At 36.8% G+C, this 57,671-nt stretch carries 51 protein-coding genes and 1 pseudogene (2 of these 52 running past the window's edge); 10 read left to right on the top strand and 42 right to left on the bottom strand.

What is annotated here, in order from left to right; all coding sequences use genetic code 11:
* Positions 1-82, top strand: partial view of a TetR/AcrR family transcriptional regulator gene (locus MHH88_RS04060; protein WP_339261652.1) — the 3' portion only. The gene continues 524 nt to the left of window position 1, outside the view; only the last 82 of its 606 coding nucleotides appear in the window; its start codon lies off the left edge, out of view; it ends in the stop codon at positions 80-82.
* A gap of 341 nt (positions 83-423) precedes the next feature.
* Here MHH88_RS04060 and MHH88_RS04055 read toward each other — a convergent pair whose 3' ends face one another.
* From MHH88_RS04055 to MHH88_RS04030, 6 genes are all read right to left on the bottom strand, one after another.
* Complete coding sequence (locus MHH88_RS04055; protein ID WP_069510431.1) at positions 424-2,436, bottom strand: EAL domain-containing protein; 2,013 nt, start codon at positions 2,434-2,436, stop codon at positions 424-426.
* Positions 2,437-2,489: 53 nt separating this feature from the next.
* The gene (locus tag MHH88_RS04050; protein WP_069510433.1) at positions 2,490-4,646 is read right to left on the bottom strand and encodes an RNA degradosome polyphosphate kinase; all 2,157 of its coding nucleotides are present in this window, start codon (positions 4,644-4,646) and stop codon (positions 2,490-2,492) included.
* Entirely contained in the window at positions 4,624-6,189 is a 1,566-nt protein-coding gene (locus MHH88_RS04045; RefSeq protein ID WP_339261651.1) for a Ppx/GppA family phosphatase, read from the bottom strand. The genes MHH88_RS04050 and MHH88_RS04045 overlap by 23 nt, the downstream gene beginning before the upstream one ends.
* Positions 6,190-6,352: 163 nt before the next feature.
* Positions 6,353-7,255: a chemotaxis protein gene (locus tag MHH88_RS04040; RefSeq protein ID WP_069510437.1), complete on the bottom strand. Its 903-nt coding sequence runs from the start codon at positions 7,253-7,255 to the stop codon at positions 6,353-6,355.
* Positions 7,256-7,324: 69 nt separating this feature from the next.
* A complete protein-coding gene (locus MHH88_RS04035; protein WP_339261650.1) occupies positions 7,325-8,647 on the bottom strand; it encodes an MFS transporter in 1,323 nt (440 codons plus the stop codon).
* Positions 8,648-8,857: 210 nt separating this feature from the next.
* Positions 8,858-9,178, bottom strand: a complete 321-nt coding sequence (locus MHH88_RS04030) for a helix-turn-helix domain-containing protein (protein ID WP_069510441.1) — start codon at positions 9,176-9,178, stop codon at positions 8,858-8,860.
* 152 nt (positions 9,179-9,330) lie between these two features.
* Here MHH88_RS04030 and MHH88_RS04025 point away from each other — a divergent pair, with 152 nt between their 5' ends.
* Complete coding sequence (locus MHH88_RS04025) at positions 9,331-9,723, top strand: DoxX family protein (RefSeq protein WP_069510443.1); 393 nt, start codon at positions 9,331-9,333, stop codon at positions 9,721-9,723.
* A gap of 214 nt (positions 9,724-9,937) precedes the next feature.
* Here MHH88_RS04025 and MHH88_RS04020 read toward each other — a convergent pair whose 3' ends face one another.
* The 3 genes from MHH88_RS04020 to MHH88_RS04010 all read right to left on the bottom strand — a co-directional run bounded on the left by MHH88_RS04020 (position 9,938) and on the right by MHH88_RS04010 (position 11,668).
* Positions 9,938-10,804 carry an NAD(P)-dependent oxidoreductase gene (locus tag MHH88_RS04020; protein ID WP_339261649.1) on the bottom strand — a complete coding sequence of 289 codons (867 nt, stop codon included), beginning with the start codon at positions 10,802-10,804 and terminating at the stop codon, positions 9,938-9,940.
* Positions 10,805-11,193: 389 nt separating this feature from the next.
* Positions 11,194-11,385 carry an aspartyl-phosphate phosphatase Spo0E family protein gene (locus tag MHH88_RS04015; protein ID WP_024362260.1) on the bottom strand — a complete coding sequence of 64 codons (192 nt, stop codon included), beginning with the start codon at positions 11,383-11,385 and terminating at the stop codon, positions 11,194-11,196.
* A 94-nt stretch (positions 11,386-11,479) separates the two neighbouring features.
* Positions 11,480-11,668 (bottom strand): hypothetical protein, encoded by a 189-nt coding sequence (locus MHH88_RS04010; RefSeq protein ID WP_103977640.1) that lies wholly within the window; start codon positions 11,666-11,668, stop codon positions 11,480-11,482.
* A gap of 125 nt (positions 11,669-11,793) precedes the next feature.
* Here MHH88_RS04010 and MHH88_RS04005 point away from each other — a divergent pair, with 125 nt between their 5' ends.
* From MHH88_RS04005 to MHH88_RS03995, 3 genes are all read left to right on the top strand, one after another.
* On the top strand, positions 11,794-11,982 hold the full coding sequence (locus tag MHH88_RS04005) for a DUF2187 family protein (RefSeq protein WP_024362262.1): 189 nt from the start codon (positions 11,794-11,796) through the stop codon (positions 11,980-11,982).
* Positions 11,983-12,062: 80 nt separating this feature from the next.
* Positions 12,063-12,680: a type II CAAX endopeptidase family protein gene (locus MHH88_RS04000; protein ID WP_339261648.1), complete on the top strand. Its 618-nt coding sequence runs from the start codon at positions 12,063-12,065 to the stop codon at positions 12,678-12,680.
* A gap of 62 nt (positions 12,681-12,742) precedes the next feature.
* Positions 12,743-13,423: a hypothetical protein gene (locus tag MHH88_RS03995; protein ID WP_339261647.1), complete on the top strand. Its 681-nt coding sequence runs from the start codon at positions 12,743-12,745 to the stop codon at positions 13,421-13,423.
* A 211-nt stretch (positions 13,424-13,634) separates the two neighbouring features.
* On the opposite strand, the gene MHH88_RS03990 is transcribed toward MHH88_RS03995, so the two are convergent.
* Both MHH88_RS03990 and MHH88_RS03985 read right to left on the bottom strand, forming a co-directional pair.
* Complete coding sequence (locus MHH88_RS03990; RefSeq protein WP_069510450.1) at positions 13,635-14,081, bottom strand: MarR family transcriptional regulator; 447 nt, start codon at positions 14,079-14,081, stop codon at positions 13,635-13,637.
* A 122-nt stretch (positions 14,082-14,203) separates the two neighbouring features.
* Positions 14,204-15,622 carry an ATP-binding protein gene (locus MHH88_RS03985; protein ID WP_339261646.1) on the bottom strand — a complete coding sequence of 473 codons (1,419 nt, stop codon included), beginning with the start codon at positions 15,620-15,622 and terminating at the stop codon, positions 14,204-14,206.
* A gap of 259 nt (positions 15,623-15,881) precedes the next feature.
* On the opposite strand from MHH88_RS03985, the gene MHH88_RS03980 reads away from it, so the two are divergent.
* Positions 15,882-17,621, top strand: a complete 1,740-nt coding sequence (locus tag MHH88_RS03980) for a B12-binding domain-containing radical SAM protein (protein ID WP_339261645.1) — start codon at positions 15,882-15,884, stop codon at positions 17,619-17,621.
* Between the two features lie 475 nt (positions 17,622-18,096).
* On the opposite strand, the gene MHH88_RS03975 is transcribed toward MHH88_RS03980, so the two are convergent.
* Positions 18,097-18,255, bottom strand: coding sequence for a hypothetical protein (locus tag MHH88_RS03975; RefSeq protein ID WP_158497863.1), 159 nt, complete (start codon positions 18,253-18,255; stop codon positions 18,097-18,099).
* 263 nt (positions 18,256-18,518) lie between these two features.
* Between MHH88_RS03975 and MHH88_RS03970 the strand changes: the two genes are divergently transcribed.
* Positions 18,519-19,031, top strand: a complete 513-nt coding sequence (locus tag MHH88_RS03970; protein WP_024362268.1) for a DUF3231 family protein — start codon at positions 18,519-18,521, stop codon at positions 19,029-19,031.
* A 141-nt stretch (positions 19,032-19,172) separates the two neighbouring features.
* On the opposite strand, the gene MHH88_RS03965 is transcribed toward MHH88_RS03970, so the two are convergent.
* From MHH88_RS03965 to MHH88_RS03935, 7 genes are all read right to left on the bottom strand, one after another.
* On the bottom strand, positions 19,173-19,340 hold the full coding sequence (locus MHH88_RS03965) for a hypothetical protein (RefSeq protein ID WP_339261644.1): 168 nt from the start codon (positions 19,338-19,340) through the stop codon (positions 19,173-19,175).
* A gap of 144 nt (positions 19,341-19,484) precedes the next feature.
* Entirely contained in the window at positions 19,485-20,840 is a 1,356-nt protein-coding gene (locus MHH88_RS03960) for a potassium transporter TrkG (protein ID WP_339261643.1), read from the bottom strand.
* Between the two features lie 249 nt (positions 20,841-21,089).
* Entirely contained in the window at positions 21,090-21,851 is a 762-nt protein-coding gene (locus tag MHH88_RS03955) for a TerC family protein (protein ID WP_069510458.1), read from the bottom strand.
* 332 nt (positions 21,852-22,183) lie between these two features.
* Entirely contained in the window at positions 22,184-23,269 is a 1,086-nt protein-coding gene (locus MHH88_RS03950; protein ID WP_339261642.1) for an SDR family oxidoreductase, read from the bottom strand.
* Positions 23,270-23,289: 20 nt separating this feature from the next.
* Positions 23,290-26,343 carry an efflux RND transporter permease subunit gene (locus MHH88_RS03945; protein ID WP_339261641.1) on the bottom strand — a complete coding sequence of 1,018 codons (3,054 nt, stop codon included), beginning with the start codon at positions 26,341-26,343 and terminating at the stop codon, positions 23,290-23,292.
* A gap of 357 nt (positions 26,344-26,700) precedes the next feature.
* Complete coding sequence (locus MHH88_RS03940) at positions 26,701-28,278, bottom strand: peptide chain release factor 3 (protein WP_069510464.1); 1,578 nt, start codon at positions 28,276-28,278, stop codon at positions 26,701-26,703.
* A gap of 181 nt (positions 28,279-28,459) precedes the next feature.
* Positions 28,460-29,926 carry a UDP-N-acetylmuramoyl-L-alanyl-D-glutamate--2,6-diaminopimelate ligase gene (locus MHH88_RS03935; RefSeq protein ID WP_069510466.1) on the bottom strand — a complete coding sequence of 489 codons (1,467 nt, stop codon included), beginning with the start codon at positions 29,924-29,926 and terminating at the stop codon, positions 28,460-28,462.
* A gap of 278 nt (positions 29,927-30,204) precedes the next feature.
* Between MHH88_RS03935 and MHH88_RS03930 the strand changes: the two genes are divergently transcribed.
* The gene (locus MHH88_RS03930) at positions 30,205-31,782 is read left to right on the top strand and encodes an ATP-binding protein (protein WP_339261640.1); all 1,578 of its coding nucleotides are present in this window, start codon (positions 30,205-30,207) and stop codon (positions 31,780-31,782) included.
* A gap of 42 nt (positions 31,783-31,824) precedes the next feature.
* On the opposite strand, the gene MHH88_RS03925 is transcribed toward MHH88_RS03930, so the two are convergent.
* Positions 31,825-33,213, bottom strand: coding sequence for an aldehyde dehydrogenase (locus MHH88_RS03925; RefSeq protein WP_339261639.1), 1,389 nt, complete (start codon positions 33,211-33,213; stop codon positions 31,825-31,827).
* A 222-nt stretch (positions 33,214-33,435) separates the two neighbouring features.
* Between MHH88_RS03925 and MHH88_RS03920 the strand changes: the two genes are divergently transcribed.
* Positions 33,436-33,600 (top strand): hypothetical protein, encoded by a 165-nt coding sequence (locus tag MHH88_RS03920; RefSeq protein WP_162832713.1) that lies wholly within the window; start codon positions 33,436-33,438, stop codon positions 33,598-33,600.
* Between the two features lie 150 nt (positions 33,601-33,750).
* Here MHH88_RS03920 and ssuE read toward each other — a convergent pair whose 3' ends face one another.
* The 6 genes from ssuE to MHH88_RS03890 all read right to left on the bottom strand — a co-directional run bounded on the left by ssuE (position 33,751) and on the right by MHH88_RS03890 (position 41,267).
* Positions 33,751-34,284, bottom strand: a complete 534-nt coding sequence (gene ssuE, locus MHH88_RS03915) for an NADPH-dependent FMN reductase (protein WP_339261638.1) — start codon at positions 34,282-34,284, stop codon at positions 33,751-33,753.
* Positions 34,285-34,572: 288 nt separating this feature from the next.
* Positions 34,573-35,910 (bottom strand): dihydrolipoyl dehydrogenase, encoded by a 1,338-nt coding sequence (lpdA, locus tag MHH88_RS03910; RefSeq protein WP_339261637.1) that lies wholly within the window; start codon positions 35,908-35,910, stop codon positions 34,573-34,575.
* Positions 35,911-36,076: 166 nt separating this feature from the next.
* Positions 36,077-37,276, bottom strand: a complete 1,200-nt coding sequence (locus tag MHH88_RS03905) for a polysaccharide deacetylase family protein (RefSeq protein ID WP_339261636.1) — start codon at positions 37,274-37,276, stop codon at positions 36,077-36,079.
* A gap of 175 nt (positions 37,277-37,451) precedes the next feature.
* Positions 37,452-39,518: a catalase gene (locus MHH88_RS03900; RefSeq protein ID WP_339261635.1), complete on the bottom strand. Its 2,067-nt coding sequence runs from the start codon at positions 39,516-39,518 to the stop codon at positions 37,452-37,454.
* A 153-nt stretch (positions 39,519-39,671) separates the two neighbouring features.
* Positions 39,672-40,730 (bottom strand): acyl-CoA dehydrogenase family protein, encoded by a 1,059-nt coding sequence (locus MHH88_RS03895; protein ID WP_339261634.1) that lies wholly within the window; start codon positions 40,728-40,730, stop codon positions 39,672-39,674.
* Positions 40,731-40,748: 18 nt separating this feature from the next.
* Positions 40,749-41,267 carry a DUF4242 domain-containing protein gene (locus MHH88_RS03890; protein ID WP_339261633.1) on the bottom strand — a complete coding sequence of 173 codons (519 nt, stop codon included), beginning with the start codon at positions 41,265-41,267 and terminating at the stop codon, positions 40,749-40,751.
* Between the two features lie 125 nt (positions 41,268-41,392).
* Between MHH88_RS03890 and MHH88_RS03885 the strand changes: the two genes are divergently transcribed.
* The gene (locus MHH88_RS03885; protein WP_069510485.1) at positions 41,393-41,833 is read left to right on the top strand and encodes a helix-turn-helix domain-containing protein; all 441 of its coding nucleotides are present in this window, start codon (positions 41,393-41,395) and stop codon (positions 41,831-41,833) included.
* A 38-nt stretch (positions 41,834-41,871) separates the two neighbouring features.
* Here MHH88_RS03885 and MHH88_RS03880 read toward each other — a convergent pair.
* The 16 genes and pseudogenes from MHH88_RS03880 to MHH88_RS03805 all read right to left on the bottom strand — a co-directional run.
* Positions 41,872-42,626, bottom strand: a pseudogene (locus MHH88_RS03880) (ABC transporter permease).
* A 13-nt stretch (positions 42,627-42,639) separates the two neighbouring features.
* A complete protein-coding gene (locus tag MHH88_RS03875; protein ID WP_339261632.1) occupies positions 42,640-43,593 on the bottom strand; it encodes an ABC transporter substrate-binding protein in 954 nt (317 codons plus the stop codon).
* A gap of 15 nt (positions 43,594-43,608) precedes the next feature.
* Positions 43,609-44,379, bottom strand: coding sequence for an ABC transporter ATP-binding protein (locus tag MHH88_RS03870; protein ID WP_339261631.1), 771 nt, complete (start codon positions 44,377-44,379; stop codon positions 43,609-43,611).
* A gap of 245 nt (positions 44,380-44,624) precedes the next feature.
* Positions 44,625-45,200 (bottom strand): RloB family protein, encoded by a 576-nt coding sequence (locus MHH88_RS03865; protein WP_103977368.1) that lies wholly within the window; start codon positions 45,198-45,200, stop codon positions 44,625-44,627.
* Positions 45,197-46,474, bottom strand: coding sequence for an ATP-binding protein (locus MHH88_RS03860; RefSeq protein WP_339261630.1), 1,278 nt, complete (start codon positions 46,472-46,474; stop codon positions 45,197-45,199). Before MHH88_RS03860 ends, MHH88_RS03865 begins: the two co-directional genes overlap by 4 nt.
* 212 nt (positions 46,475-46,686) lie before the next feature.
* Positions 46,687-47,613, bottom strand: coding sequence for an NAD-dependent epimerase/dehydratase family protein (locus MHH88_RS03855; protein ID WP_069510495.1), 927 nt, complete (start codon positions 47,611-47,613; stop codon positions 46,687-46,689).
* Between the two features lie 353 nt (positions 47,614-47,966).
* On the bottom strand, positions 47,967-48,494 hold the full coding sequence (locus MHH88_RS03850; protein WP_024362561.1) for a YceI family protein: 528 nt from the start codon (positions 48,492-48,494) through the stop codon (positions 47,967-47,969).
* A gap of 283 nt (positions 48,495-48,777) precedes the next feature.
* Positions 48,778-49,551 carry a class B sortase gene (gene srtB / locus MHH88_RS03845; protein WP_339261629.1) on the bottom strand — a complete coding sequence of 258 codons (774 nt, stop codon included), beginning with the start codon at positions 49,549-49,551 and terminating at the stop codon, positions 48,778-48,780.
* A gap of 12 nt (positions 49,552-49,563) precedes the next feature.
* On the bottom strand, positions 49,564-50,334 hold the full coding sequence (locus MHH88_RS03840; RefSeq protein WP_069510505.1) for an ABC transporter ATP-binding protein: 771 nt from the start codon (positions 50,332-50,334) through the stop codon (positions 49,564-49,566).
* A gap of 6 nt (positions 50,335-50,340) precedes the next feature.
* Positions 50,341-51,306: an iron ABC transporter permease gene (locus tag MHH88_RS03835; protein ID WP_339261628.1), complete on the bottom strand. Its 966-nt coding sequence runs from the start codon at positions 51,304-51,306 to the stop codon at positions 50,341-50,343.
* Between the two features lie 153 nt (positions 51,307-51,459).
* Positions 51,460-52,377: a heme ABC transporter substrate-binding protein IsdE gene (gene isdE / locus MHH88_RS03830; RefSeq protein WP_339261627.1), complete on the bottom strand. Its 918-nt coding sequence runs from the start codon at positions 52,375-52,377 to the stop codon at positions 51,460-51,462.
* A gap of 20 nt (positions 52,378-52,397) precedes the next feature.
* Positions 52,398-53,645, bottom strand: a complete 1,248-nt coding sequence (locus tag MHH88_RS03825) for an NEAT domain-containing protein (protein ID WP_339261626.1) — start codon at positions 53,643-53,645, stop codon at positions 52,398-52,400.
* An 84-nt stretch (positions 53,646-53,729) separates the two neighbouring features.
* On the bottom strand, positions 53,730-55,253 hold the full coding sequence (locus MHH88_RS03820) for an NEAT domain-containing protein (protein ID WP_103977372.1): 1,524 nt from the start codon (positions 55,251-55,253) through the stop codon (positions 53,730-53,732).
* Positions 55,253-55,849, bottom strand: coding sequence for a heme uptake protein IsdC (gene isdC / locus MHH88_RS03815; protein ID WP_339261625.1), 597 nt, complete (start codon positions 55,847-55,849; stop codon positions 55,253-55,255). The genes MHH88_RS03820 and isdC overlap by 1 nt, the downstream gene beginning before the upstream one ends.
* Positions 55,850-56,121: 272 nt before the next feature.
* Positions 56,122-56,694 (bottom strand): manganese efflux pump, encoded by a 573-nt coding sequence (locus tag MHH88_RS03810; protein ID WP_339261624.1) that lies wholly within the window; start codon positions 56,692-56,694, stop codon positions 56,122-56,124.
* Positions 56,695-56,961: 267 nt separating this feature from the next.
* On the bottom strand, positions 56,962-57,671 hold the 3' portion of the coding sequence (locus MHH88_RS03805; protein WP_339261623.1) for an iron-siderophore ABC transporter substrate-binding protein. Its footprint extends 271 nt past the window's final position; 710 of the gene's 981 nt are visible here — the last part of the coding sequence; the start codon falls outside the window, past its right edge — the gene reads right to left on this strand; its stop codon occupies positions 56,962-56,964.

Here is a 57,671-nt window from a genome sequence, read left to right as displayed (position 1 = left end):
GTTAATTCATAACGAGGAATTTGATTTAGTTGCGCAGATGGCACATTTTACAACAGTTGTTTTAAACGGATTAAAGAGATAAGTTAATTTGCTTCCCAAAGCAATAGTAAAGGCATCAAGAAAATAATTTCTTGATGCCTTTTGTCTATTTCACTCCGCTCCGCGGGTATTTCACTCCGTTTCGCGGATATCTCGCTCTGCTTCGCGGGTATTTCACTCCGTTCCGCGGGTATTTCACTCTGCTCCGCGGGTATTTCACTCCGTTCCGCGGGTATTTCACTCCGTTCCGCGGGTATCTCGCTCTGCTTCGCGGGTATTTCACTCTGCTCCGCGGATATTTCACTCCGTTTCGCGGGTATCTCGCTCTGCTCAAGTATTTCTACCATGCAAATTAAACGCTCTGCTTCGCGATAACTTGCTTTATTATCCTACAAAATATTGGGCCACAATCGTTTCAACAGGTAATGGTTTATTATATAAGTATCCTTGTCCTTTTTGACAGCGATGACGCTTTAAAAACGCTACTTGTGATGGCTCCTCTATTCCTTCTGCAATCACTTCAAGACCTAAATTATGAGACATCGAAATGATGGCTTTAATTATTGCCTCATTTTTATCATCCTTTTCGATATCGGCAATAAACGATTGGTCAATTTTAATGATATCGATGGGATAGCGTTTCAAATAGCTAAGTGAAGAATAACCGGTACCAAAATCATCTACCGACACATAAACACCTAGCTGCTTTAACTCCGTTAAGATTGAAAATGTTTCATGCACATTCGTCATAGAGCTTTCGGTAATTTCCACTTCAATTAAATGTGGCGCTACATTATATTTTTTCAAGGTTGCTTTAATTTTACGAGCAAAGTTTTCTTTTCTAAATTGTTTTGGCGATATATTGATGGCGATTCTTACTGGACGATAGCCCTTGGCACGCCATTCTTTTTGATAGCGACAAACTTCATTAATAATCCAATCACCAATTTCTACAATTAAGCCTGTTGCTTCAGCAATCGGTATAAACTGCGCCGGGGATACAAAGCCAAATTTACGATTATTCCATCGTAATAACGCCTCAAAGCTATTAATGCTATTATCGTCTAAATTCATCTGTGGTTGTAGATGAATACTTAGTTCATTAAATTCAATAGCACGTCTTAAATGTGCCTCCATCAATGCCTCATTTGGAAAAACATTTGTCATATCTTCACGATAATAGCGGTAATGTGAACGTCCGTGCTCTTTAGCAGAGAATAAAGCTTGATCAGCCTTTCTTACGAGGGTCTCCAAATCCTTACCATCTGCTGGGCTTAAAGCAATACCAATAGAAACACTAATAAAATATTCCTGTTCATCAATCATAAATGGCTGTTTTAGCGAATCTAAAATGGCATTCGCTAAATGCTCGATTTTGTCTATAGTTGCATCTTTCAAAATAAAAATAAATTCATCACTATTATAGCGATAGAGCGCACATTGCGCGTAACAAAGTTCACGAAGCCTATGACAAAACATTCGCATAAGTTCGTCACCCTTACTTTCACCAAGGGACTCATTAAATTTTTTAAAGCGATCAATATCGACTAAAATAATGGTTGCTTGCTGATGTTCACTTTTCTTATCATTCAAATGTTGTAGCCAATGCTCTTTTATCGCTTTTCGATTCCAAATACCCGTCAATTCATCCGTTAAGGCTAAATAGTAAAAGGAATCATGATAACTCTTAAATAAGTTCGCGTCTCTAACGAAAAAATGTACCCCAATTATTTCACCATTAAAATATGTTGGATGTGTACGCAAATAAAATGGTTCATTACTTAGTAGGTTACCCTTGAATAAACATTTTGGCATATCCAATGTAGCGCCTTCAATCGTTTTAGCAAATAATAATTGGACTTCGTTTACATAGTTACACTCTAATAATGAAAAAATATCAAGTCCTATAAGGCTGTGATGTTCTCTCGACAATAAAGACGTAGCGGTAACATTTTGATGAACAATACGGCCTTGTAAATCAGTCGTTACTATTGGACATACATGTTGTTCAACAAATTGCAAATACGGCTTCGTATCACGCTGTTCCTCACGTAAAATAACAGCTATTATAGATGACTCTATTTGCTGTACACTTACGGCAAACGATTTTTGCATTTGCTCAGTCTCTGAATAAAGCGCAACCTTACGAGCAATGTTAAATTCCTGTTGTATTATCTTCCATAATTGTTGCCAACATTGCTTGTTAAAAAATTGCTTTGCTGTCGTTGCTTTCTCATCCTGCAACGCTATAGCTAATGGTAGTTTGTCGTTATAATAAACGATTTCAAAATCCCCATCATCAGCTTGTTTTAAGCATACTACTGCATCGAACGGATTAAGCAGTGCCAACTGTCGATAGTTTGTGAATTGCGCTACATTCTTTCTATATTTTTTCATTATATCCCTCTCTAGGTAGCGTGTTTACTCTAGTCGTCTAAGACGCTTATTATTTATTCCTCATCTAGCGTAGGCTTTAGAGCATCCTTTAAGAAAATTTCCTGACTATTAATAGGGTCTTCGCTGCGATCAAATTCTTTGTAATGATATTTCCCATTGGAATCTTGGATACGAGCCTTTGCTGTATCCTCAAGTTGTTTGTTCATAATATCCATAATACGAGCTTTTGCTTCAATTGAATAGACAGGGAAAAGAATTTCAACTCGTTTAATCATATTACGGGTCATCATATCTGCTGAGGATAAGTACACCTTATTCTCACCATTATGATGGAACCAATAGATGCGTGAATGTTCAAGGAATCTGCCAACAATACTTGTAACGGTTATATTTTCGCTAATGCCTGGAATACCTGGGCGTATGCAGCAAATTCCCCGTATAATAAGCTCGACTTTTACACCAGCAATAGATGCTTCGTAAAGCTTCATCATTAAATCCTTATCCGTCAATGAATTCATTTTGGCACGAATAAATCCATTTCCGTATTTCTTATGACAGCTTATTTCCTCATCCATTAAACGGATAAATTCATCGCGAATATCGAATGGTGCGACGACTAAATGATTAAATGTAGGTTTTTCCGTATAGCCGCTTAAATAATTAAAAAAGTTCGTGGCATCAATTCCAAATTCCTTGTCTGATGTTATGATGCCCATATCTGTATAAATTTTTGCAGTTGCATCGTTATAATTTCCTGTTCCAAGATGAACAAAACGTTCAATTTTGCCATTACGACGACTTACAACTAATGTTATTTTGGAATGCGTTTTTAAATTATTCATACCATAAATAACAAGACAACCTGCTTGTTCTAGTTGTTTTGCCCAATGCACATTATTTTCTTCATCAAAACGCGCTTTTAACTCTACTAAAACAGTCACTTGTTTACCGTTTTCAGCTGCGAGCTTTAATGCTTGTATTATTGGAGAATTCCCACTAACTCGATATAATGTTTGCTTGATAGCAAGTACATTCGGATTCACCGCAGCCTCAGAAATAAAGTCCACTATCGGTGCAAATGACTCATATGGATGATGGAAAAAAATGTCTTGTTGCAATGCTTTCTCAAAAATATTTTCATCTGACTGTAAATCTAATGGTGGCTGTGGAATAAAGCTTTCATACTCTAAATGCTCCCGTCCAACAGCTATACCTTTTACAAATGAGAACATAAAGGTTAAATCGAGCGGACCGTCGATATGAAAAACATCTGTCTCTTCGATTTCAAATTCTTCTAGTAAGTATGCAAGTACCTCATCATTCATTTCCCCTACACGTACTTCTAGACGGCTGCCGACACCCCATTTACGTTTTTTAAGCTCTTTTTCAATTTCTACCAGTAAATCACGGGCACCTTCCTCATGAATCGTTAAATCTGCATTACGTGTTAGACGGAAAGCCTGTGCTGATTTCACACTGTAGCCATAGAAAAGCTTTTCGATATGAGCGACAATAACATCTTCAAGTAGAACAATCACTGTCTCGCCCTCAGCAGAAGGCACTTTAATATAGCGATCCAAAACAGATGGTACTTGCACTATGGCAACCTTTTCACGGCTTTCTAAATCTGTCTCATCTTGTTCCAATAGAACAAGTATATTTAAAGTTTTACCAAGCAAGGTTGGAAATGGTCGATAAGCATCTACAGCTACAGGTGTTAAAACTGGGAAAATGGTTTCAGCAAACATTTCATTGATAAACGCCTTTTGCGTACTATTTAAATCTTTCATGTCTGCAATATGTACATTGTGCTGTGGTAGTAAATCGTAGATTAAGTGACGATATACTTCTGTTTGTCTGCGCACTAAAGCTTGCGTACGTTCAGCAATTTTCGCTAATTGCTCTTTCGGTGTTAAGCCTGACTTATTTTCAGCCTTATGGAACCCTGCACGCACTTGGTCCTGAAGTCCTGCCACACGCACCATGAAAAATTCATCTAAATTGGAGCTAAAAATCGCCAAAAACTTCAGACGTTCTAGCAGAGGATTATTGATATCCTCTGCTTCTTCTAAGACACGCTCATTAAACGCTAACCAGCTTAGTTCGCGGTTATTATAATATTGGGGCTTTGCTATTTCCTCGAGCAGTCGGCTATGTGGTTCTGAAAATTCTTCTTCATGTAATCGATTATTTGTTACTTCGGTTGTCATCTTGGTTCCACCCTTCTTCAATGAAGTTTACTTTTATTGGTATCTTTAGAGCGCGTTCTAGATGTTTCTTATGCCGATTTGCTTGATATTTTTCAGCAGCAGCATTTTTTTTGACGTATACGTTAAGCTGAACATAATTGTCTAAAGGCTGCATTTCAATCGCATGTACAATATTTCTTTTTGAAACATTTAATGCATAGACAAATTTTAACAACGTGCCAAATTCGCGCATTTTACGATATTCTTCACGACTCATCCATTCGATAAAGGGAGCTGCAAATCGTTCAAAATAATCCTTATTTTTATATGAAGCTAAAAGTGCTAATTTTAGACGCTCTTTATGATTCAAACCGTCAATTGATTGATTGGCGATTAAGTAAAACGTATGTTGACTTGCGGAGCTTAACTCAATATATTCCCCAATATTAAAAATCTTTGCGGCCTTTCTTAGCAACTGCAAATCATTTTCATCAAATTGTAAATAATTCAAATGGCAACACGCACGATAAAGTTGATCTGCTAAATGCATTAAATAATCAACTTCTAGCTCTGAACGTCCATATTGTCGAGCTAATCTTCTAGCGTTTCCCTCAAAGACATTGTATTTGTCAAAAGCATCTTCATCTTCTTGTAAAATACGATGGATGATCAGCCCTTCCCGTAAACCTTTTTTCGTTAACTGGAAGACCTCACTACCTACAATTTCCATAAGTACACGGAACACTTCTAATGCGGGTACAATAATATCAGCACGATCCGTTGATAACCCATCCAAATGTTTTAGTTCTTGGAAACTTAAATTTCCTAAAAACGCACTAAGCTGATTTAAATCTTCTTTAGATATTTCATAGCCATGCACACTCGCGATAGGATATTGTTGTCGTTGCTGATGAACTTGCGCGATATTTCTCGCACTGCCCCCAATTGCAATAATCGGTAATCCAACTTGTTGAATCCAAGGTAGTGATTTGAACTGCTCCTTAACAAATGCAACCAGTTCTTTCTTTTCACCACTATTCATAATGTCACCCTTTACGAAACGTTGCTTTAATGACACCGTCCCAAAAGGAAAACTAAATGATTCCACTAGTTCCTTATTTTTAAATAATGTTATTTCGGTACTACCTCCACCCATGTCAATCGTTACAGCAGATAGAGTACCAATCGAATGGGCTACAGCAACATAACCGAAATACGCCTCTTCCTCTTCAGATAAAAGCTCAATCTGTACGCCCGTTTTCTCCTTCATTAAAGCAATAATCTGATCTCTATTCGTCGCTTGTCGAATGGCCGCTGTTGCAGCTGCTTTCACATCAAAAATTTCAAAATCATCTAGCATTGCTTTAAATGTTAACAACGTTTCTGTTAGTACTCGAATACCTTCTTCAGACATGGCTCCTGACGGTTGCAAATATGTACGTAAACGCGCAACCGTTTTAATATTCCCCAGCTCTCGAAGACCTTCTTCATTATCATACTGATAGAGTACCAATCGTATTGTATTCGAGCCGATATCAATAATGGCCGTTTTTAATTCATCCAAATAATTCACTTCCTTCACAGGACAATAGGTGGTCTTATTATTTTGTGTTAAAAGCACCCTCATTATACAAAAAAAGTCGGAACCAAAAAGGTATCCGACTTTCGTTTGTATTATATTTCAGGATACCAATTATTAGTATTGTGAAGTTCCTTTTTCGCTAGCTTTATAAAATAAGTTGATCGACACGTAAAATTAGTTCGGCAATTTCAGGCTTACTAATTTGGTCCTCAGCACCTACTTGATCACCTTTATGGCGAAGATCATCAGTAATTAAACTAGAGAAAATAATGACCGGCAACTTTTGTAAATCAGGATGCTCTTTAATTTTTCGTGTAAGATGATGACCATCCATTTGTGGCATTTCAATATCAGTTACAACTAATTGAATGTGCTCTGTAACATTATTGCCACTTTTCGCTAATGATTCTAAATATTCATAAGCATCACGACCATTTTCAAAGAACTCTACATTCTCATAACCGGCTTCCTTCATCGTATCAAATAATAATTTACGTAATAATGGTGAATCTTCAGCAATTAAAATGCGTTTTTCAGAACGTTCACGTTTACCAAGCTTTTTCACGGACTCTACATTAATACCCGATTCAGGGTTAATATCAACCATGATTTTCTCAAAATCTAGCAATAAAATCATTTGCTCATTTTGCTTAATAACACCGATTACTTGTGAAGTCCCGCCCTGATACATATCAGAAGGCTTTTCGATTTGATCCCATGAAATACGGTGAATTTGTGTCACATTATCGACATGGAAAACAACTCGTTGTTTATTAAACTCAGCAACAATATATTTTTGTTGCGGATTACGTTCTGCGCTTTGTATTCCTAGTACTCGTAGCATATCTACTACCGGTAATACCTCGCCTCTTAATTGAATAATTCCCTCTACATGCGGGTGCGCGTGTGGAATAAATGTTACTGGAATAGGTTGAATAATCTCTTTTACTTTAATAACATTAATACCAAATTTATTGTTAGCTACTTCAAATTCAACGATTTCTAGCTCATTTGTGCCACTTTCTAATAATATGCCCTTATGTTCCAAAGCAACCCCGCTCCTTTCTATTTCAACATCAATTTATAATTCAATTGTATCATAGGCGATACAATTCTCCTACTTGGTATTTCCATTTTTATCATTAACTTTTAGATGCACCAATAGACCAAGTACCGTCATTAATATTAATGTTGATAATGCTACTCGACTTGCTAAAGTACCATAATCCTTCATCCATAATGTGACCGTTCCATAAACTGCTGGGCCTATTATTGACGAGACTTTTCCAGAAAAAGCAAATAAGCCAAAGAACTGGCCTCTCTTGTTATCTGGGGATAGCGCAATAATATATGTTCTGGATGTCACCCACATCGAACCTAGTGAAATACCAAACATACTACCTGCAATCCAAAACATCCATTGCTCGGTTGCAAAGACAGCAAATGTTAAAGCGATTATCATAATTACAGCAACAATGGTAATCGCTTTCTTCGCTCCAATTGCTTTTGTAATATAGCCAAATGCGAGTGAGCCAATAATTGTCGATACGGTGGATACTAAATATAGGATGATAAATTGACCTGAAGTAAACCCGACAATGGTTGTGGCATAAACGGCCATCATCGCAATTGTCGTGGCAATCGCGTCATTTAAAAAGAAGTATGCAATCATAAAAGTAAAGATTGCCTTATACTGCTTCATATCCTTAAATGTACTAATAATTTCCTTATAGCCTTCCAAAAAATGAGTCGTCTTCCGCTGCTCTTTTGGTATTGGTGTATCTTTATTAATGAAAAATAAAGGCAATGAAAATAATAAATACAAAATCGCTGTTGGTATAAAAGCGCGATGGAAATCACTGCTTCCTACATATAAATAAACAAGCAATCCAAAAAGTGTGCCTAAATAACCAATTGCTACACCATAACCGGAAATAAGAGGCATTTCTTCTTTTGTTCCTAAATCACTCATCATCGAATCATAGAATACGAGACTCGAATTAAAGAAAAACTTCGCTATCACAAAACTTGCAACCACTAAAAATAAGCTAAGAGGTACACCTGAGTAATTGATTGTCGTCTGTAAATTTGCAAAAATCCCCATCATAAAGGTAAATAGAATAGATATTGATGCAAACCAAACTATAAATCTCTTTTTATAGCCAGTTTGGTCAATCCAAACACCAAAAAGTGGTGAAAAGACTACTAAGAAAAAACTGGCTATAGCATTGGCATACGAAATAAATGTACTCGCTACCTGTTGCATAACCTCATTTGTACCTAAAGCTTCGTCCATATAAAACGGAAAAAATATCGTATTAATATTTGACGAAAATATCGTATTAGCAAAATCGTAAAATGCCCATGATAGTATTGGCAAAGAAAAATATATGGCTAACTGATTTCGATGTTGTACGTCTATCGTTGTCCCCTTCTTCATAAAACCCTCCCTCCAATCTCTATAATAATCAATTAATTTCTCTCTATAATAAAAAATACCTTTTTTAAAAGAAAATTAATATTATTTACAATATATCAGTAATTCTAGTGAAACATAACTGCCAATTGGCCTTAGATTGGTTCTCCCCTTACCTCCATTGGTCAAAAATAAAAAAGATATTCAAGCCCCCTCGCTTGAATATCTTTCTTATCATTCCTCAGCAATCGTTATCCATTTACTTGACCATTCTTCAATAGCTTTTAGCACAGGAGTAATTGCATATCCTTTTTCTGTAAGTTCATATTCAATAACGACTGGAGTAGATGGAATTACGGTACGCAACACGATTTCCTCGCTTTCTAACTCCTTTAATCGCTCTGTTAACACACGACTGCTAATACTCAACTGATTTTTAATGGTGGAATATCGCTGTGGACCATCAAGTAACTGATAAATAAGTAACGTATTCCAACGATGGTTCAATAGCATAAGCGCTTTTTCAAATCGCGGACACATGTTTTTTTGATTCAATTTACTATCCTCCTTTTTTACTAGGTTCTACTAAAGAGTATAACATTTTTTAAAAATCTGTTCGAAAAATGCACTTAGTTACTTGACAAAAGTAATTTTTAAAAATAAACTAAGTTACGAAATGTAAGTTAAAGAAAAGGAGTTATTATATTATGCAAAATATTGGTTCAACTATTTTACGTGTCGTTCTCGGCTTTATTTTTGCCGTGCATGGTTTCCAAAAATTCCAAGGCGGCATCAGCTATACGGCTGATTTCTTTGATAGTATCGGTATTCCAGGCTTTATGGCGTATGTCGTTGCGATTATTGAATTAGTTGGTGGAGCTGCTATTATTTTAGGTTTCGCAACAAGAATCTTTGGTGCTTTACTGACCATTACAATGATTGTTGCTATCTTTACAGCAAAACTTAGCATTGGTTTTATCGGCGCTAATGGTTTGGCTGGTTATGAGTTGGATTTAGCTTTAGGTGCAATAGCACTATACTTTGCTCTTGCAGGAGCTTCTAGCTTCTCATTAGATTCTCAACTTTTTAATAAAGAGTAGAGAATTGTCTATGCTGCTATAGAGGATGCATTTCAAAGGTTTACGAGCGATTCACGGACATTTTGTGGCGGTTTCTCCTATTTTTGGAGCGATTCAAGATCTTTTGTGGCGGTTTCACTCGGAAAAAAGTGGAGTCAAGCACTCAAACAAACAACATAGCAAAAAAAGTGTTAGATTGATGATTACTCAATCTAACACTTTCCCCTATTGCGGACTATTTATAATACGTTAGCAGAGCCTGCGTACCATTCTCACCATAGCCTGCTTCAATTAGCTTTTCATACATTTCATATGCTAATGCTAGCCCTGGTAAAGAAATACCCATTTTCTTTGATTCATCTAAAGCGATTTTCATATCCTTCACGAAATGCTTAATATAAAAACCTGGCGCATAGTCTTCTTTAATCATACGTGGTGCTAAATTACTTAAAGACCAAGACCCTGCCGCACCAGAAGAGATGGATTGTAATACAGTAGATAAATCGAGTCCAGCTTTTAAGCCATACGCAAGTGACTCACATACACCAATCATGCCAGATGCAATGACAATTTGATTGCACATTTTTGCATGCTGTCCTGCACCTGCTTCTCCCTGATACACGATATTTGCACCAAATTGCTGCAACACTGGAACAGCTCGATTAAAGGTCATTTGGTCACCACCTACCATAATGGACAGGGTACCATTTTGCGCCCCAACATCTCCACCAGATACGGGTGCATCTAATGCTTCTACCCCTAATGTCTGTGCATGGGCATATATTTTCTTCGCTAAAGTTGGTTCAGATGTTGTCATATCAATAACAATATTGCCTGCCTCAGCAGTTTGGAACAAACCATTTTCACCGAAGTAAACTTCCTCCACATCTGCTGGATAACCAACCATCGTTAGCGCTATATCCTTATCTTTAAAAGCCTCTGCTGGGGAGCTAGCCCAACTTGCTCCTAAAGCGATTAAGGGCTCTGCTTTTTCTTTTGTGCGGGTATAAACCGTCACCTCATGGCTATTTTGCAATAAGTGTTTAACAATACTAGCACCCATAACACCTGTACCGATAAATGCAATACGCTCTTTTCCCATATGTAATTACTCCTTTACTTGAATCAATATTACGCTAAAGGCTGACGCTTTTCTCAGACAAGCACCGAGTCGCGCCATCCGCTCACAATAAATTTACTCACAAAATAAGACAATACGATTATTCCTTTACCCATTACATATTGGCTAAGGTTTTAGGAATAGTAGTACGTTTTATTATGTGTACTTAGTGTAGTTGAATCAGTTCAATAATTCAAACTCTTCTTAATACTTGTACTAAAGTTTGTCTGTCTTGCATATATACCGAATAAGTAAAAAAAAGAGAGCAGGTGATGGGAATCACTGCTCTAAAGGGGGAAATGAGAATGTTGCTGTGTTCAATATTATTATTCCCCAGTACATTCACTTTTAATCATCTAATCTAAAAATTTTTACTCTGAATACTGAAACAAATCATCCTGATCTTCTTCTTCTAATGTTGTCTGTCTATAATAAGTATTCATTAACTGATCTAGTCTGCGACTCAGTTGAATGGTTTTTGCATTCTGTAACCCGTTTTCCACACCAGAGCGAATCATCATCTCACGAGTTTGTTCCATTTGTTTCAAGAGTAGATTGACCATTCATACAACCCTCCAACATACAAATAATCATACCATTATTATACATTTATATTTCATTTCTTACAGCATTATGTTCCGACAATGTTCGACAAAATTAGCTTCTAGGAATTTCCAAATAAGTGTAGATGATAATCCCATTTTGCTTTGCTTCACCTCTAAAATGTTTAAATAATGGGTGTTTTACTAAAACTTCTCGAAAATCATAAAATTGTTCTTTATGGATTTCGATACTTTGAATTTCTCCATTTTGTAATTGTTTAAGCATCGTTTCATATTGTTCCATTTTTTCCAATCCTTTCTCTTACTTTATTTTGTGTAATAAATTATGAATTATTCAAAAAAGGCTTTACGTTTCCCTTTTTTTCATGCAAACTGTATATTATTAGTCGATGAAGGAGCTGACTGTCTGTGAAAATAGCTGAAGTTGGAAATATTATCGAGTTTAAAAATGGTTTGCAAGGCATTGTTGAAAAAGTAAATGAAAATTCGGTGATCGTTGATCTAACATATATGGAGAATTTTGATTCCCTTGAAATTGAAGAAAAAACGGTCGTCAACCATAAACGGTACAAAATCTTATACGCAAGTGAAGCTTAATATTCTGAATAGTCCCTTTTTGTCTTTATAGATGATAAGGGACTATTTTTTTGGTAAAATTAAAGTATGGAGGTCGAATTATGCTTACAAATTCGAAACAAACAATAATACTTCTCCTTTCTTTATTATTCGTTTATGGCATGCTTGCTTTTACATTTGCTAATCCTGCTGTATTTTGGTACTTGTATGCATTTACCCTGCTTGTATGTATAGCGATTGCTATTCTTTCAGGTACAATCGAAGATCAATTGCCTACATGGAAGTTTCTGATTTTCGGCATTGGATACGGTACAATCACATATGGCATTATACGTTTTGGTTATTGGCTCGCACCATTTATAAATGATCGGCTAGTAGGATCCGTGCAAAAGTTTTTAACAGTTTACGGTCCACAAAATATATGGCACTATATTTTACTTGTTTTCATTGTAGCCATTGGTGAAGAACTATTTTGGCGCGGCTACGTACAACAACAATTAAAACGTTTTATGCGCCCTGTTTTAGCAGTTATTGTAACAGCCATTTTATGTGCCATTTCGATTGCATTTAGCGGTTTTAAGCTTGGTATAATTGCAGCTCTTGTAACAAGCCTTATTTGGGGCTTTATCTATGAATGGCGCAAGAGTATGCCTTTAGTTATTGTAGCCCATGTTGTTTTTGTTTTATTATTGTTTTTAGTGTTACCTTTAACATCATAACAAAAAAAATTGGAAACATTTTATCTTTTATTAGCGTTTAATTTAGAAAGGGAGGGCTTTTCATGCAAAAAAAATTAATTACAATGTTTGCATTATTACTAACAGCTGTTTTAGTAGTGGGGTGCAATACCTCTGATAAGACAGAACAATCAGATGCTGCACAAAATGAACCAGCAAACACAGCGACTGAGGAAAAACCAACTGATAGTGAATCTGCAGGCGATGACGCGCAAGAAACGCCTACATCAGATGATGCACAAACAGATGTACAATCGAAACCTCAACAAGAAGTAAATTACGTACAAAAAGGTGTCGACAAAAAGGAAAATGCAACTGAATCTAAAAGTGTAACTCAGGGCTATAAAATTCAACAACTACCTGGATTTACTCTTTCTCAAGAAGAACCTGGCAAAGACATGCTAGTATCAAATGAAGATGACGAAGTATTTATGCGTATTGAAACAACTACTACTGCTGAAACAAGCTATGATGCGGCAAAAACATCTATGCAAGACTACATGAATGCAGTTGGAGGAACAGTAGCATTATCTGCTGAAGAACTTTCCGTATTTAAAGATGTACAAAATATTGAAGGCTATGTGGTAGACTTTGATACTGAAAAAGTAATCGGAGTAGTATTTGAAAAAGATGGTCTTATTATAAAGTTAACAATTCATGATAATGATGAACAAGATTTAACAGCAGCTATGCTGGCAATGGCAGCAACTATTTCTAAAAATTAATTGAACACACATCTTAAGAGGTCTTAGAAGTCTTTCTAAGACCTCTCTTTTATTTACCAATAAAAAACTAAGGTTTGTTTGCAAAGACGTTTTAAAAGCTTCTCAACGTGGAAAAACAGCTATATATGCAAACCATTCCCCTACACAATGTTTCCATTCCTTTAACGAACATAAAAAAGTCGCCTCAAAAATCTATTTGAGACAACTCTTTTTAATAAGACAAATCTTTAATGGATAGCCCTAATTTTTTTAATAAGCCAATGGCTATATCCTTTTCCTCGACGGATAATGCACTCATCAATTCATGTAAATGTTGTTCGTGCTTTGGAAATAACTCGCCCATAAACGCCTCACCTTCAGCTGTAATTTCCGCATAGGTAACGCGACGATCTGATGGACAGGAAACCCGTAAAAGATAACCTCTTTTCTCAAGCTTATCAATTACATACGTAATAGACCCACTGGCAAGTAATATTTTATTACCGATTTGCTGCAATGGTTGTCTCCCTTTATGATACAGGAGCTCTAAAACTGCAAATTCAGTAGGATTCAAGCCATTTTCTTGAAAAAAATGGTTAGTCATCTCATTAATTGCTTTATGGGCACGGGATAATACAATATATAATTTTAAAGTTTGCTTTAAATCTTCTGACGTCATAGCTTAGTCCTCACAATTCGCTCTTTATCAATTTCATTATAGCGACTTTTGAAAAGCATTGTCAAAAGCATTCAATAACAGCACACTATGCTAAATTTAATTGGCAAGTGTTTCTCTCTATTTTAGGTAACTAAATAAGCAGAATCCTTCGCAGAAACATCTAAAGTATCCAACTGATTAAATGTGTACACTGGAAACTGCATATGGAAGCATGTCCCTTTCTGTACTTCACTTTGAACACCAATTACACCTTCATGCTCTTCGATTACCTTTTTCACGAAAGCAAGGCCCAGTCCTGTCCCTGTTGATTTCGTCGTGTAAAAAGGTTGGAATAGATTTTGGATTGTATTATTATCCATTCCACTGCCTTCGTCTTTTATCATTAATTCGACAATCGTACAGTCTATTACATTCATTTCTACCGTAATTGTGCCACCTTTATTCATTGCTTCCATTGCATTTTTAATAAGATTCATAAATACTTGCTTTAAACGATTTTCATTGCCGCCAATATATACTTCTGTCACTGATGGTATATATTGAATCATAATTTTTTTCATTAATGCATCCGGCAACATAAATTCAATTACCTGTCTTACAATATGATCTAAGTTGATTAACTCTACCTTCATACTTGTTGGCTTGGACAATACTAATAGTTCCGATAAAATTTGCTCCATACGCTGTAACTCACTATCAATAACAGATAAATACATACGTGATTCTTCATCTGCATTCAGCTTTAAAAGTTCTGTAAACCCTTTTAAAGAAGTGAGCGGATTGCGAATCTCATGTGCGATACTAGCTGCCATTTGCCCTACTACATTTAGTGCTTCCTGATGCTCTACTTTATGTTGCAGTTGCTTCTTCTCTGTTTCATCATTAATGACAGTGACAATAATATTATTATACTCATCGAAAACACTTGAGATTTCGTAGTAGCAAGTTCTACTTACTTGCGTCTCGTCCACAACATGAATATTGGCATGTTTTTCACCCATCAATTTCGAAAGATAGGTTGTAATTTGTCCATTTTTCATGGTAAATGAATCAAATATATGTTGATGCGCTTTATGGAGTAGTTGTGATTTTTCTATTTTTAAATACATTTCGGCATATTTATTTAAACCAAGAATAATCCCACTTGCATCACTCACAATAACAGCATAAGGTAAATGATCGTATGCGCTGAAGGATTGAGATTGTTCCTGCTCCTTGCTAACATACAATTTAAGCGCTCTGTCATTATTGATCGTTGATAGTTGTGCGACAATTTCTTCCGAGTTCGGATCATAGAAACATTTAAAAAGCATCATTTCAAATTCATTGTTGTTTGTTTGAATATTAAATATTTCTTCAGATCTTAACTCACATTGTAGTTCTTTGACGAACTTAGCCCATTTTATATTTGAGGACTCGTCCATTGTAATATAGCCAATATACGTTAAATTAAGATTAAAAAGTTTAATAGCTGCCTCATTACAATTCAAAATTTTTCCTGCTTTATTGAGAATAAGTGTTGGTGACGAAGTACTTTTCATAAGATTTCCAAAACATTGATTTATATCATTTTGCTTCAACTTTCTCACCGAACCTTTCAAAAGAGTAAAAAACCTCTCATTCGAATTTTGAGCCTTTACTATACTTTATGACTGTACGATTCTATTATTACAAAATTTAGTAAATTTAAGTATTTAAAATTATTTCACGAACCGTTCACAAAATAAATAGGTAAAAAGGATTATATTGTTTGTCAGCTACTTGACTGTTACAATTAGAAAGTGAAAGGAAGATTAATGCATGAATACTATTTTAACTACATTAAACGCAAAGTATATCCACACTAATTTGGCATTGCGTTATTTAAAATGTGCTGCTTTACCTGAATACAATCCAACCATTGCAGAATACACAATTAAAGACCCTGCTTTTAATATTGTATCAGATTTATTTCAAAAAAACCCTGATATTGTAGGATTTAGTTGCTATATTTGGAATATTGAAGAAACTATACACGTTATTAAAATGTTAAAAACGGTTTGTCCTAATGTTAAAATTTTGCTCGGTGGTCCTGAAGTATCTTATGATGTCCACCATTGGTTAAGAAGAGTTGAAGAGATTGATTTTATTGTCATGGGCGAAGGAGAAACATCCTTTAAACAGTTACTACGCCATTTGCATGGAGAAATTCCTTTAGAAAATGTTCCAGGAATTTGTTACTTAGAAGACGGAAAAGTTCGAATTCATGCGCAAGCACCTAAGATTGACTTACGTGAACTACCAAGTCCATTCCGTTTTGAAGAGGATCTTCCACATCTAGGAAAGCGAATTCAATATATTGAGACGAGCAGAGGCTGTCCTTTTAGCTGTCAATTTTGCTTATCTTCCATTGAAGTAGGCGTGCGCTATTTCAATAGAGAAAGTATAAAGGAAGATATTCGATATCTAATGAATAATGGTGCCCGCACTATTAAATTTGTCGATCGTACATTCAATATTAGCCGTAGCTACGCAATGGAAATGTTCCAGTTTTTAATTGATGAACATAAGCCAGGTGTTGTTTTCCAGTTTGAAATTACTGCTGATATAATGCGTCCAGAAGTCATTCAATTTTTAAATGACAATGCACCAAAAGGGCTTTTCCGCTTTGAAATAGGTGTCCAATCTACAAATGATTTAACAAACACGCTTGTACAACGCCGTCAAAACTTTGAAAAACTAAAACGAACGGTAACAATGGTTAAAGATGGCGGTAAGATTGATCAGCACTTAGATTTAATTGCCGGTTTGCCAGAAGAAGACTATGCAAGCTTCCGACAAACCTTTAATGATGTTTTCGCAATGCGCCCTGAGGAATTACAACTTGGTTTCTTAAAGCTATTGCGCGGCACTGGCCTTCGTTTGGAAGCTGAGAAATTTGGTTACACCTATGTAGATTTAGCTCCATACGAAATCTTTTCAAATAATGCTCTAACATTTGATGATATCGTTCGTATTAAACATGCAGAAGATGTTCTCGAAAAATATTGGAATGATCATCGTATGGATTACACCATTGAATACCTCGTTACAGAAGTATTTGACACACCATTCGATTTCTTCCAAAGCTTCGGCACTTATTGGGAAACAAAAGGTTGGTCTCGTATTGGACATCAGTTAGAAGATTTATTCCGTCGTTTACTGGAATTTTTAGAAACAGTGGAAGGTGCTAATTTACAAATTATTCAAAGTTTAATGCAACTAGATTATTTAAAAGCACAACAATTCCAGCCACGTAAATTATGGTGGAATGAGCGACCAACAGAAGTACAACAAAAAGCACTTTACTCTGCTCTACGGGAAAACCCGATGATTGCTGGTGAAGAATTTGCTAAGTTTAATTTAACAGAGAAAGAATTATTTAAGCATACACTTATTATCCCGCATTACTTGGACTATCAAAATTTCTCAAATGGCAAAATTGTACAAAAAAATGGTTATCTTTTAACGTACTTCCGTCACGGACAAGCACCTTATTTTGCAACAATCCCTACTGTTTAATAAAAAAACGCTATTCACTTTAGAGAATAGCGTTTTTTTTATATTAGTAACTTATAAAATTGCTTTTCCTCACCATCAGCTTTTTTTCACTAAATAAATAATATATTACAGTTTACTAAAACGGATTGATGGTGTTAGTACAGCTTTCTTAATGAAACCTCATAATTAGCAGGTCTTTATACCTTAATGATATATTATAAAAATTAGAAATAATACCCATTTAGACAATTCAAAAACAGGAAATGTTTTAATAAATTTTCTAAATTTTTGGACATTTTTTCGCCACAATTACCATTTAAGTGTAAAATACTAAATTTGACTTTGAAAGAAGCGATAAAAGCTTTTGCAAACGACTTTCAGTTATATATTAAATACTAAATACAATATAATAGAAGAAAGTCAGATTTAAGAAATCTTTTAGCATCAAACTTTAAAATGTCCAAGCTAGCTTATAGAATACCTTGCTTTTTAAGTATTATAATGTACGCTTTACTACTGAAATTAGCAATCCTAAAGCTTCACTATCTGTCATTCTGCTTACTCGATCACTATGGTCTACTTTCGTTATACCACGTTTATGTGTCTCTTTTAAAAGTTCCTTTAAATCCTGTTTTGCTGTGCTTGTAAGTGTCATGTGTAAGTTCTCCTTTTGTACCTTTTTCTTTACTGGGTTCATTGTTGCTTCTATTCACTTCAAAAAGATATGCTAATGCCCCTCAGTTCAAATACGATGTGGACAATTTCTCTTTGACCACTCCTAAAGTGATTTACCCGTTACGTGTTCAATCCAAACTGTAGTTTTGCAATGATTGTTTCGTTTGTTTCTTATGAATTAATTTTTATATTTCACGCATACTATCTCTGTTTCAAAAAATAATGAAAAGAGGATATTCAACTATGGGAATACTTAGTGGCAATCCAAAAGATGAGCCGTTACATTATGGTGAGGTTTTTAGCGTTTGGACGAATTTAGCGGCTGATTACGGCTTAATTGCAGGCTATCAAACATTTTACAATCACACTGGAGATGAAGATCTTCGCAAAATTATTGAAGATATTATCCAAGTATTACGAGACGAAGTAAAACAGTTAGAAAAAATATTGAAAACAAATGGTGTTGGGTTACCCCCTGCTCCACCTGAGCGACCTGTTGCAAGATTAGAGGACATCCCACCTGGTGCGAGAGTAAATGACCCTGAAATTAGTGCAGCGTTATCAGCGGATTTAGCTGCTGGATTAGTTGCTTGCAGTCAAGCAATGGGCATGTCAACTAGAGAAGACATTGCCATGATGTACGGTCAATTCCATATGAGTAAAGCCCAACTAGGTGCTAAACTGTTACGTTTAAACAAAAATAAAGGATGGCTTGTTCCACCGCCATTACATGTTAACTATCCAGAAAAAGATTAAAATTTTTAATCTGCATTAGCAAATTGGGATGGGACAAAAGAGAAAAAGTGTTAGATTGAAGCGCGATCAATCTAACACTTTTTGCTTTGTTACACCCCTTAAATGGACACTTTATCGTGACCACTGTAAGCCTCTTTTTTATTATGTTTGTTTATTATTTTTTTCTTGACGGTCTTTTGCTTTATTCGCATTGTTAGCTTGTTCACTTGTTAACTCATTTTCTTCTCGTACATCTAAATCGTCCGGACTTAAATCTGTCGAAAACTCTTCTTGCTTTAAATCCTTTACATCCTTTTTACTCTTTGTCACCAATATCACCTCCGATTTATAAAGTATCCAAATTGCCCGCATTTATACTATTGGCTTGTTCTTAAAAGATTAATGCCAAACAAAAAAGAGGTGAATCAACCATTCACCCCTTTCAAACGCTTCTATATGAAAACTGCTAGATGTTTACCCAATAATCACTCGTTCTTTTGGATAGTGGTATTTAGATTTTTTCCCTCTACCTCCACCACCTACTGAATATAAGAATGATATTAAGCCCACTCGCCCTATAAACATTAAAATAATAATGATTATTTTACCAACTGCTGATAAGTCTGATGTAATTCCTAAAGACATACCACATGTACCGAACGCAGATGTTATTTCAAAAATAATTTGGATAAGTGTTGCGTGCGGTTCCGTAATTAGTAATATAATTGTGGCGATTAACACCATAAAACACGCCAATAGGATAACGACAAATGAGCGGAAGACATCTATTAAATGAATTTCTCTTCCAAAAATTTGAATATCCTCTTTTCCGCGTGCAAACATTATTAAAAATAATATGGCAATAGCGAAAGTTGTCGTTCTTATCCCACCACCCACAGAGCTTGGGGATGAACCAATAAACATTAAAAAACTCATAAAAATATCGGTTGCTTCACTAAAGGATGTTACATCATATGTTGTAAGTCCCGCTGAACGCGTAGATATTGAATGGAACATAGCTGAAAAGATTGCTTCATGCCAAACCATCCCTTTAAAGGAGTGGAATGACTCAAGCAGTAAAATAACGAGAGCCCCAACTATAAATAAAATTGCATAGGTAGTCGTTGTTATTTTAGTAAAAAGACTAAAGCGGAAATTGGCATGACGATTAAGCAAAAATGATTTGACTTCTATCAGCACTGGGAAGCCAATTGCTCCAAGTACAATTAATACCATCGTGATAAGCTGCACAAAATAATCATTATGAAATGGCAATAAACTCATCCCAGTAATATCAAAGCCACCATTTGTAGTGGCAGAAACAGCAGCAAAAACGCCATGTATAAGAGCTTCTTCAAATGTATCAAAATAATTCATAAAATGAGCCGTTAAAATAATAGCCCCTGTTAATTCAATACCGATTAAGATTTTTAATATTTCTCGTATTAGCTGAACAACACCCGATAGATTGTATTGATTATGATCAATCATAATTAATTGCCGTTCGCGCATACCGATTTTTTTGCCGACAAGTAACCAAACAAAAGTACCTAGCGACATAATACCGATAGCCCCGAGCTGTAAAATCACAAGTACCATAACAAGTCCAAATGTTGTATAGGTCTCGGAAATATTGAAAGTTGTTAAACCCGTTACACTAACAGCACTGACTGCGGTAAATAAACTATCTAAAAAAGACACTTCCACACCCGCTCGATGGACACCAGGGAGTCGTAACAATAGGAAGGAAATTGCTATTGCTATGAAATAATAAGACACAAGTGCCTGAAACGGTGTGATTTGTCTATTTGATGATTTTTTCCAAGGCACCCCATCAACTCCTTCCATTTATGATGCCAAACTTAATAGATATTAGTATAGAAAAAAACGATGAAAAAAGAAAGGGGTTATAAATCGTATCAAATACAAAGTAATGAATATATAAAGCAAAAATCCGCATAGACTTTCAAAAAAAGCAAGCGCACTGACCCTGCTATTGTAGCGAGCGATGTGGCTCGTGCGTTGCCCGCAGAAAGAATGCGGATTAAATCGTTCCATTATAAAATTGTCAGGCGATTATTATGCTTGTTTTTTATTACGAACACCTACTAAATAGCCAACAAAAGCAATCGCAATTAATACAACCCAGAAAGTTAATTCCCAGCCTGTTGAATGTGGGAATTCTTCAGGTAAAATACCCACTTTTTCATGAGCTAACGTTAATACAACAAGTTTAACTCCTACCCAGCCAACAATTAAAAACGCTGCTGTTTCAAGTGAAGGATAGTCGTTTAAAATTTTTACAAACCATTGCGCCGCAAAACGCATCATAATAACACCAATAAAGCCACCTAACAACATAATAATAAATTGTCCGCCATTAATGCCACCAATATCAAAATTACCTAAGTGTGGAAGCGTTACGGCAATTGCAACTGCAGCAAGCATTGAATCGATTGCAAATGCTATATCTGCAAGTTCTACTTTTAGAACAGTCATCCAAAAGCCTGATCCTTTTTTTACAGTAGCATCATCATTGTCTTCTTCCTCATCTTTGCCTTTTCGTAAATCATAAATATTTTTGGCTGACATAAACAATAGATAAGCCGCCCCAATCGCCTGTATTTGCCAGTAATTAACTAATACTGTAATAACAAAGAGCGCAGAGAATCGGAATATTAATGCACCAAATAATCCGTAAAAAAGTGCCTTCTTTTGTTGGTCATGCGGTAAGTGTTTCACCATAACAGCCATAACTACTGCGTTATCTGCTGCTAGTAATCCTTCTAATACAACTAGTACGATCAGTACCCAGCCATATTGTAATAATATTGCTTCCATTCTCTGTTCCTCCTTTAAACTCTGTATACCCAAAATTGCGAGCATTTACTAGTCAAATGAAAAAGAAAAGACCCCTGCCTAAGAAGAAGGCAAAGGTCTTGCTAAGCAAATTTAATTGGTTACTTCTTACAAACCAGCTATCGGTTATTGCACTTTTTGCAAAGTAACACCATTTGCTATCACATCCGATGGCATTATGCCACGTCATGACGAATGTGAAACCAGATGCATCGCTCGCATCTGCTAGCTACTCCCCTTTAACAAAATGTCTAAGGATATTTCTTTTGTTCGTTTATTATATCACTATCATTAAATACTGACAAAGAAATCCATTATTTAATTTGAATATGATAGTTTTCATCTTCTTTATGCGCTAGATAAAAATCTACCATCTTTGGCATCGTTTGTATAAAATCAGGGCATGCTATATTTCCCTTTTGCAATATAGCAATTGCTTCTGTTGTATCAAAAGTTGCATGCCATGTTAAGTAATCTAAAGTTTCTTGCTCAACCCCTAATTTTTTGCGAATAAACGGCACTTGTAACGATTTTTTTGCTAGTGCTAAAGGAAAACGTCCTTTCGGATAATGATTTGTCAATAATTTCACCATTGTCCGGTATACCTCTTGTACAGGGTGAGGATTAGGATCTGTTAAATGTAATGTTTTCCCTTCAGCACTTTTCTCATCCACTAAAAACGTAGAGGCATTGATAATATAATCGACAGGCACAACATTAATAGCTGAGCTAGACATCCCGATATAAGGTATAATCGGCAACCATTTTAATTTATCAACCATATTCAAAAAGAAATACGGCCCATCAAATTTTATTGTTTCCCCTGTCACAGAATGCCCTCGCACAATGCCTGGTCGGATAATCGTGATAGGTACCTCCGACTTTAAATCTTCCACACGATGCTCTGCTTCATATTTCGTTTCCTCATAGTAGTTTTTAAATGCCTTCGGACGAATCAATTCATCTTCCCGTAATACCCCTTCTCTTGTTCCAGCAACATACGCAGTACTAAAATACATATAACGCTTAAGATGAGGCAATGTTCGTACAAAATCATTGACCATCGCAGTTCCATGCACATTGACCTTCCAAGCAATATCTCGTGGAACGGCTAAGTCATAAATCGCTGCCAGATGCCAAAACACTTCAATTTGAGGTACGATTTCCTGAATTATTTGATTGGCCAATCCTAAATTGGGTAGCGTGATGTCTCCCTCAACAATCTGTATTTCGGATTGAGGATAGTCTACTTCAATCTTGCTTTTTTCAATCATTGCCTTTGGATATTGCCCTGCCAAAACAATGGCTATAACCTTTTGTGTTTTATTTTTTTGAAATAATTCTCGAATTAATTGACTTGAAATAAACCCTGGAAACCCCGTAAAAAAATGAACACCCATCTCCCAGTTCCTCCCCGTATTTAAGGCAATTTTCTAGTTTCTTTATCCATTAAGCTATACACAGCTGGCACAATATATAATGTCAGCAAAGTCGATGTAATCAGACCACCTATTACAGCGATACCCATCGGCTGATTCATCTCGGTACCTTCGCCAATACCAAGCGCTAGTGGTAGCAATCCTAATATCGTTGTTAATGCTGTCATTAAAATCGGGCGAAGTCGGTCTTGTGTAGCAAGTAAAATCGCATCATACGCCTGCATGCCCTGCTGCTTTTGCTGATTAATATAATCGACCAGCACAATACCATTATTCACAACAATGCCAACAAGTACTAAAACGCCAATAACAGCTGTTACACCTAGCAGTGTTTTCGTCGCAAACATTGCCATCGCAACACCTATAATCATAAGTGGTACCGTAAACATAATAACGAAAGGATATTTAAACGACTCAAACTGCGCCGCCATCACAATGTAGACTAGCACTACGGCGAGAGCAACAGCTAAAAGCATATCATCAATTGCACTATCATATAACTCTCGATCCCCACTAAACACAACTTGCGTTTCAGCAGGCAGATTCGCTTTTTCAAGTGCGTGATCGACCTTTTTAGAAATGCCCCCTAATGACTCCTTAGCTTTATAATCAACGAAAAATGCAACTGCTGCAGCTTGATCGGAACGTCTAATGGAAACTGGTCCTTCTTGTATGGATACGTTAGCGATTTCATCAAGCTTAACAAATAGACCTGCAGGTGAACGTAGCTTCATTGCCTTTAAAGCGTCCATACTTTCATTAAACGCCTGTCCAAAACCGGTATACACCGATAACACCGTTCCACCATCATCAATCATCTGCGTTGTCAACTGCCCTTTTGTCATTTGATTGACCGTTTGGGCTATTTGAGCCGGTACAAAACCATAATCCTTCGCTTTTTCACGATCCACTTCTATCTGAATCTCTTGTATCGTTTCGTCTAAATCAGTCAAAACATTTGTGACTGCATCTATACGACTTAGTTCGTGCTGTACTTTCTCAACTGATGCATATAAACGTTGTTCATTGGAATCTGTTAGTCGGAATGTCAATGTATTTGGAGCTGAACCAGATGATGTAGAAACATTAAATGTAATTTCTGCTTGCTCCCCTAACTCATTATTTAGTTCCCTTTCCACCTCTTCTACAAACTCAAAAATGGAGCGCTTGCGATCTGCAAGTGGTACTAGCTTGACGTAAATTTCTGCTTGATTTGCACTTGTTTGTCCACGTGATTGAGACTGTTGAGTACCCCCGATTAGGCTAACATAAACATCAACATCTTGTTCTTCTTTTAAACGATTTTCAATGGCCGCGACTACCTTTTCTGTTTTTGTTATCGCAGCCCCTTGGTCAAGATTTACACTAATAGAAGCAAAACCTTCATCTGTTGCTGGTAAAAATTCTGTCCCTATTTTCGATAACCCAAAGAGCGATAAGCCAAAGAGCACGATTGCCGACAATATGACCAACAAGCGATGCTGTAATACCCACACTATAGACGCATTGTAGCGCTTATAAAATGAAGATGTCTTGCGAATTTCATTGATATTATGATCTTTCATTTTTAACAAACGACTTGCCAGCATAGGTACAACTGTTAATGCCACTGACAATGAGGCAATTAAACTAAAGGAAATGGTAAGTGCAAATTCCGTAAATATTTGCCCAATTAAGCCTTCAATAAACATAACTGGAATAAACACAGCAATCGTTGTTAATGTAGATGCTGTTATAGCTAGTGCTACTTCCTTTGTTCCTTGTTTTGCTGCTTCTATCGGTTCCTTGCCAAGTCCTAAATGCCGTTCAATATTCTCTATTACTACGATGGCATTGTCGACAAGCATCCCAATACCTAATGCTAATGCACCTAAGGTCATTATGTTAAGCGTAAAATCAGCAAAATACATTAACACAAATGTGACAATAACCGAGTACGGGATGGCAATCCCAATAATAATTGGGCTTTTCACACTACGTAAAAAGACAAATAACACAAGCATAGCGAATAAGCCACCTAGCAATAATGAAGAACCGATATTACTTATTGCTAAATCTACATAATTCCCTTGATCGACTAATACGTCTGCTGATACACCTTTATATTGCTCCTTCGCTAGTAAATCATTTAAAGCTTGTTGAAAGGCTTTAGATACTTCAGCAGTATTGGCGCCAGACTCTTGCAAAACGGACATTAGCACAGCCGGATGATCATTAGCACGCGTTTCTGTTATTGCTTTTTGCTCTGTGCGCTCGACCGTTGCTACATCTCCCACCGTTAATGTTTGACCATCTATAGGATTGACGGATACGATTAAATCTGCAATATCTTGTGGTGTAGTTAACGTACTAATAATCCTTGTCGTCAACATTTTGTCATCCGCAGCTAATACTGGCTCTCCAGGAAGTGAGACATTATTCGTTTGAATAATTTGAATAATATCTGCTTGGGTTAAGCCCTTTGCTATTAGTTTTGATTCATCCAATGTTACTTGTACTTCTTCTACCAATTTGCCAGAAACATTGACACTTGCAACCCCTTCTGTACGACGAAGCTCTTTTTCCAGTGATTCTGCCAATACGCGCACATCCACTTGGTCATTTTCTGCGCGTAAGGAAAGTTGAATAATTGGAAACTGTGACGGGTCAAATTTCAAAAAATTTGGCTTTTGTGCATCGTTTGGTAAAGGTGTCATATCAATACGTTGCAAAATATCTAATTGAACATCCTCAATATTCGTCGTCCAATTAAACTCTAGCACAATTAAATTTGAACCTTCCTGCGAAGTAGATTGTAGTTTTTTTATGCCTGGCAAGGTGGCCAATGCCGCCTCTAAAGGTTTTGTTACCTTTTCATTTACTTCCGTCGAACTCGCCCCAGGATATGACGTCACAACGACACCAATAGGGGGATTTAATTCGGGAATTAATGTAATTGGGATTTTTAACAATGATACGCCACCTAAAATAATAACGAGTAGCATTGTAACAAGTGTAAAAACAGGTCTTTTAATTGAAAAGTTGCTAATGTTCATGTATTTATACTCCTTTTCTTTCTCTTCTTTCCTATGATAGCCGAAAAGGGAGTTTTTTTATAAAGTTTTACATTATATTGAAACAATTTCATATTAGTGCCTCGTAATGAAAGTTCGAATATTCTAATGGAGCGAAAGGTGGCGACTCCTGCGGGAAAAGCAAGCGAACCGAGACCCTGGACTGAGCGCAGCGAAGGAAGCGGCTCGGTGCTTGCCCGCGGAAAGCGCCACCTGTAGCGCAATGTTGCTATTACACATATTCACTAACGTTTCTTTATATTGTATATATTCTACACCAATCTCTTATTTTCCTTGTAAAAAAACACGAATCGATCCTCTGTCGATTCGTGTTTCTTTTTATAGCAGGCTATATAATTTGATGTTTTCGTTTTTATCTGCGAACCAGCGCATAGCAAACTCATTTTCAAATAGGAAAACAAGATTGTCAAAGCGGTCTTTAACAAGCATTGAACGACTTGAAGACATTGACTCTTTGACATCTTCTTCATTTTCAATCCAACGTGCCATTTTTGAACCAATTGGCTCCATTTTCACTTCAACATTGTATTCATTTTTCATGCGGTGTTCAAATACTTCAAATTGTAATTGACCAACTGCACCTAAAATCACTTCTTCTGTATGAAGTGTTTTGTAATATTGAATGGCACCTTCTTGCACTAATTGCAATATCCCTTTATGGAATTGCTTAGATTTCATGACGTTTTTCGCCGTCACACGAACAAACAACTCCGGCGTGAACTGCGGCAATTTTTCAAATTGGAATGTTTTCTTGCCACCTACGACTGTATCACCAATTTGATATGTGCCCGTATCATATAAACCAATAATATCGCCGGCTACCGCTTCATCCACTGTTTCACGGTCATCAGCAAGAAACTGTGTAGACTGTGTCACTTTAAAAGATTTACCTGTACGAGATAATGTCATATTCATACCACGCTCAAATTTACCCGATACGATACGTACAAAGGCAATACGGTCACGGTGTGCAGGATTCATATTCGCTTGAATTTTAAAAATAAAGCCTGAAAACTCTGGATGCTCCACTGGATCAATATACTGCTCATCTTCTGTAATACGAGGTTGAGGAGTTGGAGCAAAATGTAAATAAGTTTCAAGGAATGTCTGCACCCCAAAGTTTGTTAAAGCCGAACCAAAGAACACAGGTGTTAATTCGCCACGACGGATTTTTTCCTCTGAATAAGCATTTCCTGCTTCATTAAGAAGCATAATGTCATCCATCGCTTGTGAGTAATAAGACGTTACTTTCATCGGATGGTCAATTGCTAACTCACCATTTTCATCGATCGGTAAGAATCGCTCCGCCTCTTCTGTACGGAATTGCTCAATACGTTTGTTATAACGGTCATAAATACCAAGGAATTCTTTCCCCATACCGATTGGCCAGTTCATAGGGTATGCATGAATACCAAGCACCTCTTCAAGCTCTTCAATTAGCTCTAATGGCTCTTTCCCTTGACGGTCTAATTTGTTAATAAATGTAAAGATAGGAATACCACGCATTTTACAAACTTTAAATAGTTTTAATGTCTGTGCCTCAATCCCTTTAGCGGCATCTACAACCATGACAGCACTATCTACTGCCATTAGTGTACGATACGTATCTTCTGAGAAATCTTGGTGCCCTGGTGTGTCCAAAATATTGATGCGCGAACCACTATAGTCAAACTGCATAACAGAAGATGTGACCGAAATCCCACGTTGCTTTTCGATTTCCATCCAGTCGGATGTAGCAAATTTCCCTGTTTTCTTACCTTTTACCGTACCAGCGTCACGAATGGCACCGCCAAAAAGTAAAAGCTTTTCCGTGATCGTCGTTTTCCCAGCATCTGGGTGACTGATAATGGCGAACGTACGTCGTGCTAATATATCTTTTTCTAAATTTGAAGTCATCTCTTCATTCTCCTTTTTTCATACCTACTAATAATAAAAGAAGTCTTGCCTTTCGTACAACCTTTTTACATGAATTCCCCAAAAAGAAAACCCTTTAGTCACAGCTAAAAGGTTTTCCATAAATGAATTGCTATAAAAAACAGCATAATGTTGTCGCACTGAGCTAAGTTCCATTGTAAATTTATACAAATTTCAATTGTCCAGCCTTAATCGCAATTTCAGCATCACTATGTGGATATTTCGTATTTTCAATAATTTGATAATCTTCATGGCCTTTACCAGCAAAAATAATCATATCCCCAGGTTCAGCTACTTCTATTGCATGTCGCACTGCTTCTGCTCTATCTCCGATACATGCATAATTTTTATGCAACATTCCTTTTGCAAGATCACCTGTTATACTATCGTAATCCTCATAACGTGGATCATCTGTCGTTAAGATCACATAATCTGCTGCTGATGCCTTTTCAGCCATTGCAGGACGCTTTGATTTATCGCGATTACCACCTGTACCCACTAAGAAAATAAGCTTACCTTTTTTATAAGGCGTAGCTGCTGCAATAGCCTTTTCAATCGCATCCGGTGTGTGTGCATAATCGACAAAAATTTGCACCGGTAAATCGGAGCAGACTTTTTCCATACGTCCTTTAACTGGTGGTAGTTGCTCTATTTGTTCAATAATCGTATCCATTGAATAGCCTCTGCCATAAAAAGCAACCATCGCAGCAAGAACATTGTAAATATTGAACTCACCTAGTAAATGCATTTTAACAGGGAAGATCCCTTCAGGCATAATGACATCGAATGAAGTCATGTAATCATGGTATTCACAGTTTATGGCACGAAAATCTGCTGTCTCATTGTTTAATCCGTAAGTCCATACTGGGAATGGTGTCATTGCAGCATAGCGTTCTGACCAAGCATCATCAGCATTTAACACCACGAATTTATTTTTTTCTAAATCTTGTCCAAGTTGAGAGAATAATAAGCCTTTTGCATTCCCATATTCCTCCATCGTACCATGGAAATCAAGATGATCATGTGTAAGATTCGTAAAAATAGCAACATCATAATCGACACCTGCCAAACGGCCAAGTGCTAATCCATGTGATGATACCTCCATTGTCATTAAACGACAGCCTTCCATTTTCGCACGAAAAATCATTTGTTGTGTCGATAATGCATCGCTCGTAGTATTTGCAGATTCATATAAAATACCATTTAAATTAAAGCCTATAGTACCTGATAGTGCAGATTTCTCGCCCATGCCGTGCATTATATTTTGAATAATACCTGTTACAGATGTTTTACCATTTGTCCCTGTTACACCAATCATTGTCATATCCTTTGAAGGATAGTCAAAAAACTTAGCAGCCAACAAACCAACTGCACGATCTGTATCCTTCACAATAACTTGTGCAATTGCGTCTGCTAATGGTAGTTCACGTTCCGTAACAACAATTGTTGCACCACCCTCAACAGCTTTTTGTGCATAATTATGGCCATCTACTGTGTACCCTTTAATACAAACAAACATGCTGTTCGGCTGCACACTTCGAGAATCAATCACAATATCCGTCACTTGGTCTGGTAACACGCCAATTATTTTTTTCAAAGGTAATGCACTTAACAATTCCTCTGCATACATTTCATAGTCCTCCAATCAATCTCAACACTCATTCATCATTTCTTGTTTTTTCGACAAAAAATAACAATATGAATACCCCCACTAATCTAATGAATTTATTTTACTACTTATTCGCCTAGAAATGAAATGCCTCCTGTAACGTTTTTTAAATGAAAACGCTATCATTCAAAAAATCAAGCTGAATTTTCCCTATCTTATCAAAAATCGGCATTTATCGACAACAATGAATCATGTATTATGAGAATATCCTAAAAATTGAGGTGCTAAATTTGCAACAAATGGAATTATTACGTATGCGTAATGAAATTGTTTTGCTATTTTATGTGACAGCGATTTTTGCCTATAGCGTGCTCATTATGCTCAATATTTATAGTAGCCTCGAGGTACTAATTGGTATGATGTTCATTTTGTTTCTACCGTTATTAGCCGGAAAAGTTTTTAACATTAAACCAGTAGCAATGCAGTGGGTAATCATTATATCCGGGAATATGGCTATTATATATCTTAATATCGTTAGCTTTTTCTTACTTAATTTTATATGCTTTATTTTCTTTATATTATTAATAACGATTTATCAGTCGATTAAACTAAATACCCTTATTAGTATTATTTCTTTACTGGAAATTATAGCGCTATCTTTTTATCACCGTATTTCTACTGATTCCATTGGGCATTCTCAGTATATCGAAACCTTTATTTTCGTTGTATTGTTACTTACGATTATTGGTTGGATTCAATCTCGCCATTTACAACATTTTTGGTATAGACTCAATGAAATAAACTCACAAAAAAAACAAGAGTTGCTGTCACAAGAAGCCTATTTGCATTTATTTTTTCAGCATGCAAATGATTGCATCGCGGTTTTTAGTTTAGATAATCGTATCATTGATGTAAACCCTGCCTTTGAAGAAGTATACGGTTGGACAAGAGCAGAATGCGTTGGTAAATCCATCCCTCTTGTTCCTCCAGAAAATGTTTTAGAGGCGGAACAACGCTATGCAAGTTTATTAGAAGGAAAAAGCTTTAAGCTGATAGAAACACAGGATATGCGAAAGGATGGTACGGTTTTTGATGTAGAAATTTCACTTTCACCTATTTATGATCGTACAAATAAAATGATTGCGGTATCTGCTATTTCACGTGATATATCTTATAAAAAGGTCAATGAACAACTTTTACTACAATCAGAAAAGCTTAAATTGGCAGGTGAAATCGCTGCGGGGGTGGCGCATGAAATCCGCAATCCTATGGCCGTTATCTCTGGTTTTGTACAAATGATGAGTACGGAAAAAGACTCCACATGTTACGCTTATACGGAAATCATTCAATCTGAAATCGAGCGGATTAACTTAATTATTGGCGAATTTTTAGTGCTGTCAAAACCTCATGTCGAACAATTAAAAGTTGTATCAATTGATGAAGTCATCAATAACATTAGCCAATTGTTTCACCTTGAATTCCAAAAACATAACATCACTTTTTCAATGCACATCGTCAGTGATAATAATCGAATCCTTGCTAATGAAAATCAGCTAAAACAAGTATTCATCAATATTATTAAAAATGCCATTGAAGCGATTGAGGCGCATACAGCAAATGGAGAAATTATTATTTACATTGCTAAAGATGCTGAGGGTTTGAATATGGTGACAATTACAGATAATGGGGTAGGAATGTCAGAGGCATTGATTAAACGTATTTATGAGCCCTTTTATACAACTAAATCCACAGGAACTGGGCTTGGTATGCTCATTACAAACAAGATTATTCAGGAACATGGTGGAACTATTGCGATTGAAAGCAAAATTAACTGCGGAACAACGATTAAAATAAAACTGCCACAAGCAGAAAACTAAAAAGAAGGTGGTGTCTAAAGTCGATAGACACCTCCTTCTTTTTTACTTCATGATCGTACGAATAAGCTTAACCTTTTGTTTATATGGCGGAAAAAGAACATTCGTTTCCAGCTTTGAAGATTTTTTTAATATTGATTTTGGATGTGTAAAATTTTCAAAGCTTGCCTTGCCATGATATGCATTCACCCCTGAAGGACCAACCCCTCCAAATGGCAAATGCTGATTTCCTACATGAGTTACCGTATCATTTATACAGCCACCACCAAATGGCAACTCATCTAAAAAGTATTGAATCGCTTTTTCATGTTCTGAGAAAAAATATGCCGCTAAAGGCTTGGGAAGTTGACGAATTTGATGAATAGCAAGACGCAAATCATCGTATACCATAACTGGTAAAATCGGTCCAAAAAGCTCATCTTGCATTGACGGACTTGACCACTTGACATATTCAATAATGGTTGGCTCAATATATAAGTCATCACGATCTGTTCGGCCACCATATGTAATTGTGTCTCGTTCCTCTACTAAAATTTGTTGAAGCCGATCAAATTGTCTTAAATTCACAATGCGACCGTAATCAGGGCTTTTGAGCGCATTTTTTCCGTAGAAAGAACGAATCGTATCCTTTAACAACTTCATAAATCGATCATAAACGTCTTTATGGACAAGTAAATAGTCTGGTGCTACACAAGTTTGACCAGTATTTGTGAATTTCCCCCATGCAATACGTTTAGCAGCCACTTCCAAATTAGCCGTTTGGTCAACAATGGCTGGGCTCTTACCACCAAGTTCAAGTGCAATCGGCGTTAATCGTTCAGCTGCCGCCTTTGCCACTACTTTACCGACCGCTACACTGCCAGTAAAGAATATATAGTCAAATGAAGCGTGAATCAGTGCGTTCACTTCTTCCTTTTCTCCTTCTACAACACGAATATAGAAAGGCTCGAATGTTTCTTCAATGATTTTTTTCACGATATTAGCGGTATGCACAGACGTTTCTGATGGTTTTACAATAGCCGTATTGCCACCAATAATTGCGCCAATGAGAGGCTCAATAACTAGCTGAAATGGATAATTAAAAGGCCCGATAATTAATGTGACGCCATACGGCTCTCGAACAACAAAACTTTTCCCCATTTGAAGTTGAATCGGAGTTTTAACTGTTTCAGGCTTCATCCACTCTTCCAGATTTTTCACCATATAAGAAATACTTTCAAGGACAATACCTATTTCTGTTGCATATGCCTCAAACTCGCTTTTTCTTAAGTCTAAATACAATGCATTTAAAATTTCTTTTTCATACTTTAAAATAGTTTTCTTTAGTTTTATTAATTGTTCTTTGCGAAACTTTACATCTTTTGTAGCGCGAGAAAAATAAAATTGACGCTGCTCTGTAATCATATTTTCAACATCTTGTGGCGTAAAATTCATAAAAAAACACCCCTTTTTTTAAAATGCGATACATAGTTCTGTCTTTTTTGAAACAAACTATCTTTGACTATACGATACAACATTTAAGGTCAAAAATCCTCTTTCTGAAATAGGTGATGCTGTAAAAAAACAGAAATAGTAACTAAGGATGCCATGTTTTATTTTGAGATTCTCGGGAAATATACAACTACATATTAAATATCGAAACGGGGGCGTAGATAAATGACAACGACAACAGGAACTTGGTGGGAATCCATTTTTTCAGGAGCATTATCGCACGGTATATGTGAAGAGAAATTATTGTTATTACAAGATGAGGCTTTTTTATATCTTTCTACAACACCGGCGGATAAAGACTCGTTACTGGAAGAACCGGAAATAAATTAATAACAGCTAAATGAAAAAGGACGCCGAACGTAAACCTGCTCAGAAGAAGTGGTGATTCCTGTGAGAACCGCACACAATGTAAGATGCAGGCAACAACGGCATAGCAAAACGTGTTAGATTGATGGCAGTCAATCTAACACGTTTTTATTGTTAATTAATCGCTACAATGTTTTGTAATTTATTAAGTTCAGCTTCTAGTCGATTATTTGCATCATCCTCAATGGCAAAGTTTCCATTTTCTAGACGAATAATTTGTTTATCGACAATATATACGGAATGGGCAATATTTGTTGCACCTAATACTGCCAATATAGGCTTAAGAGCATATTCTAACGCAAGTAAATGGCCAATTGAACCACCAACTGCTATTGGTAAAACTGTTTTCCCAACCAATGCTTTTTGTGGCAATAAATCTAAATAGGTTTTTAAGATGCCTGTATATGATGCTTTATAAATCGGTGTTAAAACGACTACAATATCTGCCTCCTCAACCTTTTTATTTTCTGCTATAATGTCATCATTTACGTAGTTTGCTGTTATTAACGCATCAGCAGGCAGCTCATGTACATAATTTGTGTGTATTGTTACACTATGCGCGGTAAAAAATCGCTCAACCTTTTCTTGAATGGCCGTTACACGTGAATTCCTTGTATTGCTACCATTGATAATCACTACATTTGTCATATAGGACACTCCCTTTATCGTGTTTGTAATCAATTAAATCAAAGCGCCGCAATGGACGTTGCACTAAACCCTGTTTCCTGAAAACTACAAAGAGGCTTCTATTTACAGTCAACAAGAGAATTGTTGTGTAAAATAGAAGCCTCTAGATATCTAGTCAGCGCAATTAAATACCGAGTAATCATATAAACTTAATTTAACATAATATTTTACAAAGTCAATAAACTTTATTAGAATTTAGAAAATAATAAAAGAGTCGCCACAACTAACATGTGACAACTCTTTATGATGTTATTGATGTATCGCTTTCCCAAATACAGCTTTTGCGGCATCACCAATATGCTCCGATACTGTTGGATGAGGAAATATCATGTCTGCCAGTACTTTTACGGTACCTCCTGCATTTTTCGTCGCTAAAATAGCGTTGAGCATTTCGGTCGCACCATCAGCTACCACACACGCTCCTAAAATATACCCTTCCTCTTTCGTTGCAATAAGCTTAACAAAGCCTTCGTCATTGCCCTCCATTAACGCTTTTGAATTAGTGTTAATCGGCAGTTTTATCACAGTATACGCTTGTTCAACTTGATCTTCTAGCAAGCCGAATGTCGCAATTTCAGGATGTGTATAGACGCAACGAGGAATTAGTTCTTGGTCAATCAATGTGCGTTTTGCCCCTAAAATATGGTCTACAACATAGATACCCTCTGCACTAGCAGCATGAGCTAGCTGGTAGCCTCCAACTAAGTCACCAATGGCATAAATATGTGGTTGACTCGTTTCATAATGCTTATTTACAGCAATTAATCGACCATCAAAATCAAGTCCAAGCTGCTGGGCAGTTTCCGTATTTGGGCGGCGCCCTGTAGCAAATAATAAGTGCTCGTATGTATAAATTCCTTTAGATGTATGAATTTCATTTCCATTAAAATGCTCAAATTGGAAATAGGTAATAAGCTCAATACCAAGTTTTTTCATCTTTTCTCGAATTATTGGTCGAGCATCAGGTTCTTCTGTCTGTAAAATTTCTTCACTATGATTCAACATTCTTACTTTCGTTCCGAGTGGTGCCAAGCTAAATGCCATTTCCACTGCAATAACACCACCACCGATAATCGTTAGCTGCTGTGGAAGTTCTTCTATATCGAAAAAAGTATCCGTTGTATAATAAGTTGCGCTTTCTAAGCCTTTAAATGGTGGCACAAATGGCTTACTACCAGTTGCTAAAATTATGTCCTTCGCTAAAAAGGTCTCTTGATTTACTGTTACCGTTAAATCGGCAGCAACCATCGCCTCACCACGATAAAATGTAATGTGATTGCTCACGATAAAGTGTTCAATATTTTCTAAAAGCTCCTGGATAACAGCATTTTTACGCTGCATTAAGCGTGGGAAATTCACATTCAAAGCTGGCGTTTCAATGCCCCAATCATTGCCTCGTTGTATCTCCTGCACGAGCTTACTATGTTCTAACAAAATTTTCGATGGAATACAGCCAACATTATAGCAAGCTCCTCCCACTTTATCACGCTCTACTAAAGCTACTTTCATCCCACTTTTAGCTGCATGAATGGCTGCAACGTATCCCCCTGGACCTGCACCAATAATTGCAATATCAAATTGTTTCACTTTTTTTCACCTCATTTACCACCTTAACATTTACAAAATTTGAATGCAATTACATATAAGTCCACGTGAGTTACCCGCGAAATACTATACTTTACCCGCGATACAAGGCGCTTTACCCGCGAAATACTGTACTTTACCCGCGATGCAAGGCGCTTTACCCGCGATTCTATTTATTAAAATTAATCCAGAAAACTTCTTTACTTCCGTCTTGCTTAATAAGAATTGTTTTAACAGAATAACCTCCCGCTTCGTAATTTGAAATATTTTCTTCTGTTGACATTGCTCGTGCATTCGTGCTTGCTGCCACTCTGTAACTGCCAAAGTTACGCTGAAGTTGACGTTCTCCATTTACCATTTTATAAAGCTCAAAACGCGCTTCTTTAGCATGGAGCTTGCCTTTATTCATATCACTTTTCAACCAAGCTTTTAGCATAACTTTATTTGCTGCAACTTTTGCCTCCACTTGAATATCTCGGTGATAATATTGTTGTTCTGCCTGTGTTAAATATTTTTGTAAAATCTTTTTTAACTCATTTGCCGATACACGATTGCTAGAGTCAATTCGTTTAATATGGACGGTTCCTTGACCAAATAGATTATAACCACCTTGTGTAGAATAATCGATTGTATAACCCGCTTCTTTTACAGCTTGCTCTGCAATTCGATCATACACACCATATGGGTAAGCAAAGGATTTTGGTGCTTTCCCTGTATATTTTTCGATTAATTGATGCGCCTTTGTAACATCCTCTTGAATGTATCGTCGACGCTCCTCATTTGTAAGGGGCTCTCCATTTTTCTTTTGATTAAGTATCATGGCCTCATGTTTTGCCGTGTCATTTTTACCACGCCAATGTAAATCATATGTATGGTTGCCGATATGAATAATGCCAGAGTCGGACATTTCCTTAATTTGCTGCCAATTTGCCATTGGTACATTTTTTCTGAAGCCTATTTCTACGTCATTGGCAATAACAAATAATGTTGCTTGCATGCCCATTTCTTTTAAAATAGGATAAGCTATCTTATAAACGCTTTCATAGCCATCATCTATCGTTAAAAATACAGATTTCTCTGGAATACGACCGTGGCCTTGTAAATAAGCGACAAGCTGCTCCTCCGTAATTGTTGTATAGCCATTATCCTTTAGCATCTTCAGTTGCTCACGAAAGAGCTTTTCTGTAATATTAATATTTGCTATTTCCTTGTAATCCCCAAACGAATGATAGTTAATGACTGTAACTCCTTTGGCATTACTAGATTCGTAAAATTTTGTCGCCTGTGTTGCAAAAGCCTCATCTGATGTAGCTATGAAGAAGCAGACAAGCACAACAAAAAATATTATTATTTTCCTTATGCACTTCATAAAATTGGTCCCTCTCTCAAAATATAGTCCATACAAGTATATACGATATAATGAAAGACTGAAAGAGACTAGGACAAAAGAGAAAAAGTGTTAGATTGACCTTCATCAATCTAACACTTTTTTGCTATGTTGTTGTGGTACGTTAGAGCAGTGCGTTCCCTAAAACGACTTCAGATCAATAAATATTACGTTGCCAAAAACGTTGTTGGGCAATAGCATCGACAAATTTTTTAGCAAATCCTGCATTTCCAGTTGCTAACACGATGCCTGGACCAACGTTCGCATTCGACATATTAAAAAATGTCGTGCCTGTTGCAGCAATCCCGATTGGTTTGTAATGTCGGTATGCCTCATTAATATAATTGACGATATAGGTGTTAAACTTTGCTTGATTATCTGCTCGAACACCCACAACATACAGGGAGTCAAAAAGTACTGCATCTGTCGTAATAAATGTTTCACTTGCTATTAACTGCACACCATTATTTGCAGTTACGACACCGAGTCTATCCGATATTATGCTATAACGAACCCCCTGCCTTGTTAAATATTTCAGCACTTCCCCAACCTCATTGGCATCAAAGCCATCACCAATCAATACCCCAACTTTAAGTGTTTGAGGCAGTTTTACTGTATTTGCCTGACTTAGGGCAGGCGATGATGCTGTAATCTTAGATTGCTCACCTGTTGGTCGATTGACGCCAACATTATCCGCAATCGTTATAGCCATCGCTTTATCTACATGGACAAACATATCCACAACTTGCTGTCGCACCGATTTACTTTTAACCTTACCTACCTCGAAGCTAAAGGCATCAATAATATGTTGTTTTTCAGGAGGCGACATGCTATTCCAAAATAGTCGAGCTTGTGAAAAATGATCATCGAAGGATTTACTACGCGCTCTTGTAATTCGTCCTTCAACCTTTTGTTCATAATGCACAAATCCACCTTCTTTTGCTGTAGAGGTTGAAGGTGTATTGTCTGCGAGCGAATTTTTATGATAACTAACCTTGCCCATATTAATCGTCTGGCGACTGAAGCCATTGCGTTGATTATTATGAATTGGGCAAACGGGTCTATTAATCGGAATCTCAGCAAAGTTCGGTCCACCTAAACGAAGAAGCTGTGTATCAATATATGAAAACAAACGCCCTTGTAGCAGTGGGTCATTCGTAAAATCAATTCCTGGTACTACATTTCCTGGGTGAAACGCTACTTGCTCTGTTTCTGCAAAAACATTGTCCACATTGCGGTTTAAAGTCATTTTGCCAATTCTTTTTACAGGGACTAGCTCTTCTGGCCATAATTTCGTTGCGTCCAAAATATCGAAATCGAATCTAAACTCTTCCTCCGGTTCAATCATCTGGACGCCAAGCTCATACTCTGGATAATCTCCAATTTCAATCGATTCCCATAAATCTCGTCGTTGAAAATCGGAATCTTTGCCACCAATAATTTGCGCTTCGTCCCAAACAAGTGAATGTACACCTAGTACAGGTTTCCAATGAAATTTTACAAACCTCGACCGACCTTTATCATTTACAAATCGGAACGTATGCACACCAAAACCTTCCATCATCCGAAAACTTCTAGGAATTGCTCGATCAGACATAACCCACATAATCATATGGGCAATTTCTTGATTATTAGCGACAAAATCCCAAAACGTATCATGGGCAGATGCTGCTTGGGGCATATCATTATGAGGTTCAGGTTTTACAGCATGAATTAAATCAGGAAACTTAATCGCATCCTGAATAAAAAACACAGGAATATTATTGCCGACTAAATCATAATTGCCTTCCTCAGTATAAAATTTCGTGGCAAATCCTCGCACATCACGCGCAGTATCCATTGAGCCTAAACTCCCTACTACTGTTGAAAAGCGAACAAATACGGGTATCTTTTTTCCAGGCTCTTGTAAAAATTTTGCTCTTGTATACTCTTTCATCGACTCATATAGCTCAAACTCTCCGTGTGCTGCAAAGCCTCGCGCATGCACGACTCTTTCGGGAATCCGCTCGTGGTCAAAATGCGTCATTTTTTCCCGAAAATGAAAATCCTCCATAATGGTCGGTCCACGCACACCGGCTTTTAACGAGTCTTCATCATTGGATACTTTTAATCCCTGATTAGTCGTCATCTTCGTTCCATCGTTATTGACACGAAATGCATCTAGTTGTTGATCCTTCACATTTTCGGTTAAATCCTTGTTTTGATTTGAATTGGACTTATCCACGCAATCCCCTTTCCTACTATTACTAATTACGCTCTATATCCACTGTATGTTTTTCTAAAATAAACATGCTTCGAAAATGCTGCTAGATGCAATGCACTAAGTGCAAAGAAAAACCTTGGCTAGCTATAATGCTAGTCAAGGTTGATAAATTGTCTATTTCGCTCCCTTTGCTTTCTGCGTCATCTTTTCAAGCTGTCTAACGGTTGGCGTTAAATTCGCTAAGAAATATGCCTCGCGCAGCTTGCGTGATGGTGTACTTCCAGCAATATAGCCCGCAGAACCATTATGTAGCATATTAGCTTGAACTGCTGCTAATGTTTGATATACGCCTTGCAATCGAATTTGGCAAATCGCTTGTAAAGTAACGTCGCCTGATTGTACTAAAGTTTGCAGTAATGCTTGTAAATGTTGTAGTTTTTCTGTAAGTTCATCGGCTTGCACCTGCAAATATTCATTGCAGCCATTTTGCTTGGCCTTGACCTTTTCTATGCCTTCAATCGCAGCCGCTACTACTCCAAAGCCAAGTGGAATTTGATACAGGACAAATGTTGGGCGAATACCATCCACGAATGTGCTTGCTTCTTGTGCTACTACATAGTCATCCCCAACAAAGACATTATCAAACTTACAAGTATACGTCGCACTACCATTCACGCCTAGGAAGTGATTTTTTTCCTTTAGTGTAATACGCTCATGATCCGTATTTACGAAAACCATCACTTCTTGCTCACCGTTATGAGCAATTGCACCAAACCAGTGGTTTACTCCTAAGTTTGAAACAGCGGGTAAAATACCATTTACAACATAGCCCCCATCGACACGCGCTGCTGTTAAATGTAGCTTTTCTAGACCAGCATAATACTTCATCGGATTCGATAGACCCGTTGCACCAAGCACTTCCCCGCGTTCAAGTAATGGTAAAATCTTTGTCCGTAATGTTTCATTGTCCGTTTTACGTAGATAAGTTAAAGCAGCAAGGTGGCACCATAGGCAAAATGCAGTTGTCATACAAACTTTCGCCGTCTCTTGTACAATCGTTAGCTCATCTAGTAGCACTGTTTGCTCATTCTTTTGTGTTGAAGCAAAAAATCCTGCCTTGCCGAGTGCCAATAAAAAATCCTCCGCATAATAAGCTTCCTCATCAATCTTTTTTACAAACGGTTTTAATTTTTCTTCAATCAACGCTTGTAAGACTACTTCATCTACTGCCATGGTTTCCACTCCTATCCTCTACTTATCAGCTAATTCAGTTAACGATGTGATCGGTGTTTGCACTGCCTCACGGGCACGTTTTACAGCGGCTTCATCTGGTGCATCATAGAAGCACAAGCATTTCGTCATATCTTCGCATACATATGTGCGAGAAAAATGTACTTCTGGTACTTCTTCATAATGCACTGAATTTTTCTTTTTACGTGCCAAATATTGATCCATTGTAATTTCTGCTGGTATTTCCCATTCAACTAAATAGTTCACGACTTCTTGATTTGTTTTAACCTCATCAAGCTCTTTTCCAACTAGACGAACTTCTTTGACTAAATCTGTTTGAATGTTTTGCGCAGTTAGTGCGCGTGTGGCTTGCGCTTCTTCATGCGCTTCCAAGATAAAGTATGCGCGGCTAAAATCCTTCGCCACTTGTACTTCAATTACAGTTACAGCTTGTGCTTGCCCTACACGCTCTACTAGTGCTGCAAATTGCTCTTTGTTTGATACTTCACTTACTGTTGATTCTACCAAAAATAAACTCATAGTAAATACCTCCGAATAGTTTGTTTTTTCTTTACATGAGTTATTTTATTATACTTACTTAATAAAAACAACTGAATTTACTAAAAATTATAATTTGTGCTACACTACTGCTTGGAGGGAACGCTATGAAAACACGTTATGATTTACCATGCAATATTGCACAAACTTTAAACATTATCGGTGATCGTTGGACATTGCTCATTTTACATGAGCTATTGATTGGTCAAACAAACTTTAATGACATTAAGTTAAATTTGCCAGGCCTTTCTGCAAATTTATTGTCCGCTCGTTTAAAATCTTTAGAAGAAGCAGGTCTTGTCGCTTCTACACTCTATTCAGCCCATCCACCACGCTACGCCTATTCTTTAACGGAATCAGGAAAGGCATTGGAATCCGTTTTTAACGCGATGATTTTATGGGGCAGTGAGCATTTGGATCCTTGCTATAAAGAAATTGTCGATGCACAATCAGGTGACCGTGTGGAAATTGGGTACTATTCCAAAACAACTGGTGAACGCATTGACACTATTCAAATACGTGCTATTCAAAACGGAGCTAACCAATGATTCATTGGACTAGCTCTTTTTCTACGCTTTACATAGATCTAAGCACTTTGTCCACCCCAAATTTTCGCAACCCAACGTTCAAAATAACGAATCAATTTATCGAGTAGCAAACCCAGTACACCAATTACAATAATCGCTGCCATAACTAAATCAAGACTAAGTGAATTTCGTGCATCCACTATTAAAAAGCCAAGCCCGGATTGCGCTCCTACCATTTCCCCAGCAACTAGAAAAATCCATGCACTACCTAACGCCATATGTAGACCATTTGCAATCATAGGAAATGCCGCCGGAAATACAATTTTTCGCAATAAATTAAAATGAGACATTTCGAAATTAGCTGCAATCCGTAAGTAAGTAGCATCAACTTTTTTCACTGCAGCCACCGTGGATAATAGCACGGGGAAAAATGCGGCAATAAAAATAATAACGATGGCGGGCATATTACCAATGCCGAACCAGAGCACGATAAAAGGTGACCAAGCAATGGGTGAAACAGGGCGTAGTACTTGCACAATTGGATCTAATACTGCCCAAATTCCCCCTAACCTTCCGACAACTAAGCCGATAATAACAGCCACCACAACCGCTAATAAATAGCCACTAAAAAAACGCAATAAGCTAATTTGTATATGGTCGAATATCGACCCATCTTTGATGGTCATTAGTAGTGCATTCAAAACAGCGAATGGCGGAGGAAATAATGCGGCATCATGCCCCCCATAATCGAGACGAGCTGCCAAACTGCTATCAATAATATAAATCCAAGTAAAATAGGTCCTATTTTTTTCATACGTATGCACCTACTATTCTTCCAATAATGTCGTATCAACAAATTCCTCATAGCTTGGCGGGTTTTCGGATAAACCCATCTCAATTAATGAATCTCTTAAAATGGCATACGCATCCGCTTCAATTTTCAAGTTATGATACGAAATCCAATTTAACGATAAATCTAATACATCCTTGTCGACTTTAATATATTTTGCCACTACCTCATGTGCATGGTCTCCTCCCTCATTCATCAGCTCTCCAGCATCGGCGTAATCCTTGACGAATTGTTGGGCAATATCTTTATTTTCTTCGATAAATGCTTGGCGAAGTACTAATCCGCAATCGATTGAATCCGGCCATAGTTCCTCTGATTGAAATAATACCTTGCCTTTTTCAAGCGCCACAGAAATCGCACCAAAGGGCTCTGCTACTACATATCCTGCTATACGACCTTCTGCAAGCGCAGCTGGCATTTCTGCAGGGGGTAGTTCTACGACATTGACATCCTCATACTTTAATCCTGCTTGCTGTAACATGCGGTACAATAAAATATTATGTGTAGAGTATTTATTAGGAATTGCAAAACTTTGACCTTTTAAATCCTTTACTTTTTTGATCGTTGGTGCTGTCACGATCACATTGCCATCTCGATGCCCTAAAGCGACAGCCTTTAAGTCAATCCCCTGTTCCTTTGCCTTCATTGCCAACTGAATAAGCACTGATGCGCCATCAATTTTACCGGTATTTAAAGCATCCATTAGCTCTGGCCATGACCCAAATTTAACGAGCTCAATGGCATATCCTTTGTAGGTTTTATCTGTTTGCATATATAGCGGTGCTGCATGGGTAATTGGTAAATAGCCAATCTTCACAACTTTTTTATTGCTCTCTGCTTGCGATGCTGTACTTTTATCATCCGTCCCGCATGCCGCAAGCGTTAACAATAGCATGAACACGAATAGCAAGATGCCTAATTTCTTCTTCATTTTTTATCCTCCATTTTAAATGTTATATTCAATCGTATCTTGCGGATGGGTAAACTGAAATTCATTGAAAATTATCTCGCGGAAATATTGAAATTCTGCATCTGAACGATCTCGTGGTTTAGCACTTCGAATATACAGCTCTCGATGAATGCGCCCCGGATTTGGACTCATAATAAAAATGCGATCAGCTAAGTAAATGGCTTCGTCTATATCGTGGGTGACCAGTAAGATTGTTGTCTGCTCATTTTTTTGGATGGCAAGTAGCTCGTTCTGTAAGTAATAGCGTGTAAAAGTATCGAGTGCAGCAAATGGTTCATCCATTAAAATAACCTCTGGGCGAATTGCTAGTGCACGTGCTATCGCAACCCGCTGTTGCATACCCCCTGATAATTCACTCGGTAAAGCCGTTAGTCGATTTTCTAAGCCAACAAGCTTCAAATAATACTGTGCCCGTTGCTGTCGTTCAACTTTAGATAGCGCTTCTCCTTCTAATGCGAGTTCCACATTTTTTTGTACCGAGCGCCAAGGGAGTAACCCGTAATTTTGCATCAGCATCATACAGCGTTTGCTCGCCTTTGTTACAACCTGACTTTCTAGCAATACTTGTCCCGTAGTTGGCTGTTCAAATCCACCTACTAAATTCAATAGTGTACTCTTGCCACAGCCACTTTTTCCTAAGATGGCTATAACTTCTCCCTTTTGTATATCCAATGAAATTTGATGGAGCACTGTCTGCTCAGCAAATGCTTTACTTACCTGTTGAATAGAAATTAACGGTGCTGTCATAATGCTATTGTCACCTCATTTTAATCTTTATAATTTTACTAGGTTTAATATGTTTTAAGTTATTTTATTATACTCAGTTTAAAATTTCAACCTAATTTCAAGAAAAATATTTGTATTCCGACAATTCGCACCTCCCTCGATCAGCTCAATAAAAAAACAGGTATTCTATTTTAAAGTAGAATACCTGTAATCATCATCCTATAGAAGATAGCTTCGACCCTATAACAAAAGGGACACCTGTTCTTTTAAAATATGTATTGAATCATGTCATGGATATTGCAATAAGGATTCTCACGACTTTCTGTATTGCGAAATGACATCATTTTCGAACAATTTCGAATTGCTACCTCATGTCGTAGTGCAATCGGAGCAATAATTGACTCGTCCGCCTTATGACGGAAATATTGCGTTACCCCAAGATGCTCTTCCATTTTGTTATTTAAAACCGCACGAGGATATTTTTCTGAAACATCCACTACTTCGAAATGCAACAATAACCATAATTCAAATGCTTCATTCGTATAAGCAATATGGATATCTTTTTCCTCACAGAAAACATTGACTTCCTCTAACTGTTTCTCTGTTAAATCATCCTTATCGAAAACAACCCATACTTCATCAAAATATTGGTAGCTTGAATCACGAAAAGCATGTTGAGCTAACTTAATGGCAGAACGCTTAACGTTTTTTATCTTTACACTCACCATTTTAGAGCGTTTTAATATACGTAATTGCTCAAAGTAAATACGCTCCGTTTCTCCCTCACAATAAATTAAAATCGTTTTACGGACTGTTCGATTCCCCTGCTGACGTACTCTCACTGCTCAGATACCTCCACTTCACGTAGATATTGAGTTGATAAGTATTCATTAATAACTGGTGTTGCTCCGAACTCACCCTTTAAATAACGCTTCGCATATGAAATATCCGCTCGTTTTTTCTGCAAATCAGCAAAATCAAATAAGGAGTATAATTCAGATTCATTTTTAAAGCTTTTGTTGACAAACCAGATTTGGTCAGTACGTAATGGCTCATCAAGTAAATTAATTTCATGGCTTGTTACAACAAATTGATTATTAGTATTGCGCTCACTGTTCATAATGGTCATTAAAAATTCACAAATGGATACATGAAAAGCTGTGTCAAATTCATCTATAAAAATCGTCTTCCCTTTATTGTATGCATCTACTATGACACATGCTAAATGCAACAATCTAATAGTGCCTTTAGAATCCATCGTCCAATTGATTGACTCCGTGCCGATCGGCGCTCCAGCTTCATTAAACGATAGATAATGCAAATCTATATCAACTTCATGAATAATATCTTGTGTATCGCTGTCATAGCCTATTGTATTTTTTTCTCTGCGTTCAACACGGCGTGCTGTCACATCTTGAATAGAAAAGTCAGCAATTTTCAATATTTTCATGACCTCTCTCTTAAAATCGTCCTCTTCCAGTTTGCGAATAAGCGGGTGGCTGGCTAAATGTTGTACCTCATCTAAAAATAAAATTTTATGTAAAAACCAATCAAAAATTATTTTAGCATCTGCGTTATTAAAGACATTTAACACCGATAAAAATGCAGTATTATTCCGCGTATAGTTTGTCAGTTCAACTGCTGTACTTTGTGCAGTTTCATACACGTATTCTGTTCCTTCCCACCGTCTAACAAAGAGTACCTCATTTATCGCTTTCGTAGTTTTTGTAAGTCGCTCATACAGAACTTGCTCGGCGTTATATTGCACCTCATAATCATAAAGTGAGCCTTCTAGAAATAACGAAATCACGAATTCTGTTGGCTTATCATGCTGTCCCCCAAGCTTAAATGGTTGGTAGGGTAATCGCAGTTGCTTAACATTATTTAGATTTTCAAAGTTAAACAACAATGAGCGTAATATTTTTAGCGTAGCAAATAAATTGGATTTGCCACTGCCATTCGATCCAAATATAAAGGCACTTTTCACAAGTCTTAATGAATCCATCGTCATCGTGTGTGTATCCTTTAATTTTCGAATTCGACTCCCTGCAACCATTGAAAATAGTGTCTCGTCTTTGTAACTTAAGCAATTTTTTACTCTAAAATCTACTAGCATACGATAGCCCCCGTTCCATTCCACCACATTCCTTTAAACAATAATTATACTATAGTCAGAATAAAAAGGCTGTTCCCAATTTTAAGCCAAGCGCCGAAAATATTCAGAATTGTTTGTCTTTGTTTAGGTGACTGGCACGTAACAAAAAGCCTGTGCTCGATATTTCGAACACAGACTCAATATAGTTATAGAAATACTTGAGTAATCCAACTTTAAATTTCAACAATTTTTTCATTTTGTAGAGCTTGTATTGTCAATTCGATGCCTTCTGCAAATGAATGTTTGGGCTTCCAACCAATCGCCTTCGTCAGTTTTTCATTATTTAAAAATGAATGTTCTATATCTCCTTCTCTTGCAGGAGCATACTGTATCTCTAATGGGTGATTTAAATGTTGTAATAATAATATAACTTGATGAAGTGACCATGCTTCATTGGTTGAGACATTGTAGATACCTTGCAGTCTAGCTTCTACTCCAGCATAAATAGCATCTGCTATATCATCAACATAGATGAAATCACGTGTCTGTTCTCCATCACCATAAATAGTAAAGGGCTTACTTTCCAGACTACTTTTTAACATACTAGGAATAACTGCAGCCTCTCCTTGCATACGCTGTCTAGGTCCAAAGACATTGGCAAAACGGTAAATTAATGTTGGTAAACGATAATCACGTTGCCACTTTTCACAATATGTTTCCCCAATACTTTTATTTAAGCCATACATTGAAATAGGCTCACTTACATCCGTTTCCTCTAGTGGCGGATAATGACTATTACCATATACCGCCGCAGAAGAGGCAAAGACAAAATGTTTCACCTTGTATTTTGACGAAAAGAAGAGCATCTGGCTAAGCCCTACAATGTTCGTTAAAATATCCTTCATTGGCTCCTGTATTGAAAGTTGAACACTCGTTTGCGCTGCACAGTGAATCACTACATCGAATGCAACTTCCTTAAAGAAGTGCTCGCAAACTTCATCCTCAACATTTAATAAGTACGATTTATGCTCAAAATCAATGTTTCGTAGATGTCCCGTACTCAAATTATCAATTATATAAATATTGGCGCCTTCCTCAAAAAATCGTCTTGCCACAGCACTGCCAATAAAACCATAGCCACCTGTCACTAATACATTCATCCCATCGCCCCCAAAAACAATATGATGTTTTATATGCATTAATTGCTAAAAATATGCAAGTAACATATCACTGGATTATTTTAACAGACTATCAATGAGATTACATATTTCTTTTATCGAGGTTGTCGTCCTAATAGAGAAACTGTTAGACTTATTCTACTTTTAGTAAAATAAATGACAATAATGAAACGAACTACTCTATGGAATAGCAATCAATGAAGATAACAACACTGCTGAAATAAAAAATCCGCTCTGACTTTCAAGCAAGCCATGAGCGCCAAACGGAAGCGTTTAGCTCCGTTCCTCATCACTTGCCTGTAAAAGTCGAGCGGATTGTAGTTAATATATTTAGGTTAAGCAGGGTTCACTTCTAGTTCAACTGAAATTTTAATATCTTTGCCTACAAGAACGCCACCAGTTTCTAAAGCAGCATTCCAAGTTAAACCGAAATCTTCACGGTTAATTGTTGTTTCTGCCTCGAAGCCATAAACTTCCTGACCCCATGGATTTGTACCTTTACCGTTAAATTCAGTATCGAATGTTACTGATTTCGTTACATCTTTAATTGTTAAATCACCAGTTAACGCATACTCATCAGCAGATTTTTTTGTAATGCTTGTTGATTTAAACGTTATGTTTGGATAGCTGTCTGTATCAAAGAAATCTCCCGCTTTTAAGTGATTATCACGGTCTTCACTACGTGTGTTAATGCTTGCTGCATCAATTGTAATAGTAATGTTTGCTGTTGTTAAATCCGCAAGATCCGCTGCTTCGATATCAGCTGAATAACTATCGAATACGCCTTTTACTTTTGATACCATCATGTGTTTTACTTGAAAGTTAATTGCTGAGTGTCCTAAATCGATATTCCATTTTGCCATTTTAAATTCCTCCAATTGTTTGTTTTATATCTCGAATTCGAGATATATGTTAAAATATGAAGTAACTACACTAATTATGTTACCCAAAAATAAATGAGCTAAACATATGTAGTTACTTTGATTACCACTTAAATAATTTTACGTTACGAAAAGTAATCAATTACTTTATGTAACTTACTATATATTAATAATTAATTTACGTCAAGTAATTTATTTTCATTATTTTCGACATCGTTCTTGTTTTTCCAATTTGTCGATGTAGCGGACTTCTTGCTGAAGCAAGTTACCTTTTGACCAATTTCCCTTGCACAACAAATCGATGGTCATCACTCATGACAGAATCTTTACATGTAGACAGCGTTACAATTTTATCATCTGGTCCAACAGCTACATTCAAATCAATTTCAGAGTGCTTTTGAACTTCCCCAATAAAGCGAATAAAATCCTTATCTGTCTTAAATTCAGTTTCAATATAATAAAAATCAATCGTTGTTTCATAAGCTGCAAATACTTCCACATCATAACCTTCATATAAGGTATCCAGATAAATTGTACGATGTGCATCCGCATAGTCTTGTTTTAAGTAATTTTTCAAACTACCAAACATCGTCCCATCTTTCATGGCATGACCATACAAAATAGTATTGCGACTAATATCGAGTGCATCATTACGATAGTCCATAAAGATGCTACCTGCACGACTTTCACGATTTTTAAAATTATGTGTTAGAAAAAAATCATTATCTTCCGCTTGTAAAATGGGATTGTTGAGCTTTGTATCATCTATAGCAATCCAACCTACAATGCGCTTATTTACAGCTAATAAATCGTGAAATTGAGGTCTTATCGTATACTTTGATTTTATTTCCTCAGTCGTGTTTGCCTTATCATCATCTTCTTGGATAGTTGCCAACGTTTCGGCATATAGCATTTGTACTTCCTTTAAAGACTTTGAAGACTCATAATAGGTGTAGAGATACTTTACAAGAGTAAAACCAGAATATAAAAATATTGCAATATATATAACTGTTAATAGTTTAGATGTCCATTTTTTCATCGTTCCACCAACTTAAATACCTACTGGTACCATATAAAGGCCAAGCTGTTCATCCTCATTGAAGATTGCTTCAACACCATATACTTCTTTTATGACTTCCTTTGTAATGACATTACGTGGGGCTCCCTCTGCCATAATATGCCCATCCTTCATCAAAATAATATGATCACTATAGCGTATCGCCTGATTAATATCATGAAGCACCATAACAATTGTTAGACCATAATCCTTATTTAAAGCTTTTACTAGTTCTAATAGCTCCATTTGATAATAAATATCTAAGTACGTCGTCGGCTCATCCAAACACAATATTTCAGATTGTTGAGCTAATGCCATTGCAATCCATACGCGCTGTCTTTCCCCACCCGATAAAGCCACTAAATCATTGTCTCGTTTTTCTAGTAAATTCGTACAAGACAAAGCCCAATCAATCGCTTTCTTATCATCCTCGTCATTGCGTTTTAATATTGTATGATGTGGCAGACGCCCAAAACTCACTAACTTTTCAATCGTTAAATCTTTCGGTACATCATTTTGTTGATAAACAATCGCAAGCTTTTTCGCAAACTCTTTAGGCTTATACTGGACTAAATCCTTATTTTCCAAAGAAACATTCCCTGATTTCGGCATATGATTGCGAGACATTACACTAAGTAAAGTCGACTTCCCACAGCCATTTGGACCAATAATCGTCGTAATTTTACCTTTTTGAATCTGCGTTGAGACACCATCTAAATGATTGCGTGTATTATCATGGGAAACGATAATATCTTGTATTTCCATATTTCTTCACTCTTTTCGTAATAGGAATATTAAGAATGGCCCACCGATAATTGCCATAATGGTTGAAGCAGGAATTTCAATGGGCGCCACTATCGTTCGACCGATTGTATCAGCTACTAAAATTAATAAGGCTCCTGCTAGTGCGGTAAATGGTATAAGTACTCGATGGTCATGACCAACCAAACGTCGTGCAATATGTGGGACTAATAAACCAACAAATGAAATAACACCTGCTACAACAACTGACACAGCTGATAATAATACAGCAACAGCGGCAATTATTAAACGGGCACGTGCCACATTAAAGCCTAGACTTTTTGCCGTTTTATCTTGTAAAACAAGTAGATTACACCAGCTATATAACGCAAATGCTGCAACTAATCCTATTGCTCCATATGTCGCAATGGTCGACACATCTTTCCATGTGCGCATCGTTAAATTTGATCCAACCACACTAGTAGCAGATGTATTTAGTGAGCCCCCAAGGCTTAAAAATGCTTCTGTCAAACCAGTAAACATCGCATTAATAGCAATCCCTACTAAAATCAATTTTAGTGGACTTAAACCCGATTTCCATGACAAGGCAAACACTAGTGCACAAGCAAATGCCCCACCTATAAACGCTAATACTGGTGTCATAAAAAATAACGCTGGGAAAAATGAGATAATAAATAATTGAACAAAAGCTGCCCCTGAAGAAATACCAATAACGCCCGCGTCTGCTAGCGGATTACGCATAACAGATTGCAGTAGTACCCCCGACACCGAAAGCGCAGCTCCAGCAAATAAAGCGACAAGAATACGAGGAAAGCGTAAATCACGAATTGCCTCCATCTGGCTATTCCCTTCTTCAAACAATGCCCCTATAAATTCAAAAAAGCCCATTTTAATACTACCCGTCGTTGCTGAATAAACCATTGAAAATAGCAACAACACTATTATAATTGAAAAGCTTATTATTTTTTTCGTCATATCGGACTTCCTTTATTCCGCTAGTATTTGTGTATCTATTGTGCGATGAAAGATTTGTAAGCTGTTATCATAAAACGATAAGGCTACTAGAAATATAAGAAAAGCGCCCTACGGCAAGATCCTTGCTATACGAGCGACAATTTCAAATACATATTAACGATAGAAAATTTCCATTAGCTGTCCTAACGCTTGCGGTACTTGTAAGGAAGCTGTAGTGCCAAATAATTCTTCTTCTAAATCATACACTTTGTCATTTTTCACTGCTTCAAAATGCTTCCAAATATCATTTGTTTTAAATTCTTCATCAAACATTTTAACTACTTCATCAGGCATACCGTGTGAAAGGCGTAAAATAATATCAGGATTGCTATTGTGCAAGTACTCTGTATTGGATGATAAATACTCTGCCTCTTGCCCTTCCATGACATTTATTCCACCAGCCCGTTTAACTAGGTCACCTGCATAAGAATTTTCTGTAGCCACTAAGTAACTACCTGGAATACCAAGTAAAATTAAAACACGAGGTCCTTCCTTATTAGCAGCGACCGTTTGGACGGCATCAATATTTTTTTGTAGCCCCGACACTAATTGGTCAGCTTGAACCGTACGATCATAGCGCTCTCCTAGCGTTTTAATTTCCGCCATCATCGCATCTACACTTTGGAAATTTAAAAAATGTACAGGTATTTTCAGTTGCTCGAATTTATCTTGTAAATCGTATTCTAATGTTGACACTGATAATACATCCGTAGGGTTCAATGATTTAACAATTTCCATATCAGGCTCCATTGCATTGCCAATAGTAGGCAGACCTTTAAAGCGTTCTGCTAATTTTTTTTCAGTCGTCGGTACAGCAATCGCATCCAACTCTAGCTTATCTAAAATTTCAGCTATTACAACTGTGCCAGCAATAATACGATTTTCGCTTTTTGCAGTTGTGTCCGTCGATACTTCAACCTTTTCAGTGGAGGCTTCATTGTTTGCTTGATCGCTTCCACCGCTACAGCCAGCGATTAAAAATACGGTCATCAGTGCTAGTAATGCCAACCAGTTCTTTTTTATTTTGCACATATCGTCATCTCCTACTTATCTCAGCTTTTTTTTGAATTTCTTATGCGACGAACGACTAACCAACCCGATAAAACACAAATAAGCACAAGCAATACAATTTTTACTTTATCTAGCTGCGCATGTTGCTGATTCACTGCCATTTTGTTCTTTGCTTGCTCAGTTTTTGCTTGCTGTTCCTGTTCAATTCCAGCAGGTTCTTCAACTGCTTCCTCCTCATTTTCATCAAGTGTTCGATCAAAAGCTAACTGTTCTTCTGCCATTGCTGTGTCAGTTGGCTGAACTGGGGGAAGTGATAGCAAGTTGGGCTTAGTTGTAGGTTCAACTGCATCCTTCTTTAAAGGTTTCTCTAATTTTTCAGTAGCAATAGCAGGAGACTTCACCATCGCGTTTTGCTTAGGAGGTACTGCTTCTATAGGCTTCCCGACAATTTGAGCCACTTGTTGTTCATCAAATTGTAAATCAACAAAATATTGATGATGATATGCTATCTCTGGAATATCTACTTGTACCCACATCCGAAGTGGGCGTTGGAAATCAACTACTGCAAATTCGACAATTCGCTCATTGTCATTTATAGAGACAAGTGTTGGTGCTACTTGCTCACCTTGTTGTTCAACGGTTAAGCTCGTTACCCACGATGATTTTAAAATCGTCATTTGAGCATAATAGCTGCCGTTTTTTTCTACTATTTTAGCCACTGGATTGACATACGTATTCATAATCGATGGTTCTTTTTTTCCATCGACATACAATATGTAGTCGATTGACCATTCATTTTCAGGCGCACTTTCTACGATTTCAGTATTCTGTTCAATCTCTTCACTTGGCGCTTTCACTCTTATCTGAAACGCTTGTGCAAACGGACGACTTTCCTTTTCTAATTCAGAAGCCACTAAACCCTTTATTCGAATTGGTTCTTTTAAGTCTTTCACATCAAACTGAACTAAATTTTCAGTCCACGTTAAAATAGTAGAAAGCGATTTTTCAGGTTGTTCAATATGTATATCTTGTAAAGTATATGGATGATTGATTGTCAAAGACAATGTATATTGACCATTATTCATGTCCAGTGTCGCTTCTTCATTAAAAAATCGGTTTTGTTCTATTCCATCGTGAGTTGAAAAACTTAGTTCAACTTGATAGCTTCCATTTCCTAGTGAACTATTTTCTTCAGCTTGCACATACAGCCAATTAAAATGAGGGGCAAATAAGAAAAACATTGCACTAAGTGCTAGTAATACGATGACTTTTCTTTTGCATGTTTTCATGAAAATTCCCCCTATTTCTCTAAAAGCAACAGTAACTTCCTTCCTCATTTATGTGAGAAAGGAAGTTGCTATTGTTAAACCTTATTATTCTTCAAATTCGTAGAAGAATTCTAAAGAGTTATTTAAAATTTTTGCCATTTGACCACGTGTTAATGGTTTGTTTGCATTGATGTATGTTTTACCATCTTTCGCAACAGATCCAGTCATAATGCCTTCTTTGTAAAGTAATGAGAATGCTTCTTTCGCTTCATCATTTGCAATTGTCGCTTGATCCGCATATGGTAATGAAATTTCAACATTTAAGTCGCCTTCTGTTACTGCTTGGATAGCACGGTAAATCATTAGCGCACCTTGTTGACGAGTTAAAATGCCATTTGGATTGAATTTATCGCGAGCTTCAACAATACCATATTCAGCTAGCGCGTTAATCGCTTGTTCCGCTTCAATTCCTTTAATATCTTGGAAGCCAGCAACTTCAGTAGCTTCTAATTCTAAAGTACGTGCAATCATTAATGCAAATTGTGCACGTGTTAAATTGTTATTTGGATTGAATTTATCTTGTGGCATGATAATCTCATAAGCTAGTAAGTTAAGGATTGCTTCTTTATTTTCGTTATCATCGATATCTTTAAATGGATTTTCAATTGTTGTTTCTTCAGTATCTGTAACTGGTTTACTTAAATCTACATCAAAGCTAAATTGTACAGTATGAACAGAATCATATTTTACGCCTGCTTTAGGCTCATCTACGATAATATGAATTTCAGCGTTTGTAAGTGCTTTTAAATCTTTTACTTCGAAAGTATAAATACGTTCATTTGTTTCTTTATCTTCCTCTGCTAATACAGCGTCCTTACCATCTACTTTAAATGATTGAACATACTGACCTTTAGGGAAATGCATGCCGACTACATATGTGCCATCTGCATCACCAACTGCTACAGTTGGACTAATATAGTCTTTCATAATAGATTCTTCTTTAGTGCCATTTTTATAAACTGTTACAGTACCTTCATAAACATTTACGTCTTCATTTTCATCTGTAACTGTTGTTGTTTCTTCTTTTACAGGTTGCTCTTCTTTTACTTCATCAACTGGCTTTACTTCTTCTGCTGTTACTGGTTGGAAATCGAATTCATACCATTTATCCATGTTAGCTGGAGCTGGAACAACTACGTGTACTTTTGCTGCAGTTTTTACTTTTGGATCTACTGGGAATGACACGATGCTTGAACCATCTTGTTGCTTTTCAAATGTTGCATCAACATATTTATCGCCTTGTTTTACTTGGAAACCAGTGATTGTTGTAGCAAATTGAGCTGGAACTGTTAGTTTCACTGTGTATGTACCATCTTTTTCGATAAGTAAGCCTGTACCTGTAAAGTATTTATCCATGTATCCAGCTTCATCTGTACCTGGTTTAAATGTTTGGAACTTTACAGCTGTTCCTTCAGCTGTTTCTGTTTTTTCTTCCACTTTCACATCTGTAGTAACTATTGTTGTTGTGTCAGCTACCTTTGCTGATGCAAATGATGGTACTGAAAGTGATGCTGCTAATAATGAGGCAAGTACGATTTTTGTTGCGCGAGATTGACGTTTTTTAGTCATTAATGACCCTCCATTTTTGTTTTGTTTTTTGTTCTATAAAGTAAAAATGCTGATCCTGCAAATGCAACAAGTAATAAATAGGGCGTCGCATCGCTTGTTTGTGGATTAGGCACTTGACTTCCAGATGTTGTTGGCGTTTTCGTATCATTTGTTGCTGCTGTAGCTGCTGAACTTCCTGTTGCAGGTGCATCAAATACTAGGGAAACGCTATATTCATGGTGATAATTAATATCATCGATATCAATTTTCATAGATGTTACAACTGGCTTTGATAAATCTTTCACTGTGAATTGTACAACACGTGTATCAGCTGCCTTATCTTCGCTAACAACCGAAGCTCCTCCTGGTGGTTGAAATTTCGTAATCCAAGCACTATTTTTCAATGTAAGTTGTACAGTAGCTGTGCCACCTTTTACTGTCACCGTTGCAGGCTTTACGAAATAATCGTTTGCTATTGATGCAGAGTTACTTTCTGGTTTATTGACCTGATATTTAACAGAATAAGTACCATCAGCAAGTTGAGCAGATGCATGTGGTAATGCTAAATTAAAAATCACCATACTAACTAGCATGACCAACATCATTATTTTCTTCATGTGTTGCACGCCTCCTCTAATTATTATGGAAAATTTTTATCCATTTTCCATTAATCATTATAATTGATGTGAATAATATTCTCAATATTTCCATGAAATCAATATTATGAAAATGTAAACGAAAATAATTCTCAATTACACTATCTAACCAAAGGATAATCTTTGCTACCAAGGTATGTCAACTAACAATCACAAAACGTCTTTAATATGTCAAAATTTCCTTTTAAAAAAAGAATACTACTGTAATAAACAGTAATATCCTTTCATTTTCATTATTTAGCAAAAATTTCAAAAACTCCAATGATAATTAACAACCATCCTGATATCGCTGTAGAGTACTTTCCTATAAATGTTTTACTTAGTAGGACACCAAAATGACTTCCTATACCTACTGTGATAAAAGAAAATGTGCCTATCGAGATGACCGTCCAAATCGCGGATATACCATTAGCGCCAATAGCAATTCCGCCTGCTAAACAGTTTGCCGATAACACAAATCCAAGTGTCATTGCCTCTCTCATTGAAATAATATGATTTTTATCTTCGTCAAATACTTCAGGATTTTTTGCAATGCTATGCTTGGAAAAACGATTAGAGAAAAGTGTAAATATTCCAATTATACACAACAGAAGGCTCCCTAAAAGATTGGCTGTATGGGGCGAAATATATTCTATTACTGTACTACCAGCCGTTACTGCCACAAAAGTGACAATCATTGACATAACAGCAATTACTGCATTCGATAAGATGGGAATCTTCACTCGCTTAACACCATAGGCCAAACCAATCCCCAAATTATCTAGATTGGCTGCTATACCAATAAAAATAATGGTGATCCAATGCATGATTTCCCCCCTTTAAACGATTCTCCATTTTCTCATCATATGAGAAGGAAAATTTTATGTTCAATTGGGCGTTTATCGGAAAATGCAATTTAATTAATGAAGTGCTGGGGTTTTATCCGCGATTGGTACAGCTTTACCCGCGATATAACATGGCTTACCCGCGATTTATTCAACTTTACCCGCGATTTGAGCGAAGATACCCGCGATAATAAAACAAAAGCGCGATACAATCATTGCTTGTATCGCGCTTCTTAATCATTCGTTTAGTTATTTCACAAAAAAGCCTTCCACTTGATCCAACATCATATTGGCAGCTAATATCCCTCCAGCTGTATTCCAAATAACATCATCCACTTTGTGAACATTGCCGCTTTGGACAGCCGTTAAGTTTTTCCATAGTGGGTCTTGTGTCCATTCTTGTTCTGTTGCTAATGCTGCATCATCACCAGTTGGCATATAAGTAAAGTAGAAAATAACATCACCATCCATTTGAGGAATTGCTTCCTTACCTACATCAATCGCCAATTTCCCTAATTTTGCATTATCTTTAAATAAGTCTGTTTGCGCTGGCACTCGTTTAAATCCTAAAGCATCGAAAATTACGCCGGAAAAAGAATCCGTATAATAAATGCGAGATTTATCTGCCATAAAACGTACGAATGAAATTTCTTTATTCGTTTGTTCACCTAATTTTTCTTTAAGTGCTTGTAATTTATCTTCGTAAGCAGTTAGTACTTCTTCACCTTTTGCTTCTTGGTTTACTGCTTTTGCATATAATTTAAAGTTCTCTTGCCAATCACCACGTAATGTTTCTGAAAAAATGGTTGGAGCAATTTTGCTTAGTTTCGCATAATCTTTTTCTTGTCTTAATTTATTCCCAATAATTAAATCAGGTTTTAAAGAAGCAATTTTTTCAATGTTAATTTCATGTTCGACACCAACTACTTCTACACCTCCCATTTGATCCTTAATATGGT

Origin of the sequence: Lysinibacillus sp. FSL K6-3209, assembly GCF_037976175.1 — a bacterium.
In the GTDB taxonomy this organism is placed as follows: domain Bacteria; phylum Bacillota; class Bacilli; order Bacillales_A; family Planococcaceae; genus Lysinibacillus; species Lysinibacillus sphaericus_D.
This window is presented reverse-complemented; position numbering and strand designations above follow the sequence as displayed.

Excerpts from the sequence above, each read along its gene's own strand:
- MHH88_RS04055 (WP_069510431.1), bottom strand. The coding sequence starts at position 2,436 with ATGAAAAAATATAGAAAGAATGTAGCGCAATTCACAAACTATCGACAG.
- MHH88_RS04050 (WP_069510433.1), bottom strand. The coding sequence starts at position 4,646 with ATGACAACCGAAGTAACAAATAATCGATTACATGAAGAAGAATTTTCA.
- MHH88_RS04035 (WP_339261650.1), bottom strand. The coding sequence starts at position 8,647 with ATGAAGAAGGGGACAACGATAGACGTACAACATCGAAATCAGTTAGCC.
- MHH88_RS04025 (WP_069510443.1), top strand. The coding sequence starts at position 9,331 with ATGCAAAATATTGGTTCAACTATTTTACGTGTCGTTCTCGGCTTTATT.
- MHH88_RS04020 (WP_339261649.1), bottom strand. The coding sequence starts at position 10,804 with ATGGGAAAAGAGCGTATTGCATTTATCGGTACAGGTGTTATGGGTGCT.
- MHH88_RS04015 (WP_024362260.1), bottom strand. The coding sequence starts at position 11,385 with ATGGTCAATCTACTCTTGAAACAAATGGAACAAACTCGTGAGATGATG.
- MHH88_RS04010 (WP_103977640.1), bottom strand. The coding sequence starts at position 11,668 with ATGGAACAATATGAAACGATGCTTAAACAATTACAAAATGGAGAAATT.
- MHH88_RS04000 (WP_339261648.1), top strand. The coding sequence starts at position 12,063 with ATGCTTACAAATTCGAAACAAACAATAATACTTCTCCTTTCTTTATTA.
- MHH88_RS03995 (WP_339261647.1), top strand. The coding sequence starts at position 12,743 with ATGCAAAAAAAATTAATTACAATGTTTGCATTATTACTAACAGCTGTT.
- MHH88_RS03990 (WP_069510450.1), bottom strand. The coding sequence starts at position 14,081 with ATGACGTCAGAAGATTTAAAGCAAACTTTAAAATTATATATTGTATTA.
- MHH88_RS03985 (WP_339261646.1), bottom strand. The coding sequence starts at position 15,622 with ATGAAAAGTACTTCGTCACCAACACTTATTCTCAATAAAGCAGGAAAA.
- MHH88_RS03980 (WP_339261645.1), top strand. The coding sequence starts at position 15,882 with ATGAATACTATTTTAACTACATTAAACGCAAAGTATATCCACACTAAT.
- MHH88_RS03975 (WP_158497863.1), bottom strand. The coding sequence starts at position 18,255 with ATGACACTTACAAGCACAGCAAAACAGGATTTAAAGGAACTTTTAAAA.
- MHH88_RS03970 (WP_024362268.1), top strand. The coding sequence starts at position 18,519 with ATGGGAATACTTAGTGGCAATCCAAAAGATGAGCCGTTACATTATGGT.
- MHH88_RS03955 (WP_069510458.1), bottom strand. The coding sequence starts at position 21,851 with ATGGAAGCAATATTATTACAATATGGCTGGGTACTGATCGTACTAGTT.
- MHH88_RS03950 (WP_339261642.1), bottom strand. The coding sequence starts at position 23,269 with ATGGGTGTTCATTTTTTTACGGGGTTTCCAGGGTTTATTTCAAGTCAA.
- MHH88_RS03945 (WP_339261641.1), bottom strand. The coding sequence starts at position 26,343 with ATGAACATTAGCAACTTTTCAATTAAAAGACCTGTTTTTACACTTGTT.
- MHH88_RS03940 (WP_069510464.1), bottom strand. The coding sequence starts at position 28,278 with ATGACTTCAAATTTAGAAAAAGATATATTAGCACGACGTACGTTCGCC.
- MHH88_RS03935 (WP_069510466.1), bottom strand. The coding sequence starts at position 29,926 with ATGTATGCAGAGGAATTGTTAAGTGCATTACCTTTGAAAAAAATAATT.
- MHH88_RS03930 (WP_339261640.1), top strand. The coding sequence starts at position 30,205 with ATGGAATTATTACGTATGCGTAATGAAATTGTTTTGCTATTTTATGTG.
- MHH88_RS03925 (WP_339261639.1), bottom strand. The coding sequence starts at position 33,213 with ATGAATTTTACGCCACAAGATGTTGAAAATATGATTACAGAGCAGCGT.
- MHH88_RS03920 (WP_162832713.1), top strand. The coding sequence starts at position 33,436 with ATGACAACGACAACAGGAACTTGGTGGGAATCCATTTTTTCAGGAGCA.
- ssuE (WP_339261638.1), bottom strand. The coding sequence starts at position 34,284 with ATGACAAATGTAGTGATTATCAATGGTAGCAATACAAGGAATTCACGT.
- MHH88_RS03905 (WP_339261636.1), bottom strand. The coding sequence starts at position 37,276 with ATGAAGTGCATAAGGAAAATAATAATATTTTTTGTTGTGCTTGTCTGC.
- MHH88_RS03895 (WP_339261634.1), bottom strand. The coding sequence starts at position 40,730 with ATGGCAGTAGATGAAGTAGTCTTACAAGCGTTGATTGAAGAAAAATTA.
- MHH88_RS03890 (WP_339261633.1), bottom strand. The coding sequence starts at position 41,267 with ATGAGTTTATTTTTGGTAGAATCAACAGTAAGTGAAGTATCAAACAAA.
- MHH88_RS03885 (WP_069510485.1), top strand. The coding sequence starts at position 41,393 with ATGAAAACACGTTATGATTTACCATGCAATATTGCACAAACTTTAAAC.
- MHH88_RS03875 (WP_339261632.1), bottom strand. The coding sequence starts at position 43,593 with ATGAAGAAGAAATTAGGCATCTTGCTATTCGTGTTCATGCTATTGTTA.
- MHH88_RS03870 (WP_339261631.1), bottom strand. The coding sequence starts at position 44,379 with ATGACAGCACCGTTAATTTCTATTCAACAGGTAAGTAAAGCATTTGCT.
- MHH88_RS03860 (WP_339261630.1), bottom strand. The coding sequence starts at position 46,474 with ATGCTAGTAGATTTTAGAGTAAAAAATTGCTTAAGTTACAAAGACGAG.
- MHH88_RS03855 (WP_069510495.1), bottom strand. The coding sequence starts at position 47,613 with ATGAATGTATTAGTGACAGGTGGCTATGGTTTTATTGGCAGTGCTGTG.
- MHH88_RS03850 (WP_024362561.1), bottom strand. The coding sequence starts at position 48,494 with ATGGCAAAATGGAATATCGATTTAGGACACTCAGCAATTAACTTTCAA.
- srtB (WP_339261629.1), bottom strand. The coding sequence starts at position 49,551 with ATGAAAAAATGGACATCTAAACTATTAACAGTTATATATATTGCAATA.
- MHH88_RS03840 (WP_069510505.1), bottom strand. The coding sequence starts at position 50,334 with ATGGAAATACAAGATATTATCGTTTCCCATGATAATACACGCAATCAT.
- MHH88_RS03835 (WP_339261628.1), bottom strand. The coding sequence starts at position 51,306 with ATGACGAAAAAAATAATAAGCTTTTCAATTATAATAGTGTTGTTGCTA.
- isdE (WP_339261627.1), bottom strand. The coding sequence starts at position 52,377 with ATGTGCAAAATAAAAAAGAACTGGTTGGCATTACTAGCACTGATGACC.
- MHH88_RS03825 (WP_339261626.1), bottom strand. The coding sequence starts at position 53,645 with ATGAAAACATGCAAAAGAAAAGTCATCGTATTACTAGCACTTAGTGCA.
- MHH88_RS03820 (WP_103977372.1), bottom strand. The coding sequence starts at position 55,253 with ATGACTAAAAAACGTCAATCTCGCGCAACAAAAATCGTACTTGCCTCA.
- isdC (WP_339261625.1), bottom strand. The coding sequence starts at position 55,849 with ATGAAGAAAATAATGATGTTGGTCATGCTAGTTAGTATGGTGATTTTT.
- MHH88_RS03810 (WP_339261624.1), bottom strand. The coding sequence starts at position 56,694 with ATGCATTGGATCACCATTATTTTTATTGGTATAGCAGCCAATCTAGAT.